This is a genomic window from Bradyrhizobium sp. HKCCYLRH3099, assembly GCF_051167855.1.
Classification (GTDB): Bacteria; Pseudomonadota; Alphaproteobacteria; order Rhizobiales; family Xanthobacteraceae; genus Bradyrhizobium.
In genome coordinates, this window is record NZ_JBNPTW010000012.1 from 1 (window position 1) to 57,189 (window position 57,189).

47 protein-coding genes (1 of these 47 only partly in view) are annotated in these 57,189 nt (G+C 66.2%); 24 read left to right on the top strand and 23 right to left on the bottom strand.

What is annotated here, in order from left to right; all coding sequences use genetic code 11:
- The 6 genes from ACQR1Y_RS21635 to ACQR1Y_RS21660 form a co-directional block, all read left to right on the top strand.
- The coding region (locus ACQR1Y_RS21635; protein WP_434878092.1) for a chemotaxis protein CheW at positions 1-405 on the top strand (405 nt) is incomplete at its 5' end.
- A gap of 30 nt (positions 406-435) precedes the next feature.
- On the top strand, positions 436-825 hold the full coding sequence (locus ACQR1Y_RS21640; RefSeq protein WP_434862037.1) for a response regulator: 390 nt from the start codon (positions 436-438) through the stop codon (positions 823-825).
- 27 nt (positions 826-852) lie between these two features.
- Complete coding sequence (locus tag ACQR1Y_RS21645) at positions 853-1,722, top strand: CheR family methyltransferase (protein WP_434862036.1); 870 nt, start codon at positions 853-855, stop codon at positions 1,720-1,722.
- Positions 1,723-1,821: 99 nt separating this feature from the next.
- Positions 1,822-2,142, top strand: a complete 321-nt coding sequence (locus ACQR1Y_RS21650) for a PilZ domain-containing protein (RefSeq protein WP_434862035.1) — start codon at positions 1,822-1,824, stop codon at positions 2,140-2,142.
- 182 nt (positions 2,143-2,324) lie between these two features.
- The gene (locus tag ACQR1Y_RS21655) at positions 2,325-2,834 is read left to right on the top strand and encodes a response regulator (protein WP_434862034.1); all 510 of its coding nucleotides are present in this window, start codon (positions 2,325-2,327) and stop codon (positions 2,832-2,834) included.
- Between the two features lie 445 nt (positions 2,835-3,279).
- Positions 3,280-3,915, top strand: coding sequence for a response regulator transcription factor (locus ACQR1Y_RS21660; RefSeq protein ID WP_315717165.1), 636 nt, complete (start codon positions 3,280-3,282; stop codon positions 3,913-3,915).
- 59 nt (positions 3,916-3,974) lie between these two features.
- Here the strand turns inward: ACQR1Y_RS21660 and ACQR1Y_RS21665 are convergent, their stop codons facing one another.
- Both ACQR1Y_RS21665 and ACQR1Y_RS21670 read right to left on the bottom strand, forming a co-directional pair.
- The gene (locus ACQR1Y_RS21665; RefSeq protein WP_434878091.1) at positions 3,975-7,586 is read right to left on the bottom strand and encodes a PAS domain S-box protein; all 3,612 of its coding nucleotides are present in this window, start codon (positions 7,584-7,586) and stop codon (positions 3,975-3,977) included.
- Positions 7,567-8,001, bottom strand: coding sequence for a response regulator (locus ACQR1Y_RS21670; RefSeq protein WP_434862041.1), 435 nt, complete (start codon positions 7,999-8,001; stop codon positions 7,567-7,569). The genes ACQR1Y_RS21665 and ACQR1Y_RS21670 overlap by 20 nt, the downstream gene beginning before the upstream one ends.
- 350 nt (positions 8,002-8,351) lie before the next feature.
- On the opposite strand from ACQR1Y_RS21670, the gene ACQR1Y_RS21675 reads away from it, so the two are divergent.
- Together ACQR1Y_RS21675 and ACQR1Y_RS21680 are read left to right on the top strand one after the other, a co-directional pair.
- Positions 8,352-10,445, top strand: coding sequence for a methyl-accepting chemotaxis protein (locus ACQR1Y_RS21675; protein ID WP_434878090.1), 2,094 nt, complete (start codon positions 8,352-8,354; stop codon positions 10,443-10,445).
- A 56-nt stretch (positions 10,446-10,501) separates the two neighbouring features.
- Positions 10,502-12,703, top strand: coding sequence for a HAMP domain-containing methyl-accepting chemotaxis protein (locus ACQR1Y_RS21680; RefSeq protein WP_434878089.1), 2,202 nt, complete (start codon positions 10,502-10,504; stop codon positions 12,701-12,703).
- Between the two features lie 36 nt (positions 12,704-12,739).
- Here ACQR1Y_RS21680 and ACQR1Y_RS21685 read toward each other — a convergent pair whose 3' ends face one another.
- The gene (locus ACQR1Y_RS21685; RefSeq protein WP_434878088.1) at positions 12,740-13,450 is read right to left on the bottom strand and encodes a GntR family transcriptional regulator; all 711 of its coding nucleotides are present in this window, start codon (positions 13,448-13,450) and stop codon (positions 12,740-12,742) included.
- A 123-nt stretch (positions 13,451-13,573) separates the two neighbouring features.
- On the opposite strand from ACQR1Y_RS21685, the gene ACQR1Y_RS21690 reads away from it, so the two are divergent.
- The 6 genes from ACQR1Y_RS21690 (at position 13,574) to ACQR1Y_RS21715 (ending at position 19,945) form a co-directional block, all read left to right on the top strand.
- The gene (locus ACQR1Y_RS21690; RefSeq protein WP_434878087.1) at positions 13,574-14,605 is read left to right on the top strand and encodes an ABC transporter substrate-binding protein; all 1,032 of its coding nucleotides are present in this window, start codon (positions 13,574-13,576) and stop codon (positions 14,603-14,605) included.
- Positions 14,605-15,369, top strand: a complete 765-nt coding sequence (locus tag ACQR1Y_RS21695) for an ABC transporter ATP-binding protein (protein WP_015663656.1) — start codon at positions 14,605-14,607, stop codon at positions 15,367-15,369. The genes ACQR1Y_RS21690 and ACQR1Y_RS21695 overlap by 1 nt, the downstream gene beginning before the upstream one ends.
- 12 nt (positions 15,370-15,381) lie before the next feature.
- The gene (locus tag ACQR1Y_RS21700; protein ID WP_434878086.1) at positions 15,382-16,242 is read left to right on the top strand and encodes an ABC transporter permease; all 861 of its coding nucleotides are present in this window, start codon (positions 15,382-15,384) and stop codon (positions 16,240-16,242) included.
- A complete protein-coding gene (araD, locus tag ACQR1Y_RS21705) occupies positions 16,239-17,975 on the top strand; it encodes an L-arabinonate dehydratase (protein WP_434878085.1) in 1,737 nt (578 codons plus the stop codon). The genes ACQR1Y_RS21700 and araD overlap by 4 nt, the downstream gene beginning before the upstream one ends.
- 170 nt (positions 17,976-18,145) lie before the next feature.
- Positions 18,146-18,865: a ribonuclease activity regulator RraA gene (locus tag ACQR1Y_RS21710; protein WP_434878084.1), complete on the top strand. Its 720-nt coding sequence runs from the start codon at positions 18,146-18,148 to the stop codon at positions 18,863-18,865.
- Positions 18,866-19,045: 180 nt separating this feature from the next.
- Positions 19,046-19,945 (top strand): EamA family transporter, encoded by a 900-nt coding sequence (locus ACQR1Y_RS21715; protein ID WP_434878083.1) that lies wholly within the window; start codon positions 19,046-19,048, stop codon positions 19,943-19,945.
- On the opposite strand, the gene ACQR1Y_RS21720 is transcribed toward ACQR1Y_RS21715, so the two are convergent.
- The 5 genes from ACQR1Y_RS21720 to ACQR1Y_RS21740 all read right to left on the bottom strand — a co-directional run bounded on the left by ACQR1Y_RS21720 (position 19,946) and on the right by ACQR1Y_RS21740 (position 23,045).
- Positions 19,946-20,383 (bottom strand): EamA family transporter, encoded by a 438-nt coding sequence (locus ACQR1Y_RS21720; protein WP_434878082.1) that lies wholly within the window; start codon positions 20,381-20,383, stop codon positions 19,946-19,948. It lies immediately after the preceding gene.
- A gap of 198 nt (positions 20,384-20,581) precedes the next feature.
- Positions 20,582-21,064 carry a DUF1178 family protein gene (locus ACQR1Y_RS21725; RefSeq protein WP_434862023.1) on the bottom strand — a complete coding sequence of 161 codons (483 nt, stop codon included), beginning with the start codon at positions 21,062-21,064 and terminating at the stop codon, positions 20,582-20,584.
- Positions 21,061-21,939, bottom strand: coding sequence for a carbon-nitrogen hydrolase family protein (locus ACQR1Y_RS21730; RefSeq protein WP_434878081.1), 879 nt, complete (start codon positions 21,937-21,939; stop codon positions 21,061-21,063). The genes ACQR1Y_RS21725 and ACQR1Y_RS21730 overlap by 4 nt, the downstream gene beginning before the upstream one ends.
- Complete coding sequence (gene grxC / locus ACQR1Y_RS21735) at positions 21,936-22,211, bottom strand: glutaredoxin 3 (protein ID WP_434862021.1); 276 nt, start codon at positions 22,209-22,211, stop codon at positions 21,936-21,938. The genes ACQR1Y_RS21730 and grxC overlap by 4 nt, the downstream gene beginning before the upstream one ends.
- A gap of 30 nt (positions 22,212-22,241) precedes the next feature.
- Positions 22,242-23,045: a ComF family protein gene (locus ACQR1Y_RS21740; RefSeq protein WP_434878080.1), complete on the bottom strand. Its 804-nt coding sequence runs from the start codon at positions 23,043-23,045 to the stop codon at positions 22,242-22,244.
- A 79-nt stretch (positions 23,046-23,124) separates the two neighbouring features.
- On the opposite strand from ACQR1Y_RS21740, the gene ACQR1Y_RS21745 reads away from it, so the two are divergent.
- A complete protein-coding gene (locus tag ACQR1Y_RS21745; protein WP_434878079.1) occupies positions 23,125-23,982 on the top strand; it encodes a methyltransferase domain-containing protein in 858 nt (285 codons plus the stop codon).
- Positions 23,983-24,133: 151 nt separating this feature from the next.
- On the opposite strand, the gene ACQR1Y_RS21750 is transcribed toward ACQR1Y_RS21745, so the two are convergent.
- Positions 24,134-24,544: a (deoxy)nucleoside triphosphate pyrophosphohydrolase gene (locus ACQR1Y_RS21750; protein WP_434862018.1), complete on the bottom strand. Its 411-nt coding sequence runs from the start codon at positions 24,542-24,544 to the stop codon at positions 24,134-24,136.
- A 206-nt stretch (positions 24,545-24,750) separates the two neighbouring features.
- Between ACQR1Y_RS21750 and ACQR1Y_RS21755 the strand changes: the two genes are divergently transcribed.
- Positions 24,751-26,079 (top strand): TadE/TadG family type IV pilus assembly protein, encoded by a 1,329-nt coding sequence (locus ACQR1Y_RS21755; RefSeq protein ID WP_434878078.1) that lies wholly within the window; start codon positions 24,751-24,753, stop codon positions 26,077-26,079.
- A gap of 60 nt (positions 26,080-26,139) precedes the next feature.
- On the opposite strand, the gene argJ is transcribed toward ACQR1Y_RS21755, so the two are convergent.
- On the bottom strand, positions 26,140-27,381 hold the full coding sequence (argJ, locus tag ACQR1Y_RS21760; RefSeq protein WP_434878077.1) for a bifunctional glutamate N-acetyltransferase/amino-acid acetyltransferase ArgJ: 1,242 nt from the start codon (positions 27,379-27,381) through the stop codon (positions 26,140-26,142).
- Positions 27,382-27,665: 284 nt separating this feature from the next.
- Positions 27,666-28,565, bottom strand: a complete 900-nt coding sequence (locus ACQR1Y_RS21765) for a peptidylprolyl isomerase (RefSeq protein WP_434862015.1) — start codon at positions 28,563-28,565, stop codon at positions 27,666-27,668.
- Positions 28,566-28,959: 394 nt separating this feature from the next.
- Between ACQR1Y_RS21765 and secA the strand changes: the two genes are divergently transcribed.
- Positions 28,960-31,812, top strand: a complete 2,853-nt coding sequence (secA, locus tag ACQR1Y_RS21770; RefSeq protein WP_434862014.1) for a preprotein translocase subunit SecA — start codon at positions 28,960-28,962, stop codon at positions 31,810-31,812.
- Between the two features lie 297 nt (positions 31,813-32,109).
- Here the strand turns inward: secA and ACQR1Y_RS21775 are convergent, their stop codons facing one another.
- Positions 32,110-33,408, bottom strand: coding sequence for a flavin-dependent oxidoreductase (locus ACQR1Y_RS21775; protein ID WP_434878076.1), 1,299 nt, complete (start codon positions 33,406-33,408; stop codon positions 32,110-32,112).
- Positions 33,409-33,627: 219 nt separating this feature from the next.
- Between ACQR1Y_RS21775 and ACQR1Y_RS21780 the strand changes: the two genes are divergently transcribed.
- Positions 33,628-34,629 carry a glycerophosphodiester phosphodiesterase gene (locus tag ACQR1Y_RS21780; RefSeq protein ID WP_434878075.1) on the top strand — a complete coding sequence of 334 codons (1,002 nt, stop codon included), beginning with the start codon at positions 33,628-33,630 and terminating at the stop codon, positions 34,627-34,629.
- 36 nt (positions 34,630-34,665) lie between these two features.
- Here the strand turns inward: ACQR1Y_RS21780 and ACQR1Y_RS21785 are convergent, their stop codons facing one another.
- From ACQR1Y_RS21785 to ACQR1Y_RS21795, 3 genes are all read right to left on the bottom strand, one after another.
- Positions 34,666-35,466 carry an outer membrane protein gene (locus ACQR1Y_RS21785; RefSeq protein ID WP_434878074.1) on the bottom strand — a complete coding sequence of 267 codons (801 nt, stop codon included), beginning with the start codon at positions 35,464-35,466 and terminating at the stop codon, positions 34,666-34,668.
- Positions 35,467-35,507: 41 nt separating this feature from the next.
- Positions 35,508-37,418: an acyl-CoA synthetase gene (locus ACQR1Y_RS21790; RefSeq protein ID WP_434878073.1), complete on the bottom strand. Its 1,911-nt coding sequence runs from the start codon at positions 37,416-37,418 to the stop codon at positions 35,508-35,510.
- Between the two features lie 626 nt (positions 37,419-38,044).
- Positions 38,045-38,488, bottom strand: coding sequence for a MarR family winged helix-turn-helix transcriptional regulator (locus tag ACQR1Y_RS21795; RefSeq protein WP_434878072.1), 444 nt, complete (start codon positions 38,486-38,488; stop codon positions 38,045-38,047).
- A gap of 186 nt (positions 38,489-38,674) precedes the next feature.
- Here ACQR1Y_RS21795 and ACQR1Y_RS21800 point away from each other — a divergent pair, with 186 nt between their 5' ends.
- Entirely contained in the window at positions 38,675-39,856 is a 1,182-nt protein-coding gene (locus ACQR1Y_RS21800) for a substrate-binding domain-containing protein (RefSeq protein ID WP_434878071.1), read from the top strand.
- A gap of 220 nt (positions 39,857-40,076) precedes the next feature.
- Here the strand turns inward: ACQR1Y_RS21800 and ACQR1Y_RS21805 are convergent, their stop codons facing one another.
- Positions 40,077-42,149: a putative bifunctional diguanylate cyclase/phosphodiesterase gene (locus ACQR1Y_RS21805; RefSeq protein WP_434878070.1), complete on the bottom strand. Its 2,073-nt coding sequence runs from the start codon at positions 42,147-42,149 to the stop codon at positions 40,077-40,079.
- Positions 42,150-42,395: 246 nt separating this feature from the next.
- Positions 42,396-44,795, bottom strand: coding sequence for a glucose/quinate/shikimate family membrane-bound PQQ-dependent dehydrogenase (locus ACQR1Y_RS21810; RefSeq protein ID WP_434878069.1), 2,400 nt, complete (start codon positions 44,793-44,795; stop codon positions 42,396-42,398).
- Between the two features lie 575 nt (positions 44,796-45,370).
- Between ACQR1Y_RS21810 and ACQR1Y_RS21815 the strand changes: the two genes are divergently transcribed.
- Positions 45,371-46,261: a hypothetical protein gene (locus ACQR1Y_RS21815; RefSeq protein ID WP_434878068.1), complete on the top strand. Its 891-nt coding sequence runs from the start codon at positions 45,371-45,373 to the stop codon at positions 46,259-46,261.
- A 72-nt stretch (positions 46,262-46,333) separates the two neighbouring features.
- Here the strand turns inward: ACQR1Y_RS21815 and ACQR1Y_RS21820 are convergent, their stop codons facing one another.
- The 5 genes from ACQR1Y_RS21820 to ACQR1Y_RS21840 all read right to left on the bottom strand — a co-directional run bounded on the left by ACQR1Y_RS21820 (position 46,334) and on the right by ACQR1Y_RS21840 (position 53,256).
- On the bottom strand, positions 46,334-47,785 hold the full coding sequence (locus ACQR1Y_RS21820; protein ID WP_434878067.1) for a hypothetical protein: 1,452 nt from the start codon (positions 47,783-47,785) through the stop codon (positions 46,334-46,336).
- A gap of 1,223 nt (positions 47,786-49,008) precedes the next feature.
- Positions 49,009-50,493, bottom strand: coding sequence for a L,D-transpeptidase family protein (locus tag ACQR1Y_RS21825; RefSeq protein WP_434878066.1), 1,485 nt, complete (start codon positions 50,491-50,493; stop codon positions 49,009-49,011).
- Between the two features lie 294 nt (positions 50,494-50,787).
- Positions 50,788-51,750 (bottom strand): acetyl-CoA carboxylase carboxyltransferase subunit alpha, encoded by a 963-nt coding sequence (locus ACQR1Y_RS21830; RefSeq protein WP_434878065.1) that lies wholly within the window; start codon positions 51,748-51,750, stop codon positions 50,788-50,790.
- Between the two features lie 231 nt (positions 51,751-51,981).
- Positions 51,982-52,938, bottom strand: a complete 957-nt coding sequence (gene xerD, locus ACQR1Y_RS21835; RefSeq protein ID WP_434878064.1) for a site-specific tyrosine recombinase XerD — start codon at positions 52,936-52,938, stop codon at positions 51,982-51,984.
- Between the two features lie 171 nt (positions 52,939-53,109).
- Positions 53,110-53,256 carry a hypothetical protein gene (locus ACQR1Y_RS21840; RefSeq protein ID WP_008966351.1) on the bottom strand — a complete coding sequence of 49 codons (147 nt, stop codon included), beginning with the start codon at positions 53,254-53,256 and terminating at the stop codon, positions 53,110-53,112.
- Between the two features lie 329 nt (positions 53,257-53,585).
- Here ACQR1Y_RS21840 and ACQR1Y_RS21845 point away from each other — a divergent pair, with 329 nt between their 5' ends.
- The 3 genes from ACQR1Y_RS21845 (at position 53,586) to ACQR1Y_RS21855 (ending at position 56,783) form a co-directional block, all read left to right on the top strand.
- On the top strand, positions 53,586-54,260 hold the full coding sequence (locus ACQR1Y_RS21845; protein WP_434878063.1) for a shikimate kinase: 675 nt from the start codon (positions 53,586-53,588) through the stop codon (positions 54,258-54,260).
- Positions 54,257-55,405, top strand: a complete 1,149-nt coding sequence (gene aroB, locus ACQR1Y_RS21850) for a 3-dehydroquinate synthase (protein WP_434878062.1) — start codon at positions 54,257-54,259, stop codon at positions 55,403-55,405. The genes ACQR1Y_RS21845 and aroB overlap by 4 nt, the downstream gene beginning before the upstream one ends.
- A 73-nt stretch (positions 55,406-55,478) precedes the next feature.
- Positions 55,479-56,783: an HlyC/CorC family transporter gene (locus ACQR1Y_RS21855; protein ID WP_434878061.1), complete on the top strand. Its 1,305-nt coding sequence runs from the start codon at positions 55,479-55,481 to the stop codon at positions 56,781-56,783.
- A 19-nt stretch (positions 56,784-56,802) separates the two neighbouring features.
- On the opposite strand, the gene ACQR1Y_RS21860 is transcribed toward ACQR1Y_RS21855, so the two are convergent.
- Positions 56,803-57,072, bottom strand: coding sequence for a BolA family protein (locus ACQR1Y_RS21860; protein ID WP_434878060.1), 270 nt, complete (start codon positions 57,070-57,072; stop codon positions 56,803-56,805).
- 110 nt (positions 57,073-57,182) lie between these two features.
- Between ACQR1Y_RS21860 and ACQR1Y_RS21865 the strand changes: the two genes are divergently transcribed.
- Positions 57,183-57,189: the start of a J domain-containing protein gene (locus tag ACQR1Y_RS21865; RefSeq protein ID WP_434861994.1), read on the top strand. 638 nt of this gene lie beyond the right edge of the window; 7 of the gene's 645 nt are visible here — the first part of the coding sequence; the start codon lies at positions 57,183-57,185; the stop codon falls past the right edge of the window.

Here is a 57,189-nt window from a genome sequence, read left to right on the forward strand (position 1 = left end):
CTGTTCGGCCTGCCGATCTCGCGGGTGCAGGACGTGTTCATGCCCGAGCGGGTGACGCGGGTGCCGCTGTCGTCGGCCGAGATCGCCGGCGTGCTGAACCTGCGCGGCCGCATCGTCACAGTGATCGACATGCGGGCGCGGCTCGGACTCGCCAAGGCCGATGACGGCAAGCCGCCGATGGCGGTCGGCGTCGATCTGCGCGGCGAGTCCTATGGCCTGCTGATCGATCAGATCGGCGAGGTGCTGCGGCTGCCCGAGGCCAGCCGCGAGGAGAATCCGGTCAACCTGGATCCGCGCATGGCCAAGTTCGCCGGCGGCGTGCATCGCCTCGATGGCCAGCTGATGGTGATCCTCGATGTCGATCGCGTGCTCGAACTCCTGCCGAAGGCAGCCATCGCTGCTTAGCCCGTCAACCGTCCCATAGGGGAGACACACATGAAAAGCTGCCTCGTCGTTGATGACTCGAGCGTCGTGCGCAAGATCGCACGCCGGATCCTCGAAGAACTGGGTTTCTCGGTCGTCGAGGCCGAGGACGGAGAGCAGGCGCTGCAGCTGTGCACGAACAGCCTGCCGGACGCCATCCTGCTCGATTGGAACATGCCGGTGATGGATGGCTACGACTTCCTCGGCCGGCTGCGCCGTCTGCCGGGCGGAGAAGGGCCGAAGGTGGTGTTCTGCACCACGGAGAATGACATCGATCATATCTCACGTGCGCTCAACGCCGGCGCCAACGAATACATCATGAAGCCGTTCGACAAGGAAATTGTCGCCGCCAAATTCCAGGAAGTCGGTCTTATCCAGGCACTGTCAGCTGAATCCGCCTGATCCATTTCTGCCCAGAAGAGGCCGTCCGTGAACCAGCCAGATTATGAATTCCTGCGCAAGCTGCTTCGAGACAAGTCAGGTCTCGACCTGTCTGCCGACAAGCAATATCTGATCGAGAGCCGCCTGCTTCCGCTTGCGCGCAAGGCCGGTCTCGCCAGCATCAGCGATCTCGTCCAGAAACTGAAGGACGGATCCAGCGCCCTGATCAGCCAGGTCGTCGAAGCCATGACGACCAACGAGACGTTCTTCTTCCGCGACAAGGTGCCGTTCGATCATTTCCGCGACGGAATCATGCCGGAGCTCCTGAAGGCGCGCGCCAATCGCAAGTCGATCCGGATCTGGTGCGCGGCATGCTCGACGGGCCAGGAGCCGTACTCGCTGGCGATGTCTCTCAAGGAGATGGGCGCAGCGCTCAATGGCTGGCGCGTCGAAATCATCGCCACCGATCTCTCCCAGGAGGTGTTGGAGAAATCGAAGGCGGGTCTTTATAGCCAGTTCGAGGTCCAGCGCGGTCTGCCGATCCAGCTGCTTGTCAAATATTTCAAGCAGGCCGGCGAGCTCTGGCAGATCAATTCGGACGTGCGCGGCATGGTGCAGCATCGGCAGCTCAACCTGCTGCACGACTTCTCGCAGCTCGGCACATTCGACGTCGTGTTCTGCCGCAACGTGCTGATCTATTTCGATCAGGACACGAAGATCAACATCTTCGGCCGGCTGGCTAAGCTGATGGAGCCGGATGGATTTCTCGTACTCGGTGCGGCGGAGACCGTCGTCGGCCTCACCGACGTGTTCAAGCCGCAGGCGGACCGGCGCGGCCTCTATCGTCCGAGCGGCGCCGTCGCGGCGGCGAAGGCGCCTGCACCGGGACTGCCGCGAATGGCCGGTGCCGGGACCTAGCGCGCCGTCCTGGGAGGCCAATCGGCTCCATCGGCATCGATGGTGCCCGGAGCCCTCCCGAACACCACGAGCGGATGCCCATAAGGCAGGACACAGAAGATGTCTGAAGAGAACAAAGGTACGGAGCGCGTCACTTTCAGTCGAGGCTACGATGTCTGCATCATGGGCATCGACGGAACCTGGCGACGCGACTGCCAGCTCAACGCCATTTCGGATAATGACGCGGTGCTGACGGTTGAAGGCTCGATCCAGGGACTGAACCTGAAGGAGTTCTTCCTCCTGCTGTCGTCGACCGGGCTGGCCTATCGCCGGTGCGAACTGGTTCGGGTCAACGGCGCCGAAATGGACATCCAGTTCATCAAGGGCAAGAACAAGAAGAAGCGCAGTGCTTCCTCCGGCCAGGAGGCGACTGTGGGCTGACGGATCTTGCGCCGCTCCATTGCGTCAAGGAGCGCCGGCGCAGGCGCGAAGGGACCGACGAACCGCCGAAGGTCCTGCGCAAGTCCTAAAGTCGCCGGTCGATTTTCTGGGAACCGCTTTACGGGGCTGCAGGATCGGACGTGTAGGACAATGAGGTCATTCAAAATTGTCAGGGACGACCAATGTCGGTCATGAGTTCGGAACTTGCACCTAGCCGGCCGGAGGCCGCGGAAGACGTCGAGCGGCGCGCGCTGCAGCTCCTGGTGGTCGACGACGATGCGTCGCAGAGGGCCTTGATTTCGCTGGCTGCGAAGCAGGCGGGTCATTCCGTCACGGTGGTGGCCACCTGTAACGAGGCGATCCGGGAAGTGCGCAACAAGCGCTTCGATTGTATCACGCTCGATCTGATGCTCGAGGATGGTGACGGCACCGAGGTGCTCAGGGCCATCGCCGACTCCCGCTTCGCCGGTTCCGTCATCGTGATCAGCGGCATGGACTCGGCGAGGCGAATCGCGGCCCGGCTGTTTGCCCGCTCGCTTGGCCTGGACCTGCAGAGTCTGCCGAAGCCGGTCGATCTTGCCGCGCTACGCATTTTCCTCGCCAATCTCGGCAAGACGGCGCTTGGCCTCCCTGTGGTCCATACCTGGGGCGGTGTTGCGGCCGAGGGTGTTGCCGCAAAGCATCGGTCCTGACATCCTGTATTCATGTGACGTCGGAGCGAGGCCGCTCGCTCCTGCGCAAGGCAGCCATTCATCGAGCTCGAGCTGAATCCGGGCCCGTCACGGCTGATTTGGGCGCGCCTTGTGTCAATTGTTGTGCAGAGTCCCGAGCACCGCCCGTGAGCTGGATCGACGCGACTGCGGCTGGTGTATCCAGCATGCGCGCATCCGGTCGGCTTCGGGCTCGATCCTGATCCAACGCCGTCGATGAATTTTGCACGGCAACATGCTGCGCTTCACGACGGTCTTGAGATCGTGTCCAGATCGTGGTCTCGTGATGACGATCGTCGACCTTTCGCTACTACTTGTGGGTTAGGATCATAAACCGTACAAATACGGGTGCCCAAACCACCCGACGAATATGGTATCATAAGCCGCGCTTTCATTGTTTCTTCTCTCTTTGCAAGAGCACTCTCCCATGGCCGAACAAACAACTTCCCGCGGTGAGATTTTTGTCGTCGATGACGATCCAGCCGTGCGCGACACCCTCTCGATGGTCCTGTCGGCCGGCGGGTACGAGGTGATCTGTTTCGCCGATGGCGCAGCACTGTTGGCCGTGGCGCGCAGCAGGACGCCGGCTTGTATTCTGCTCGACGTTCATATTCCCGGAAAGTCGGGTCTGGACATCCTCCGGGAACTGCATGGCGAAGACTATCCAGCGCCGATCTTCATGATCTCCGGTCAGGGCGACATCCCCATGGCCGTGAATGCGATCAAGAACGGCGCGCTGGACTTCATCGAGAAGCCGTTCCGCGGCAGTGAAATCGTGGCCCGCCTGAACGAAGCCATCGGCGCATTTGCGCGGCGGCAGAAGGAAAATGCCTCGCCGAAAATCGGCTCGCTGCACTTCCCCGGCCGCGAGCCGCTCACGCGCCGCGAGCGTGAGGTGCTGGAGCAGTTCACGGCAGGGGCCTCGAACAAGGAGGCCGGCCGGACCCTGGGCATCAGCCCGCGCACGATCGAGGATCATCGCGCCAACATCATGAAGAAGCTCGGCGCCCGTAACGCCGCCGATCTGATTCGCATCGTGATGACGGCTTCTCGCGCCAACTGAGCAGAAGCGGCTGCCCGGGCGCAGCCAGCAGGTTTCGGCGCGATCAGATCGGCCGTGTCTCAGGCCGCCTCCGTCGCGAGCGCCTTCCGGACCATCTTGGCCAGCTCGGATTTGCGGTAGGGCTTCGGCAGCAGGAGGATGCCCTCGTCGAGCCGGCCGTGATGCACGACCGCATTCTCGGTGTAGCCGGACGTGAACAGCACGGGTTGGCCCGGACGCAGCCGCTGGATCTCGCTGGCGAGCTGCCGGCCATTCATGGTTCCCGGCATGATGATGTCGGTGAACAATAGATCGAAGGGCTCCCCGGCATTGAGGATCGCGAGCGCCTCGGCTGCGTTGGCGGCTTCCAGCGTCGCATATCCAAGCGCATGAAGCTGCGCGAGAACGTAGCCGCGCACCAGCCGGTCGTCTTCGACCACAAGGATGGTTTCGTGGCCGCCCTGGACCGCTGGTGCAGCTCCCGACGGCAGCGTGACCGCGCCGTCACTGCCCGGCGGCAGATACATGCGGATCGTGGTGCCGTGCCCCTCTTCGCTGTAGATCCGGATATGCCCCGCCGACTGCTTCACGAAGCCGTACACCATCGACAGGCCGAGACCCGTTCCCTTGCCGGGCCCCTTTGACGTGAAAAACGGATTGAACACCTTGTCGATGATGCCGGCTGGGATGCCGCTGCCGCTGTCGCTGACCGCGATCATCGCATAGCGGCCGGGCCTGACGTCGTCGTAGAGGCTCGCATAGTTTTCGTCGAGATCGGCCCAGCCGGTCTCCAGGATCAGCTTGCCGCCATCGGGCATGGCGTCGCGGGCGTTGAGCGCGAGGTTGATGACGGCGGTGGCGAGCTGGTTGGGATCGACATGCGCGACGCAGGTTTCGTCCTGAAACACCGACTCGATCTCGATCTGCTCGCCGAGCGTCGGCCGCAGCAGCTTGGCCGTATCGATCATCAGCGTGTTGACGTCGATCTCGCGCGGCTGCAGCGGCTGCCGGCGTGCGAAGGCGAGCAGATGCTGGGTGAGATCCGCCCCGCGTGCGGCGGCCTCGTCGATCATCCGCGTGATCGCCGCAAGCTGCGGCTCCTTGGCGACGGCGGCAGCGAGAATCTCGATGGTGCCGGTGATCACGGTGAGGATGTTGTTGAAGTCGTGCGCGATGCCGCCGGTCAGCTGGCCGATCGCCTCCATCTTCTCGGATTGGCGGATCCGCTCTTCCGTTGCGATCTTGTCGGTGAGGTCGCGGAAGAATCCGTTGAGCACGACGCCGCTGCGGGTTTTCAGCGCCGTGACGCTCAGCTCGGCCCTGAACTCGCGGCCGTCGCGCCGTTTCACCATCACCTCGCGCCGGCGTCCGCTGCCCAGCGCGTTGGCCTGGCCCGTCATGACCAGCCGGCCGAGCGCGGCGCGCAGTTCCTCGCCTTCGCCGCCGACCGTGATCACGTCGAAGACGTCCCTGCCGATGATCTCGGCGCGTGACCAGCCGAAGATCTTTTCGGCCTGCGAGTTCCAGTTGAGAATGGCGCCCTTGTCGTCGATCTGGACGAACGCATCCAGCGCGGTCTCGACGATGTTGCGGGCGAGCTGCTCGCTTTCGCGGAGCGTTTCCTGCGCCAGCCTGCTCTCGGTCATGTCGCGCCCGATGAAGAAGTGGCGCTGCACCGGCTCTGACCAGTTCGACGTCCAGGAGAGCGTCACGACGCGGCCGTCCTTGTGGAGATAGCGGCCGTCGCTGGTACGGGTGCGCAGACCGTGGCGCGAAGCGCGCAGCTCTTCGCGCGCCCTTGCCAGATCATCGGGATGGATGAACTCGGCGCCGTTGCGTCCGACCATCTCCGTCGGCGAGTAACCGAGGATCGTTTCGACGCTCGGCGAGACCTGGACGACGGTGCCGGCGCGGTCGGTGATCAGGATGAGGTCCTGCGAGGTTTCGAAGATGCGCCGCCGCTCTTCGGTCTGCTGGCGCAGCGCCGCCTCCGTCCGGCGGCTCTCGGTGACGTCGCGCGCGATCTTGGAGGCGCCGATGATCTGTCCGTTCGGGGATTTGATCGGCGAAACGCTGAGTGAAACCTGAACCAGCTCGCCATCCTTGCGCACGCGCACCGTCTCGAAGTGCTGAATTCGCTCTCCGCGCGCCACCTTCACGAGGATATCCTGTGCCTCCGCCATGCGGTCCGGGGGCACCACGAAATCCGCCTGTCGACCGACGGCTTCTTCGGCGGAATAGCCCAGCATGGTTTCGGCCGCCGGATTCCACGCCGTGATCGTGCCATCCAGCGCCAGCGTCACGATCGCATCATTCGAGGATTGAACCGCCGCGCTATAGAGGCGTTCGCGAGCAGCGAAATGATCGCGGGCCGCCTCGGTCAGGTAGTGCTCCTGAACCTCGCGCTCGAGTTCGGCTGTCTTGGAGCGGACCTCGTCCAGGACGCGGGCGAAGGCGCGCGCCAACACGCCGGTCTCGCCGACGGCCTCCAGCGGGATCTTCACCGTCTCGCCGCGTCCGACGCCCTCGACGGCCTGGGTCAGCTGGTTGATCGGACGCGTCAGCGAGCGCGCGACCACGAAGGCGAGCGCCGCCGCGCACAGCATGGCGATCAGGCCGACCTCGATCGCGGTCTTGCGGATGGCCAGCGCGGGCGCCATGAACGCGGTGTTCGGAATGGTCTCGATCACGGCGACCCATTCCTGTCCGGCCAGCAGGGCCGGGACGAAGGCGACGCCGCCGGGACGATTGTTGTCGTCGTGCAGGATTCTGGCAAACCCTTCGGTGGTGCCGGCCGCGCTGGCGAGCGTCGGGAAGTCATCCTGCCATCGCGTCGCCCCGCCGCGTTTCGAGGCGAATTCCCGATCGGATTCGGGATGGAAGAGATAGTCACCGCGCGCATTCACGACATAGAGCTGCGAGCCGGGCCTGGCCGCGCTGCGCAGATGCGTGAACACCGGGCGCATGTCGAGATCGAGGATCAGGATGGCGAAGGGTTTGCCGTCCGGGGCGTAGATCGGCGTGCCGACGCAGAGCATCGGGACGCCGGTCCTGGGATCGGTGGTGTTGCCGTCGAGGATGACAGGCGAGAGGCGGATGCCGCCCGGCGGCAGGCTCAACGTTTCCTTGATGTAGTTACGCGCGCCTCGCGTGATCAGCTCGCTCTCGGGAACGATCCGCACGGTGCCGCCGGGACCCAGCCGGTCGACCCGGATCAGTTCGCGATAGTCGTTCTCGATTCCGACAAGACGGATCATCGCATAGGTCGACTTCGCCTGCAGCTCGGCGAAATAGCGCGCCGCCACGCGCTCACGCCATGACTGCGCCGTCAGTCCCTCGCGCGGATCGGGAACCCCGCTCTTGAGAGTCCGGATCAGCGTCGCGAGATTGGGCGAGGCGCGATAGCCGTTGATGTCGTTGCGGGCGCCGCTGACATAGTTCTCGATCTCGGTCGCCATCAGACGCGCATGCGATTCGATGCGGTCGAGCGCGCGCGGCAGCAGCGCCCGCTCCAGGCTGCGGTAGCCCAGCCAGCCGACCGCGAAGACCGCGACGGCGACCAGCAGGATCATCGCGACGGCCAGACGCGTCGTCAGCGTCATGCGCGAACGCAAGGGAGCAGCCGCGCCGGCGCCGGCTCCGCTGCCGAGCAGCGGCTCATCGCTTCCGCTCTCAGGAGTTCGGAACAGCATCGCGGCCTGGCCCTGGTGGAGCTGTCGGCTTGCCGGCCGACGCCAGACAATCGGAAACCATCGTCAACAGGGCCGCCGGCTTGAACGGCTTGGGCAGCGCGGACACGGCCCCCAGTTTGGTGGCCATCGTCAGGTAATCGGGCTCTGATGTCGCATTCGGGGTGTCGGGGCGTCCCGAGGTCATGATGATCGGAACGCTCGGCTTCCGCTTGAGGATCATGCGCATCGCTTCCAGCCCATCCATGCCCGGCATGAAGATATCGAGGATCACCAGATCGAAGTCCTCGGTGTCGAGGCGGGCGAGCGCTTTCCGGCCGTCGCTTGCGCTCGCAACGACATGGCCGTGCTGCTCGAGCACGCGCTGCATCGTCAGCTGCATGAGCGGATCGTCGTCCACGACCAGTAGCTTTGCCACGCTCCACGTCTCCCGAATGGCTGGCAGCCGGACCAATCGTCAATTGTAGAGGTTTTGCCCAATTTGCGGCGCGCCGCAAGCGCTTCGCAGCTCAAGTCACATGCAGGACAGGCCTCGGGCCGGCCGCCACAGCGCCCAAATGGGCGCTTGATGGCGGGTCCGGGGCGTATGCCCCGCATCGGTCTTTGCCTTCATTTAAGGCACTCGCGCCGTAGTTGTCCGGGCCGGACGTTTCACATTCGCTTAATTCGGTCAATGGAAAAGTCACCAAGGTTCCCGTTTTGATTGCATGGGATCAAGGACAGCCTTGGGGCGATATTCTGGGGCGCGCGATCTTGGGATGAAGTGACATGGTGCTCGATCATTTGAAAATCGGTATTCGCCTGTCTGTTGGTTTCGGTCTGCTGGTCGCGGTGGGGCTTGCGACAGCCGCCTTTGCTTACTGGGAGCTCGACATCATCTCGGCCAAGGTGCTGCGCATGGCAGACCAGTCGCAGAACGCCATGGGAGTGATCAAGATTGCTGGCGATCTGCACGCTGCCTCGCGCGCCATGCTCCGTTTCCAGATGGATCGCGATCAGGCCTCGTCCAGCGAGGCAGAGGCCCGGCTGTCCAGCGCAGCAAGCATGCTCGAGGCTACGATCCGCCGCACCGTATCGCAGGAGCGGCTGGCAGCCTATCGCCTGCTTCAGCCGGAGATCGTCTCGCTGAACGAGAAGCGCGCAACGCTCGCGGCCGCGCTGCAGGCCTACTTCACCGGCCGCGACGCCTTGTTCGCAGATGGAGATCAGCTCGCCGCCGATATCCGCAAGCTGGTCGATGCCGCGCCGGGAACGCCGCACGTCCAGGCGATCGTTGCGCTGGAGGTCGGCATCAACACGGCACGCGTCTTCGTCTGGCGGCATCTCGCCACCTCGGAGGTCAAGCCGCGCGAGGCCTTCCTTGCCGAAATCGACCAGGTGCGTTCAAGGCTCGCGGAGCTGGAGAAGCGCGATCTTGGCGATGTGCTCGGCCGCTCCCTGACAACGGTCAAAAGCGAGCTGGCGCGATATTCCGACAGCTTCGAGAAGGCGTCGAGCAATCTGCTCCGAGCCAATGCGATCTATGCCGGCGAGATTGCGCCACTCACCAAGACGGCGATCGATCGGATCGAGAAGGTCGAGACCGGCATTCGTGCAAGTTACACCGCCACCATCGCAGAGACCCTCGGGCTGATCCAAGGCTCGTCGCGGGTGCAGATCACCATCGCGCTGCTCGCTGCACTCATGGGTGCAAGCTGCGCATTCCTGATCACCCGCAGCATCGTCCGGCCGGTTCAGGTCCTGGTGGACGAAGCCGGCCGGTTGTCGGCCGGCGATACGTCGGTGGAGTTCCTGGGGGCACGGCGCGGCGATGAGATCGGCCTGCTGGCGGGCGCTGTCGCGCGATTTCGCGACAACGTGCTGTCGCAGCAAAGCGCCGCCAAGGAGGTGGCCGCGGCGGCGGAGCAGCGCGATGCCACCAATCGCAATACTGAGAACGCGGTCGAGGAGTTCCGTCGTGCGGCCGAGGGGCTGCTCGGCCGGGTCGGCGAGAATGCCGGCACGATGAAGCAGACTGCGAGCGCACTGACCGACATCGCAACGCAAGCGACCCAGCAGGCGGAGGCTGCGGCGAACGCATCGGAGCGGACCGCATCGAACGTCCAGACCGTTGCGGCGGCCGCCGAGGAGCTGGCCGGCTCCATCCACGAGATCGGGCGCCAGATCGACCGCTCCAACGCGACGGTGCGCTCCGCCAACGCGACCACCGCCCGGTCGGAGAGCGAGATCGAGGGCCTGGCGCAGGCTGCGCAGAGCATCTCCTCGGTCGTCGACCTCATCCAGGCCATTGCGGCGCAGACCAATCTGCTCGCGCTCAATGCCACGATCGAGGCGGCGCGCGCCGGCGAGGCTGGCCGCGGCTTCGCCGTGGTCGCGCAGGAGGTGAAATCACTCGCGGAGCAGACGGCCAAGGCGACGCAGGAAATCGCCCAGCACGTCCAGGGCATCCAGACCTCGACCGGCAATGCGGTGGCCTCTGTGAAGCAGGTCGGCGTTGCCATGCGCGAGATCGACGAGGTCACCACTGCGATCGCAAGTGCGGTCGAGCAGCAGGGGGCTGCGACGCGCGAGATCTCGGAGAATGTGCAGATGGCCGCGTCGGGTTCTCAGACGCTGGCCTCGAGCATTGCCACCGTGAGCGATGCGATCCGCAGGACCAATCGTTCCGCAGACCAAGTCTCGGAGTCCTCGAGCCACGTGTCCGACGCCGCCGAACGGCTGGCCGAGGAGGTGCGCAGCTTCTTCGTCAAGCTGCGTACCGGACCGCTGGATCGTCGCAAGGAAGACGATGCGAACTACCGGGGCCCGGAGCGGCGGCAGAACTACATCGCCGGCGTGACCGGCCGAAGGGTCGTGGGGTGAGTCGGAGCGCGCGAGTAGCGCAGCTCACCAATTTTGAATGAACGGGTGGTGATTTGATGTTGAGCTTCGTTTCCAATCTGAAGATTCAGACCCGGCTGCTGGCCGGATTTGGTTTGCTTTGCATGCTGCTCGCATGTGCGGTCGGCTACTCGGCCTATGCCGTATCGAACGTCTCCGAGCATTTCAGCAAGATCGTGACCCTCAGGTCGCCGGTCGCCATCAGCAGCACGCAGCTCGTCGCCGATCTGCACGCCACACTGGCTGCGCTCCGTGGTTACCTGCTCACCGGAGATCCGGAGATGAAGCAGCGGCGCGCCGCGCTCTGGCTGGAGTTCGACAAGACCATCCAGGAATTCGATCGCCTGGCCGCGGGCTTCAAAGTGGCCGAGAACAGATCGCTATGGGCGGAGGTCAAGCCGCTGATCGCCGAGTTCAGGGCGGCTCAGGACAAGGCTGAAAGCGTGGCGTTCACGGCCGATGCCTATCCGGCCACCAGGCTGCTCGGCGCGGAGGCGTCGCCGCTGATCGCGACCATGTTCGCTGAGGTCACCAAGATGATCGATGAGGAGAACGGTCTGGAGGCGACGCCTGAGCGGAAGCGTCTCCTCAAGACGATGGCCGATCTGCGCGGCAATCTCGCGGCAGCAGGCTCGCAACTCAGGCTCTATGTCGCCTCCGGCGATCCGTCCGACCGCGACAAGTTTGCCGGGCCCTACACCAATTACAAGAACGCAGTGGCGGCCATCACGGTGCAAGCCGGCCTGCTGACGGTGTCGCAGAAAGCAGCTTTCGACAAGATAGCCCGGGCGAGCGAGAGTTTCGCGCCGCTTCCCGACAAGATCTTTGCGCTCCGCCAGTCGCCGCAATGGAACGCTGCGGTATTCCTGCTGGCGACCGAGGCCGCGCCGCGCGCCAACAAGCTGCTCGAGATGCTCGACGGCAAGCGGCGGGCGGATGGAACGTTCGGCGGCGGACTCAAGACCAACCAGCAGGAGGTGCTGGTGAAGGATTCGGCCGCCGTTGCCGGACTGATCGACCAGCTCCTGTTCACCGAATGGATGCTGCTGGCGGTCGGACTTGCGTTGGCGCTGAGCACTGCGATCCTGGTGGCCCGTTCGATCACTCTGCCGATCAAGGAATTGGTGGCCGATTCCACGCGGCTGTCGGATGGCGATACGACGGTCGAATTCAAGACCGCCGCGCGCGGCGACGAGATCGGCGACGTCTCGAAGGCCGTCGCGGTTTTCCGCGACAACGTGATCGCTCAGCAGCAGGCGTCGTCCAACTATGTTCGCGAGGCCGAGGCGCGCGAGGCGATGAACCGGAACATGGAAGAGGCGGTGGAGGCCTTCCGCATCAAATCGACCGAGCTGTTGTCCGAGGTCGACGACAATGTCGGTGTGATGAGAAACACCGCGGAATCGCTGACGGGAATCGCGGGGCATGCGACCGACCAGGCCGCGTCGGCGGCGGGCGCCTCGGAGAAGACCGCCGTCAACGTGCAGACGGTCGCCTCGGCCGCGGAGCAGCTCACGAGCTCCATCGTCGAAATCGGCCGGCAGATCGAGCTGTCCAACACCACGGTGCGCAACGCCAATGCCACCACGGCGCGGTCGGAGGCCGAGATCGAGGGGCTCGCCCAGGCGGCGCAGAGCATCTCGACCGTGGTCGATCTGATTCAGGCGATCGCGGCGCAGACCAACCTTCTGGCGCTCAACGCCACCATCGAGGCGGCGCGCGCCGGCGAGGCCGGCCGCGGCTTCGCCGTGGTGGCGCAGGAGGTGAAGTCGCTGGCCGAGCAGACCGCCAAGGCGACACAGGAGATCAGTCAGCACGTTCAGGGCATCCAGAGCTCGACCAGCAACGCGGTCGCCTCGGTCAAGGAGGTGTCGACGGCCATGCGGCAGATGGCCGATGTGACCACGGCGATCGCCAGTGCCGTGGAAGAGCAGGGCGCTGCGACGCGCGAAATCTCGCACAACGTCCAGATGGCGGCCTCGGGCAGCAAGATGCTGGCGTCCAACATCTCCACCGTCAGCGCGGCCATCGAGGAGACCAGCCAATCCGCGGACAGTGTCCGAACCGCGTCCAACAACGTCTCGCGCGTGGCCGAGAGTCTCGCGGCTGAAGTCCAGGACTTCTTCGTCCGGCTCCGTCAGGGCGCGCTCGACCGGCGCGTCGGCGACGATCCGAACTATCAAGGACCGGAACGTCGTGCCAAGGCGAGCGCGAGGCACGGGAGCCGGCGAGCGGCGTAACATCGCGTTCTGCGGCCAGGCAGATGGGCAGACGGGCTATCCGCTCAGGTAGTCCGGCCAAAGGCTCCGGATGGTGGCGAGATCGCTCAGCGTTCCCGTCAGGTGCTCGCGCAGATGGACCTGTGCGGCATCGGGCTGGCCCGCCGCGATCGCGTCCACGATCTGCTGGTGATGGCGTAGGATGGTCTGCGCCTTGCCGGGCGAAGGCAGATGCAGCCGGCGCAACCGATCGATGTGGCCGCTGCGGCTGCGCACCAGGGTCCATAGCTCCTGCTTCTCGGCCGCGGCATAGAGCCGTTCATGGAAGGCATTGTCGGCGACGGTGAACGCGGCAAAATCGCCTTCGCTCGCAAAGCGGCGCTGCTGCCCGATCAGCGCGTGGAGCGCGTCGACCGGGACCAGGCTGGGCGTCAGCGCGAGCAGCCGCACGATCTCCAGTTCCAGCGCCTGTCGCAGGAATTGTGCCTGCTGCGCCTTGCCGACGTCGATCCGGCTGACCAGCGTTGCATGTTGAGGAAAAACGTCGACCAGCCCCTCCTCGGCGAGGCGCATCAGCGCGTCCCGGATCGGCGTCGAGCTCAGGCCAAATTCAGATTGCAGCGCAGCGCGCGACAGCGGCGCGCCCGGCGGCAACGCCAGCGCGAGGATCTGGTCGCGCAGCCGCTCGAACACCTGCGGTGCGGCGCGCCGGCTCGGGTCGAGCCGGTCGTGGAAAGGCGAGGCGGCAGGCGTCGCGGGCTGGGCCATGGATCAGACGTCCGGCGCGAATGTCGCAGGTGACATACCAGCGCTTGTCAGAGATGCACTAATGCATTAGTGCATCTCTGGTCCGGCCGTCAAGAAGGAGCCGGCACGCGAGGAGGGATGTCCATGTTCGAATTGTCTGGGCGCTCGGCCGCACGGGCCGCCGGCCTGCTGGCCGCCACGCTCATGGTGGCGCTCTGGGGTGCTGAAGCCTCAGCCCAGCAGAAGACCGAGGTGTCGCTGTCGCGGCAGCCCGGCATCTTCTACATGCCGAGCCACATCATCGAGAAGAACAAGCTGATCGAGAAGCACGCGGCCGCGCTCGGCGTCCCCGGCGTCACGACCAAATGGCTGACCTTCTCCGGCGGCGGTGCCCAGACCGACGCGCTGCTGTCCGGCAGCGTCGACATCCTCAACACCGGCACCGGCAATCTGCTCTTGCTGTGGGACCGCACGCGCGGCGGCGTGAAGGGCATCGTCGCGACCTCGGCGCAGCCGATGACCTTGATCAGCCGTGATCCCCACATCAAGTCGATCAAGGATTTCGGTCCGACCGACAAGATCGCGGTGCCGACGGTGAAGGTCTCGACCCAGGCCATCGTGCTGCAGATCGCCGCCGCCGAAGCGTTCGGCGCGGAGCAGTGGAACAAGCTCGACGCCAACACGGTGCAGCTCGGCCACCCCGACGCCTACACCGCGCTGACCAATCCGCAGCACGAGGTCCACAACCACTTCTCGATCCCGCCCTATACGTTCCTCGAAATGAAGAACGTGCCGGGCGCGCATGTCGTTCTGAACTCGCCGGACGTGATGGGCGGGCCGCTCAGCCAGGCGCAGTTCTTCACCACGACGAAGTTCGCCGACGCCAATCCGAAGATCATCCAGGCGGTGCGCGACGCCACCAAGGAAGCCCAGGACCTGATCCGCGGCGATACCAAGACGGCGGTCGAGATCTACAAGGAGATCACCGGCGATAAGACGTCCGTCGAGGACCTGCTGGCCTGGCTCAAGGAGCCCGGCATGATGGAATGGAATCTGGAGCCGCAGGGCACGATGAAGTTCGCGACGCATCTGGCCAAGATCGGTACCATCAAGACTCAACCGAAGGCCTGGACTGATTATTATCTGCCCGTCGCGCACGACCTGAAGGGCAACTGATGTCCGCGCTGCTCGATGTCGATGGCGTCACGCTACGCTACAAGACCTCCAGCGCCGTGATCACGGCGACGGAGCGCGTCGGCTTCTCGGTCGACCGCTCCGACCGCTTCGTGTTGCTCGGCCCCTCCGGCTGCGGCAAGTCCACGTTGCTGAAGGCGGTCGGCGGCTACATCAAGCCGAGCGAGGGCCGCATGCGGATCAACGGCCGCGAGATCACCGGCCCCGGCGCCGACCGCATGATGATCTTCCAGGAGTTCGATCAGCTGCTGCCCTGGAAGACCGTGCTCGCCAACGTCATGTTCCCGCTGCTGACAGCGCGGCGCATGCCGCGCAAGGAGGCCGAAAGCCGGGCCCGCGCCTATATCGAGAAGGTCGGGCTGACGCGCGTCGTCGATGCCTATCCGCATACGCTGTCGGGCGGCATGAAGCAGCGCGTCGCGATCGCCCGGGGCATGGCGATGGAGCCGGACATCCTGCTGATGGACGAGCCGTTCGCTGCGCTCGATGCGCTGACCCGGCGGACCTGCCAGGACGAGCTGCTGCAGCTCTGGAATGAGACGAAGTTCACGGTGCTGTTCGTGACGCATTCGATCGCGGAAGCCATCAAGATCGGCAATCGCATTTTGCTGCTATCGCCGCATCCCGGCCGCGTCAAGGCCGAGGTGATCGACGTCGACAAGGTGTCGGCCGAGGACGGCAGCGCCGCGCGGCTGGAGAAGCAGATCCATGATCTGCTGTTCTCCGAACCTGCCACGGCGCATTGAGGAGAGCTGGACATGGCTGACGCCAAGATCATCCTGCGCGATACGTCGGCGGTAAGCTCAGGGCCTGCCGATGTCGAGCGCAAGCTGAGCGTGCTCGAACTGCTGTGGAACGACGGCTTCGTCCGCAAGAGCCTGATCATCGTCGTGCTCGCGGCGATCTGGCAGGCCTATGGCAGCTATCTCGACAATCCGCTGCTGTTCCCGACCTTCTCCGACACCATCGGCGCCTTGTGGGAAAAGGTCCGCGACGGCACGATTCCGATGCGCGCCTGGACCTCGCTGAAGGTGCTGTTCATGGGCTATGCTGCCGGCATCACGCTGGCTGCCATCCTCACGGTGCTGGCGATCTCGACCCGCATCGGCACCGATTTCCTCGAGACCGTCACCGCGATGTTCAACCCGCTGCCGGCGATCGCGCTCTTGCCGCTGGCGTTGATCTGGTTCGGGCTCGGCAGCGGCAGTCTCGTGTTCGTGCTGATCCATTCGGTGCTGTGGCCGGTCGCGCTCAACACCCATTCCGGCTTCAAGAGCGTGTCGAACACGCTGCGCATGGTCGGCCGCAATTACGGCCTCACCGGCTTCTCCTACGTCATCCGCATCCTGATTCCCGCGGCGTTCGGCGCCATCCTCACCGGCCTGAAGATCGGCTGGGCCTTCGCCTGGCGCACCTTGATCGCGGCCGAGCTGGTGTTCGGCGTGTCGTCGGGGCAGGGCGGCCTCGGCTGGTTCATCTTCGAGAACCGCAACCTGCTCGAGATACCCGCCGTGTTCGCCGGCCTCTTGACCGTCATCCTGATCGGCCTCGTGGTCGAGAACCTGATCTTCCGCACCATCGAGCGCAAGACCGTGCTGACCTGGGGAACGCAATCATGACGACACGCAAGACCCCCGATCAGCTGCGCAGCGCGCGCTGGTTCGCGCCCGACGATCTCCGCTCGTTCGGCCACCGCTCGCGGGTGATGCAGATGGGCTATGCCCAGGAGGAGTGGAAGGGCCGGCCGGTCATCGCCATCGTCAACACCTGGTCGGATGCGCAGCCCTGCCACATGCACTTCAAGCAGCGCGTCGACGACGTGAAGCGCGGCGTGCTGATGGCCGGCGGGTTTCCGATCGAGCTGCCGGCGCTGTCGCTGTCGGAGTCGCTGCTGAAGCCGACGACCATGCTCTATCGCAACATGCTGGCGATGGAGGTCGAGGAGCTATTGCGCAGCCATCCCGTCGACGGCGTCGTGCTGATGGGCGGCTGCGACAAGACCACCCCGGCGCTGCTGCTCGGCGCCACCAGCATGAACCTGCCCGCGATCTATCTGCCCGCAGGGCCGATGCTGCGCGGCAATTGGAAGGGCAAGACTCTCGGTTCCGGTTCGGACGCCTGGAAGTACTGGGACGAGCGCCGTGCCGGCAAGCTGTCGGATATCGACTGGAATGCGATGGAGGCGGGCATCGCCCGCAGCCACGGCACCTGCATGACCATGGGAACGGCGTCGACCATGACGGCGATTGCCGAAGCGATCGGCATGACCTTGCCGGGTGCCTCGTCGATTCCCGCCGCTGATGCCGAGCACATCCGCATGAGTTCGGAATGCGGCCGCCGCATCGTCGACATGGTGTGGGAGGACCTGACGCCGGCGAAGATCCAGACGCGCCAAGCCTTCGAGAACGCGATCGCGGTCGCCATGGCGATGGGCTGCTCCACTAACGCCATCATCCATGTCATCGCCCAGGCACGCCGTGCCGGCGCCGACATCGGCCTCGGCGATTTCGAGGCGGCGAGCCGCAAGGTGCCGGTGCTCGCCAATGTCCGGCCGAGCGGCGACACCTATCTGATGGAGGACTTCTACTATGCCGGCGGCCTGCCCGGACTGATGAGCCGGATGACAGAGCATCTTCATCTCGACTGCCTCACCGTCAACGGCCGCACGCTCGGCGACAACATCGGGGGCGCCGGCGTCTACAATGACGACGTCATCCGCCCGCAGTCGAACCCGATCTATCGCGAGGGCGCGCTCGCCGTGCTCAAGGGCAATCTCGCGCCGGACGGCTGCGTCATCAAGCCCTCCGCCTGCGAACCGCGCTTCCTCAGGCACACCGGCCCGGCGCTGGTGTTCGACGACTATCCGTCGATGAAGAAGGCGATCGACGATCCCGACCTCGACGTCACCGCCGATCACGTACTGATCCTGCGCAATGCCGGGCCGCAGGGCGGACCGGGCATGCCCGAATGGGGCATGCTGCCGATCCCGACCAAGCTCGTGAAGCAGGGCGTGCGCGACATGGTCCGGCTGTCGGACGCGCGCATGAGCGGTACCAGCTACGGCGCCTGCATCCTGCATGTCTCGCCCGAGGCGTATGTCGGCGGTCCGCTGGCGCTGGTGCAAACCGGCGATCTCATCACGCTCGACGTCGCCGCCCGCACCATCAATCTCGACGTTCCCGCGGACGAACTGGCCCGCCGCCGCGCCGCCTGGACACCGCCCGCGCCGCGCTTCGAGCGCGGCTACGGCTGGATGTTCGCCCGCCACATCAAGCAGGCCAATGAGGGCTGCGACTTCGACTTCCTGGAGACCGGCTTCGGCGCGCCGGTGAAGGAGCCGGCGATTTATTAGTTCATTGGGCGAGAGGCAGCGCTCTCGCCACGACCGCAGTGCGCTCCCTCCCCCCCTTGTGGGGGAGGGGTGGGGAGGGGGGGAGCCCCAAGCGACACTGCCAATGTGGACCCCCACCCCCAACCCCTCCCCGCAAGGGGGAGGGGAGCGCAGCGAGCAAGATCAAGACAATGACCAAACTCAGCACCGCCACCCGCAACAAGCTCAAGACCGTCTCGACCGCGACTGTCGCCACCGCGCTGTTCAAGCGCGGCCTGCGCATCCAATGCATCCAGAACGTCCATCCGCTCAGCCCGTCGCAGGCGACGATGGTCGGCGAGGCCTTCACGCTGCGCTACATCCCGGCGCGCGAAGACCTCAACACCATCGACGTGTTCCGCGATCGCGGCCATCCGCAGCGCAAGGCCGTCGAGGATTGTCCGCCCGGCGCGGTGCTGGTGATGGACAGCCGCAAGGACGCGCGCGCGGCCTCGGCCGGCGCGATCCTGGTCAGCCGCCTGCAGCAGCGCGGCGTTGCCGGCGTCGTCACCGACGGCGGCTTCCGCGATGCGGCCGATATCGCCAAGCTCGGCATTCCCGCCTTTCACCAGCGGCCGAGCGCGCCGACCAATCTCACGCTGCACCACGCGATCGAGATCAACGGTCCGATTGCCTGCGGCGATGCGCCGGTGTTTCCTGGCGACGTCATCCTCGGCGACAGCGACGGGGTCATCGTCATCCCTGCCGGCATCGCCGACGAGATCGCGGATGAGACCTTCGAGATGACCGCATTCGAGGACTTCGTTGCGGAGGAAGTCGCCAAGGGCCGTTCCATCCTCGGCCTCTATCCGCCGACCGACCCGCAGACCCCCGCCGACTTCGCGGCGTGGCGGGCGAAGAACGGCAGATAACCGGTCCGCACGCCGCTCTCGTCCGGCCTTCGGACCGGACCACGATCTGGCGGCGAAGAACTCGGCTCGCCGCCGACGCGGCTGCGCAACTCTGACATGCGGCTGCACGGCTGCCTGTCCTGTTGACCGGCCACCGCTGGCTCGTCACGGTGCCGGCCTCACCGCTGCACCGTGCCCCCCATGTTCTCCATCGCCTCGCTCTGGATTCCGTTCACGCTGATCGCCGCCGCCGGACAGGTGGCGCGCAACGCGATGCAGCGCTCGCTCACGGCCAAGCTCGGCACCTGGGGCGCGACCAACATCCGCTTCCTGTTCGGCTTCCCGTTCTCCCTGGTATTCCTGACCGTGGTCCTGCTGGCGACCGGGGACCATCTGCCATGGCCGTCCCTGGCGTTCTGGCCGTGGCTGCTGCTCGGCGCGCTCAGCCAGATCATCGCGACCGGCCTGATGCTGCTGGCGATGACCGACCGCTCCTTCGTCGTCACCACGGCCTATTTGAAGACCGAGGCGATCCAGACCGCGATCTTCGGCTTCATCTTCCTCGGTGATCCGCTCTCGGTGCCGAAGGTGATCGCGATCCTCGTCGCCACCATCGGCGTCGTCATCACGGCGCTCCGGCCGGGCGGCGAGAAGAGCTTTGCGGAGCTGAAGCCGACCGTGACGGGGCTGGTCGCGGCTGCGGCGTTCGCCCTGTCGGCCGTCGGCTTTCGCGGCGCCATCATCACCATCGATGGCGTGTCCTTCGTCACCGCGGCGTCCTACACCTTGGTGTGGGGCCTGTTCGTGCAGACGGCGATCCTGACCGCCTATCTGCTCGCCCGCGCGCCGGACATCCTGCGCGGAATCCTGTCGCTGTGGCGTCCCTCGATGATGGCCGGCTTCGTCGGCGCCTTCGCCTCGCAGTTCTGGTTCCTCGCCTTTGCGCTCACGGCGGCGGCCAATGTTCGCACGCTGGCGCTGGTCGAGGTGCTGTTCGCGCAAGGCGTCTCGTACTACTCGTTCAAGCAGCCGGTGTCGCTGCGCGAGCTCGGCGGCATCGCGCTGATCGTCGCCGGCGTTGCATTGCTGATTGCGGTGTAGTCAGCCCTTGATCGCAATCAGCACGGCGCCGCAGGCGATCAGCGCGATGCCGATCCAGCCCTGCAGGCTCGGCCGCTCGCCGAGGAAGACCACGCCGAACAGCGCCACCAGCACGACGCTGAGCTTGTCGATCGGCGCGACCAGCGTGGCCGGTCCGAGCTTGAGGGCGCGGAAGTAGCACAGCCACGACGCGCCGGTGCCGAGCGCCGACAGCGCCAGGAAGACCCAGCTCTTGGTCGAGATCGGGCCGGGTGTGGTGAGCTGTCCGGTGGCGAACAGGATCAGGGCCAGCGCGACCAGCACGATCGCGGTGCGGATCAGCGTCGCGAGATCGGAGTTGAGGCCCTCGACCCCGACCTTGGCGAAGATCGCGGTCAGCGCGGCGAAGAACGCCGAAAGCAGCGCCCAGAGCTGCCAGGAGGAGGAGAGAGGGGACATTGTGATCTCGCAGAGCAAGGCCGCAGTTCGGGTCGAGATCTCCCAACCGTCATTGCGAGCGTAGCGAAGCAATCCAGGGCTGCGCGCGGAACTCTGGATTGCTTCGCTGCGCTCGCAATGACGGAGGTTGCTGCGAGAGTTTACATCCCATCAGCTCGGTCCGTCATTCGTGCGCGCCGGCGCGATCATTCCGGCCCGTCAATTCCGATCGTCAGGCAGCACCGGGATCGGGGCGACCTCGATGCCTTCCTCGATCAGCTCGCGCGCCTCGTCGAGCGAGGCCTCGCCGTAGATCGGCCGGTGCTCGGTTTCGCCGTAATGCATCTTGCGCGCTTCCGTCGGGAAGCGCTCGCCGACATCGTCGGCGTTCTTGACGATGTGGTCGCGCAATTCCTTCAGCTTGGCGCGCAGCTCGCGCTCCTGCGCCATCATCAGCGACGTCGATCCCGGCGGGATCACCTCCTGCGCGGGCGCAGGGACCGGGGCGGCCGGCACCGGCGCGACCTCGCGGCCCTTCTTGCTGACGATACGCGGCGCCATGATCGCCTTTTCGATCTTGGTCGAGCCGCAGGTCGGGCATTCCACCAGCTTGCGCTTCACCTGGGAGTCGTAGGCCGATGAACTCTGGAACCAGCTTTCGAACGTGTGGTCACGCTCGCAGCGCAACGCGTAGCGGATCATGCCGAGCCCCGCACGAGGTGCAGATAGTCCGGCCCGCCCTTGGGATCGGCGATGCCGAAGCGGCGGCCGTGCTGCAGCGAGGGGATGGTCTGGCGCACGCTCTCGACCCTGGAGGGATCGACTTTGGCGACGATCACGCCTGGCTCGACGCCGCCCTCGGCGAGGATCTCGCCCCAGGGATCGATGATCAGCGAGTGGCCGAAGGTCTCGCGCTTGTTCTCATGCAGGCCGCATTGCGCGGCGGCGAACACGAAGCAGCCGGTCTCGATGGCGCGGGCGCGCAGCAGCGTGTGCCAATGCGCCTCGCCGGTCTTGCGGGTGAACGCCGAGGGCACGCTGAGGAACGAGGCGCCGCTCTCGGCCAGCGCGCGATACAGCGCCGGGAAGCGGACGTCGTAGCAGATCGTAAGACCCAGGCGTCCCCACGGCAGGTCGCTGATGACCGCCGTCTCGCCGGGCTGGTAGTTCGCCGACTCGCGGTAGCTCTCGCCGCCCGGCAGGTCGATGTCGAACATGTGGATCTTGTCGTAGCTCGCCAGCACGTTGCCGTCGGGCCCGATCAGGAACGACCGGTTCACGGCTTTCTCGGCCGAGAAGCGCAGCGCCAGCGATCCGATGTGCAATTGGATGTTCAGCTCCTTGGCCAGCGCGCGATAGGCCTTGAGCGAGGGATCGTCGTCCTGGCTCTTGAGCTGCTCGAACAGCGCCGTCCGGTTGAGCTGCATCATGTTGCTCACTTCCGGCGTCTGGACGTATTGCGCGCCTTGCGCGACCGCTTCCCGGATCAGCCTGGTGCCCTGCTCGAGGCTCGGCTCGGGCAGCAGCGAGGTGCGCATCTGCACCATGGCGGCGGTAAAGCTGCGGTCGTTGCTCATGATGTCGCCTTGTCTCCGGTCAGCATGGCGTCGAGCCGGCCCTCGCGGTCGAGCGCGTAGAGGTCGTCGCAGCCGCCGACATGGGTCTTGCCGATGAAGATCTGCGGGAAGGTCGAGCCGGGACCGACGCGGTCATACATCTGCTGCCGGACGTTCGGATCCTTGCCCGCGTCGTATTCGGTAAAGGGGACGTTCTTGCGGGTCAGGAGCGATTTGGCGGCCGTGCAGTAGCCGCACCCCGGACGGGTATAGATTTCGATCGCAGCGGTCATGTCGCGCTCAGCTGTTACGGAAGTGTCAGATTATATGGGAGCGCGGGGCGCATCGACAACCCGGGCGAAGACCAGCACGCTGACCTCCGCCGCCTTGGCCCGCAGCAGCGCGCGGGCGCAGGCGTCGACCGTGGCGCCGGTCGTCAGGACGTCGTCGACGAGCACGACACGGCGTCCCTGCACGTCGTGCAGGCGGTCTGAAGATACCTGGAATGCACCCTGCACATTGCTGGCGCGCTGGGGCCGCGACAGGCCGACCTGCTGCTCCGTTGCGCGCACCCGGCGCAGCGCATCGCCCTGCATCCGGACGCCGCTGGAGCGTGCGATCACCCTCGCCAGCGCCCCGGACTGGTTGTAACGGCGCGAAAAGCCCCGCCGCCAATGCAGCGGGACGGGGACGACGAGGTCGGCGTCGGCCAGCAGCTCGCGGCCGGCCCGTGTCATCCAGCGGCCCATGATCGGCGCCAGATCGGTGCGATCCTGATATTTCAACTGATGCACCAGCGTGCGCGCCACCTCGTCATAGCGCACCGCGGCCCGCGCACGAGCATAGGCCGGCGGGGCGGCAATCGCCTCCATCGACAGCAGCTCGGGACCGGGATCGTAGACGAAGGGAATGCCGAGCTTCGGGCAATACGGCCGCTCGATGAACGACAGCTTGCCCCAGCAGGCGGCGCAGACACCCTCGCCGTCGACCGGCTCGCGGCAGGCGATGCACAGGGTCGGCAGCGCGATGTCGAGCGCGAGCTTGGCCAGATGGCCGCAGGCGCCCCGCGCGGCGCTGGCAGCGGCACGAAGTTGCCCGAAGCGGATTGGAGCAAAGCGGACGCTCATGGATTGAGGCTAGCGGCGCGGACAGTCCGGCTCAAGCGGCGCATTGCCCGTTCCCGAGGATCGGCGTAACCAGCCCCGCATGACACAGCCTGCCACCGCTCCCATCCTGTTCGATCGTTCGCTGCTGGCGCTCAGACAACGGCGGGCGGCGAGGGCGCCGGAGACCTTCCTGCTCGAGCGCGTCGCCGAAGACCTCGTGGACCGCCTCGCCGCGGTCAACAGGTCCTTTCAATCGGCTGCCGACATCTGGACGCCCGGCAATGGCCTGAAGCCGCACCTGGCCGGGCAGGTCGCGGAGCTCGCGCATGTCGCTTCGTCCGACACGGCCGCCGAGACGCTGCCCTTGCAACCGCAATCGCTCGACCTCGCGGTCTCCGCGCTGGCGTTCCAGTTCGTCAACGATCTCCCCGGGCTGCTTGTGCAGATCCGCCGCGCGTTGCGGCCTGACGGTCTGTTGCTGGCGGCGATGGTCGGCGGCGATACGCTGACCGAGCTCCGGCAGAGTTTCGCGGCGGCGGAAGCCGAATGCGAGGGCGGCGTGTCGCCGCGGGTGGCGCCGTTCGCCGATCTGCGCGACATCGGCGGCCTGCTGCAGCGGGCCGGCTTCGCACTGCCCGTGACCGATGTCGACCGCGTCGTCGTGCGATATGCCAGCGCGTTCGGCCTGATGCAGGACCTTCGCCGCATGGCCGCGACCAACAGCCTCGTCGAGCGCCGCCGCACGCCGCTGCGCCGCGCGACCCTGCTGCGCATGGCCGAAATCTACGCCGAGCGCTTCGCCGACGCGGACGGCCGCCTCCGCGCCACCTTCGACATCATCTGGATCTCCGGCTGGGCGCCACATGAGAGCCAGCAGAAGCCGCTGAAGCCGGGCTCGGCGACGGCGAGTTTGGAGGCGGCGGTGAAGCGTGTGCCACACTCCAATGAGGGCGACTAGCTACACTCGTCATCGCCGGGCTTGACCCGGCGATCCATCCTCTTTTTCGCAGGATGATGGATGCGCGGGCCTTCGCCGCGCCGAAGGGCTTTGGCCCCGCAGGCGGGTCAAGCCCGCGCATGACGACCGAAAGTGAGGAGCCGCGCTCGGCTCACATCAACAGATCTATCAGATGCGGCAGCAGCGGAATGTCCGCGGGCGGCATCGGATAGTCGCGCAGCTTGTTCGGCCGCACCCAGGCGAGTTGCTGCCCTTCGCGCGCGGTCACCACGCCTTCCCAGCGCCGGCAGATGTACAGCGGCATCAGCAGATGGAACGTCTCATAGGCGTGGCTGGCGAAGGTCAGCGGCGCGAGGCAGGCTTCGCGCACGGTGATGCCGAGCTCCTCGTCGAGCTCGCGGATCAGGCTGGCCTCCGGGCGCTCACCCGGCTCGAGCTTGCCGCCGGGAAACTCCCAGAGGCCCGCGAGGGTCTTGCCCGGCGGCCGCTGCGCCAGCAGCACGCGATTGTCGGCGTCGACCAGCGCGCATGCGACGACGAGGGTCAGTTTCAACTCAGTCATGAATCAACTCAGTCATGAAGTCCGTCTGCAATTCCGCCAGTTCGCGAAGAGAGCACGTCGTCTCATCGGGACGACGCTTAAGGCCATCTTAACCTAGGCCGGTTCGTCCCGTGTTTCCACGGTTGAAATAAGCCAACCTTAATCGGCTCGCGCATATTTTCACGGGTGTACGCCGTGATCCCTTCATGGTTCGTTAGGCATTCTTCATGCGAATTTTACCAAACCTGCTTGCCCGCCTGCGCCGCGACGTCAGTGGCAACGTCGCCGTGACGTTCGCCATCGTCTGCGTCCCCGTTCTGACCGCCGTGGGCTGCGGCGTCGATTACAGCCGGGCGAACCAGATGCGCGCCAAGCTGCAGGCTGCGGTGGACGCCGCCTCGGTCGGCGCGGTGTCGCGGACCTCGCCGGCCTTTATCGCGGCCGGCGCGATGACCTCGGACGGCGTGATCAGCGTCGGCAATGACGATGCCACCAAGATCTTCAACGGCAACATGTCGGGCACGTCCGGCTACACGCTCACCAACTTGGCGCCCGAGGTGAAGAAGAGCGGTTCGGTGCTGACCGCCACCGTCTCGTTCACCGCCACAGTGCCGATGATGTTCATGAACATCGTCGGCATCAAGACGATGACGCTGCAGGGCACGTCGAAGGCAACGGCGTCGATGCCGAAATACATCGACTTCTATCTGTTGCTCGACAATTCACCGTCGATGGGCGTGGCGGCCACCCCTGCCGACGTGACCAAGATGGTGAACAACACCTCGGACAAATGCGCCTTCGCGTGCCACGATTACAACGATTCCAACAACTATTATAACCTGGCCAAGAAGCTCGGTGTCACGACCCGGATCGACGTGCTGCGCAGCGCCACCCAGCAGCTGATGGATACGGCCGCGCAGACGCAGACCTATCCGAACCAGTTCCGCATGGCGATCTACGATTTCGGCGCGGCGTCGAAGACGATCGGGCTGCGCGCGCTTTTCGCATTGTCCGCGAGCCTGTCGAGCGCCAAGAGCGCCGCGGGGAATATCGACCTGATGGGCGTCTACGGCAACAACGACGCCTACACGGCCGACAAGGACACGCCGTTCTCGACCGTGATCCCCGCCATCAACAACGAGATCTCGACACCCGGCGACGGCACCACAGGCTCGCCGCTGAAATATCTGTTCTTCGTGTCCGACGGCGTCGCCGACGAGAGCAATGCGGGGTGCCTGAAGCCGAAGGCGGGTGGCAATCGCTGCCAGTCGCCGATCAACCCGGCGCTGTGCACCGCGCTGAAGAATCGCGGCATCAAGATCGCCGTGCTCTACACGACCTATCTGCAGCTGCCGACCAACACCTGGTACATGAACTGGATCGATCCCTTCAACAAGGGACCGTTCGGCCCGTCCCCGAACAGCGAGATCGCGCAGAACATGCAGTCCTGCGCCTCGCCCGGGTTCTATTTCGAGGTCTCGCCGACGCAGGGCATCTCGGAGGCGATGAACGCCTTGTTCAAGAAGGCGGTGGCGGACGCACGCATCGCGGGGTAGTCGGGGCGCGAGGGAGGCGCGCGATCGAGCGCGCCTCCGAGACACCGGCGAGCGGTGGGGTCAGGACCGGTAGTCGCCGTTGATCGCGACATACTCCTTGGTCAGGTCGCAGGTCAGCACGCGGTCGCGGCCCTTGCCCAGCCCAAGCGCGACCTTGATCTGGATGGTCTGCGCCTTCATCGCCTCCGAGACCTCCTTCTCGTCATAGGACGGATCGCGCGCGCCCTTCGAGGCCACGCGGATGCCGTTGAAGGAGATCGAGAGCTTGTCGCGATCGGCCGGCTCGCCGGCCTTGCCGACGGCCATCACGACGCGGCCCCAATTGGCGTCCTCGCCGGCGATCGCGGTCTTCACCAGCGGCGAGTTGGCGATCGACATCGCGATCCTGCGCGCCGACGGTTTGCTCTTGGCGCCCTCGACGATGATCTCGACCAGCTTGCGCGCGCCTTCGCCGTCGCGGGCGACCTGCTCGGCGAGGTCGGCCAGCACGGCGTTGAACGCCTTCACGAAGGCCTTGGCGTTGGGGTCGCTGATCCTGCTGATCTTGGTCGCGCCCTTGGCCGCCGCGGCGCCGGTGGCGAAGGCGAGCAAGGTGTCGGAGGTCGAGGTGTCGCCGTCGATGGTCACGGCGTTGAACGTGTCCTCGACGCCGGCCTTGAGCAGCGCCTGCAGCGCCGGCGCGGTGATCGGCGCGTCGGTGAAGATGAAGGACAGCATGGTCGCCATGTCAGGCGCGATCATGCCGGCGCCCTTGGCCATGCCGTTGATCGTCACCTTGGCCTTGCCGAGCTTGACGGTGGCGGTCGCGACCTTCGGGAAGGTGTCGGTGGTCATGATGGCGCGCGCCGCGCCCATCCAGTCCTCAGGTGCAGCCGTGCCGGCAAGGCCCTCGAGCACGCCGTCGAACTTGGTGGCGTCGAGCGGTTCGCCGATGACGCCGGTGGACGCCAGGAAGATCTCGTCCTGCTTGCAGCCGACCGCCTTGGCGGCGATCGACGCGGTCAGCGCCGTCGACTGCTTGCCGGTCTTGCCGGTGAAGGCGTTGGCATTGCCGGAGTTGACGACCAGCGCGCGCGCCTTGCCGCCCTTCAGCTTGGCGCGGCACCATTCGACCGGCGCCGACGGGCATTTCGACTTGGTGAACACGCCGGCCACCGTGGTGCCGGGATCGAGCAGCGCCAGCAGCACATCGGTGCGGTTCTTGTAGCGGATGCCGGCCGCGGCAGTCGCGAGCCTCACGCCGGCCAGTGCCGGCATATCGGGGACTTCGGTCGGGGCGAGCGGGGAGACGGCAGAGGACATCGAAAGGCTTCCGGCAGGAATGGCGGGAAGCGCTCTGTATCATCTCGGTTGGCGTTGTGGGAGTGGATGTCTCCACGCCCACATCCGTCATCCCGGCGAACGCCGGGATCCATAACCACAGGGTTCAGTTGTGAGGCGCGGGACTGGCCGCGTGCCCCATTCCCAACATCACGGAGTATGGGTCCCGGCTCAAGGCCGGGACGACGCCGATTGTGACGCGGTGGTTGCGGCTCTCTGACAACTGCGTGACGAGCCGCCGCCGCGCCTCGAGCGGAGCAAACCGCTTACTTCTTCGCCGGCTCGGCCGGCTTCGCGTCCGCCGGCTTGGCGGCGTCGGCGGCCGGCTTGTCCAGGCGCTCGATCTTGGCCGCCTCGCGCAGCTTGCCGACGTAATCGGCCTGGGCCTTGCGGGTGACGTAGGTCTCGATCTGGCTCTTGACCTGATCGAACTCCGGCGGCTTGCGGTTGCGCTTTTCCTCGACCTTGATGATGTGCCAGCCGAACTGGGTCTTCACCGGGTCCGAGATCTTGCCCGGCTCGAGACCAAACGCCACGTTGGCGAATTCCGGCACCATCTGCTCCTTGGTGAAGAAGCCGAGGTCGCCGCCGTCCGAGGCGCCGGGGTCCTTGGATTTCTTCTTGGCGAGCTCGGCGAAATCCGCGCCCTTGGCGAGCTCGGCCTTGACGGCCTTGGCCTCGTCCTCGGTCTCGACCAGGATGTGGCGCGCATGCACCTCCTGCTCGCCGCCGATCTGCTTGGAGGCTTCCTCATAGACCTTCTTCATCGCGTCCGGCGTGGTCGCGGCCTTGCCCTCGCTGGCGAGCAGGCTATCCATCAGCAGGCGGTTGCGGGTGAAGGCGAGGCGCTTCTTGAAGTCCTCGCTGTCGCCGACCTTCTTGTCCTCGGCCGCCTTGGCGACGAGCTTCATGTCGATCAGGAACGACAGCACGTTCTCGTCCTTGGTCGCGGGGTCCATCTGGGCGAGGCTCGGCCCGAGCTCCTCCTCCGCGAGTGTGACGTCGCTCTTGCGGATCTCGGCCCCGTTCACCTTGGCCAGCACCGGGTTGGCATCGTCGGCGGCGCGCGCGGGGGCGACCAGCAGCGACAATGCGAGACTGCCGGCGAGAGCGGTAGCAAGGCCGAAACGCAGGCCGGTTTTCGTAACCGGGAACGACGTGGTCATGGAAAATCCTTGTCTTGGAAGAGGGGGCTCCAGGGGCGTGGCCTCAGGGCGGCCGGGACACTCGCCCAATCGCCGTGCCTTGGCAACGCGAAAAGTCTGTCAATTTCGTGAAATCGGCGACAGGTTTAAGGCCGATGTCCCGGCGTGAGGCGCCGTTGACAACGTTCCCCCCCAGCCATATCTCTGCCCGATCGCTTCAAGGGCGATAGCGCTTATTTTGCTGCGTTTTTGGCCATTGAACCCTGGTTTGCTCGTCTCCCACTCATCTGACGGCCGCCTCGAGGCGCCGACGTTCGAGCCTGGCGCGGGTGCTGCGGTGCATCACGCCGGGAACAGCAAACCCAAACCATGAGTTACGGCTGCAACGCAGACCCACAGAGGCAGGATTTCAGCAATGATCGGCGCGCTCGCCCGTAAGCTTTTCGGCTCATCCAACGACCGCCGCGTCAAGGGCTACCAGTCCCGCGTCAGCGCCATCAACGCCCTGGAGCCGGAGCTTGCCAAGCTGACTGACGAGCAGTTGAAGGCGCGCACCGAGGACTTCAAGAAGCAGCTCGCCGACGGCAAGACGCTCGACGACCTCCTGGTGCCGGCCTTCGCCACCGTCCGCGAGGCGTCCAAGCGCACCCTCGGCCAGCGCCATTTCGACGTCCAGCTGATCGGCGGCATGGTGCTGCACGAGGGCGACATCGCCGAGATGAAGACCGGCGAAGGCAAGACGCTGGTGGCGACGCTCGCCGTCTACCTCAACGCGCTCGCCGGCAAGGGCGTGCACGTCGTGACGGTGAACGATTACCTCGCCCGCCGCGACGCCGGCTGGATGAGCCAGATCTACGGCTTCCTCGGCCTGACCACCGGCGTGATCGTCCACGGTCTCGACGATGCCGAGCGCAAGGCGGCCTATGCCTGCGACATCACCTACGGCACCAACAACGAATACGGCTTCGACTATCTGCGCGACAACATGAAGTACCGGCTGGAGGACATGGTCCAGCGCGGGCACTATTTCGCGATCGTCGACGAGGTCGACTCGATCCTGATCGACGAGGCCCGCACGCCGCTGATCATCTCCGGCCCGCTCGACGACCGCTCCGAGTTCTACAACACCATCGACACCTTCGTGCCGAAGCTCGACAAGTCCGACTACGACGTCGACGAGAAGCAGCGCACGGTGACGCTCACCGAAGCCGGCATGGAGAAGATCGAGACCCTGCTGCGCGACGCCGGCCAGCTCAAGGGCGAGTCGCTGTACGACGTCGAGAACGTCTCCGTCGTGCACCACATCAACCAGGCGCTGCGCGCGCACACGCTGTTCACCCGCGACAAGGACTACATCGTCCGCGACGGCGAGGTCGTCATCATCGACGAGTTCACCGGCCGCATGATGCCCGGCCGGCGCTATTCGGAAGGCCTGCACCAGGCGCTCGAGGCCAAGGAGCACCAGCCGGTGCAGCCTGAGAACCAGACGCTGGCCTCGATCACCTTCCAGAACTACTTCCGCATGTACGCCAAGCTCGCCGGCATGACCGGTACGGCGGCGACGGAAGCCGACGAGCTGTTCGACATCTACAAGCTCGAGGTCGTGGAGATCCCGACCAACCTGCCGGTGGCCCGTCTCGACGAGGACGACGAGGTCTACCGCACCCAGCAGGAGAAATACGCCGCGATCCTCGCCGAGATCGAGCGCGCCAATTCGCGCCTGCAGCCGGTGCTGGTCGGCACGGCCTCGATCGAGAAGTCCGAGGTGCTGGCCGCCTATCTCAAGCAGCACGGCTACAAGCAGATCGATTTCGGCAGCGAGCGCGCGCTCGACAAGCTCTATGCGGCGGCGCGTGCCGGCAAGCCGGCAAAGCTGTTCGCGGTGCTGAACGCGCGCTTCCACGAGCAGGAAGCCTATATCGTCGCCGAGGCCGGCGTGCCCGGCGCGATCACGATCGCGACCAACATGGCCGGCCGCGGCACCGACATCAAGCTCGGCGGCTCGCTGGAAATGCGTATCCAGCAGGAGACCGGCGGCATCACGGACGAGGCCGAGAAGGCCGCCAAGATCGAGCAGATCAAGGCCGACATCGCCCGCTTCCGCGAGATCGTGCTGAAGGCGGAGGAGACGGTCGAGATCGAGCCCGCCAAGGGCTCCAAGGCGGCCAAGACCGTGACCAAGCCGGGCGGCCTCTACATCATCGGCTCCGAGCGCCACGAATCCCGCCGCATCGACAACCAGCTGCGCGGCCGCTCCGGCCGCCAGGGCGATCCCGGCCGGTCGAAATTCTTCCTGTCGTTGGAAGACGACCTGATGCGCATCTTCGGGTCCGACCGGCTCGACAGCATGCTAACCCGCCTCGGCCTGAAGGAAGGCGAGGCGATCATCCATCCCTGGATCAACAAGGCGCTGGAGAAGGCGCAGCAGAAGGTCGAGGCGCGCAACTTCGACATCCGCAAGAACCTGCTCAAATTCGACAACGTCCAGAACGACCAGCGCAAGGTGATCTTCGACCAGCGCGTCGAGCTGATGCAGGACGAGAGCGTGGTCGAGACCATCACCGATATGCGCCACGCCTTCATCGACGATCTCGTCAGCAAGCACGTGCCTGAGCATGCCTATGCCGAGCAGTGGGATGTCGCCGGCCTGAAGGAGGAGCTCAAGCGCGTCCTCGATCTCGACCTTCCGGTCGATGAATGGGCGAAGGAAGAGGGCATCGCCGACGAGGAGCTGCTCAAGCGCATCGAGACCCAGGCCGACGAGCGCATGGCCGCCAAGGTCGCGCAGTGGGGCCCCGACGTGATGCGCTACGTCGAGAAGACCATCCTGCTGCAGACGCTCGACCACCTCTGGCGCGAGCACCTGATCATGCTCGACCATCTGCGCCAGGTCATCGGCCTGCGCGGCTACGGCCAGCGCGATCCGTTGCAGGAGTACAAGTCGGAAGCCTTCACGCTGTTCGAATCGATGATCGCGCATCTGCGCGAGGCCGTGACGGCGCAACTGATGCGCGTCGAGATCGTGCCGCCGGAGGAGCAGCAGCCGGTGCTGCCGCCGATGCAGGCGCATCACGCCGATCCCACCACCGGCGAGGACGAGATGGCCTTCGCCAACGTCTCCCTGGTGCCGTCGTCAGGCGCCGCCCCGGTCCCGGCCGAAGCGCGCAACCCGAACGATCCGACGACGTGGGGCAAGGTCGGCCGCAACGAGGACTGCCCCTGCGGCAGCGGCAAGAAGTACAAGCACTGCCACGGCCGCTACGCGTAAGCGCGGCTGAGGCAGTCTTTCCATCGTCATTGCGAGCGTAAGCGAAGCAATCCAGAGTCCCGCCAACGACTCTGGATTGCTTCGCTGCGCTCGCAATGACGCTGTTGGCCGAGCTGCGCGCCAAACCATGACTGTCATCCCGGCGAATGCCGGGATCCATAACCACAGGACGATGGGGAGACGCAGGCTGGTCGCTCCAGCGTGCCTGCTATTTTCTGCTGAGGCGTATGGCTCCCGGGTCGGCGCACATCGGCGCGATGCGCCGATGTGCTTGCTCGCGACGACAATGAGGAGGGATCAGGCAGCCTTGGCCGCGTCGACCCGCGCGCCTTCCGCAATCGTCCTTGGCGCCGTGTTGAGCTGCTCGATCGCAAAACCCGCGGCCTTCTTGTAGTTGGCCATGAACGCGTCGCGCTCGGCCGGCGGCACCACGTCGTCGATGTCAGTGAACGTCCCACCGCAGCGCTCGTCGACCAGATTGAGCAACCCGAATGGTCCGGCGCCACGGTTGCGCAAAATCACCGCCGAGATCGGCCCGCACAGCTTTTCGTCATACGCCGCCAGTGCCGCCGGGGTCACGCCGTGGGCCAGCAGGCACGTGCCGAGCACGCGGGCGTCGACGATCGCCTGGCTGGCGCCGTTGCTGCCGGTCGGATACATCGCATGCGCGGCGTCGCCCATCAGCGCGACTGGACCGTCGACCCAGGTCGAGACCGGATCGCGGTCGATCATCGGGTTTTCATAGGCCCCGTCGGCGCCGGCGATCAGCGCGGGGACGTCGAGCCAGTCATAGGTCCAGCCCGCGAAATGATGCGCGAACTCGGCTGTCGGCACCTGCCGGAACCAGCCGGTCTGCTTCCAGCCCTCGGTGTTGTCCATCGTCACCTCGGCGATCCAGTTGATCAGGGCAAGGCCTGTCTTGGGATCGGGATGCGAGATCGGATAGACCACGACGCGATGGCGGTGGGTGCCGAGCCCCACGAAGGACGAGCCGGTGCGCATCGGCTTCGCCCAGGTGACGCCGCGCCACATCACCGCGCCACCCCAATGGATCGGCGGCTGCGCGGGGTGCATCTGCGCGCGCACCGCCGAATGAATGCCGTCGGCGCCGATCAGCAGCCGGCCGCGCTGCTCCGAGCGCGAGCCATCGGCGTGCTCGATGCGCGCCGTCACCGTGCCGTCGGCGTTCTTCTCGTAGCCGCTCACGCGGCTGCCGAGCCGCACGGTGGCGGCGCCCGCACGTTGCACCAGCCGGCTGTACAGCAGCATGTGCAGCTTGCCGCGATGCACGGCATATTGCGGCCAGTTGTAGCCGGCGAGCAGCCCGCGCGGCTCGGAATAGATATCATTGCCGTTCAGCCCGACCAGCGCCCATTCCTTCGCCGGCACGCCGACCTCATCGAGATCAGCCGCGCCGATGCCGAGGTCGTACAATTCGCGCACCGCATTGGGCTGCAGATTGATGCCGACCCCGAGCGGTCGCATCTCGCGCACGCTCTCATAGACGATGCAGGGCACGCCGATTTGCTGCAGGGTCAGCGCGGTCGCAAGGCCGCCAATGCCGCCGCCGGCGATGAGGACAGGAAGATCGGTCATGGGGCTGGTCCTAGGCATGGTCCGTCGCACGTGAACTCGGAAACAAGGCTCGAAGAATGGCCAAGGGGGTGCGGGCGCGGCACTGCAGCGCGCGCGGATCGCCTCCCCTCGATCCAAGACCGGCATTGTCTCGCCGGTCGATCGGAAAAAGGCCTAGTTCAGAAGGCCAGCGGAAACAAGGGGAATGGGCAACCTGAGGTCCCATGGTAGGCTGGTGCCATGCGACATCGATCTCTCTTCCTCTGCGCCGCCCTCCTGCTCGCGGCCGTCTCCAGCCCGGCCCTCGCGTTCGACATCGAGGCGCATCGCGGCGGGCGCGCGCTCCATCCTGAGAACACGCTGCAGGCCTTTGCGGCCGCGCTGGCGCTTGGCGTCGACACGCTCGAGCTCGACGTCGGCGTTACCCGCGATGGCGTGCTGGTGGTCTCGCATGAGCGGCGGCTCAATCCCGATCTCGCCCGCGATGCCGCCGGCAACTACGTGGCGCCGCCCGGGCCGCTGCTGATCGATCTGCCGCTCGCAGACGTGCAGTCGTACGATGTCGGACAGATCCGTCCAGGCAGCGACTATGCCAGGCAGTTTCCGGAGCAGCAGGTGCTCACCGGCGCGGTTCCACCACCCCGCATTCCGACGTTGAAGCAGGTCATCGATCTCGTCAAACGCTCCGGCAACGACAAGGTGCGGCTCAACATCGAGACCAAGCTCGATCCCGCGCTCCCCAATGAGGCGCCGGACCCCGAGCGTTTCGTCAGTCTGCTGCTCGACCTGATCGCTGCCGAGCACTTCGCCGACCGGAGCATGATTCAGTCGTTCGACTGGCGCACCCTGCAACTCGTGCAGCAACGCGCGCCGCAGATTCCGACGGTCTATCTGTCGCTGCAACGTGGCAAGGCACCCACGGTCTCGCTGACCGAGGCCTCGCGCTGGACGGCCGGCTTCAACCCCGCCGATCACGGCGGTTCGCTGCCATCAACGATCCGCGCAGCCGGCGGCAAGGTCTGGTCGCCCTATTTTGCCGACGTCACGCCGGAGCTGATCAGTGAAGCCCACGCGCTCGGTCTTCAGGTCGTGGTGTGGACCGTCAACAAACCGGAGGACATGGCCCGGCTCATCGAGAGCGGCGTCGATGGCATCATCTCCGACCGGCCGGATCTGTTGCGCAAGGTTGCTGTCGAGAAGGGCGTTGCCAAGCCGGTCGCCGCTGCGGCCGGCCCGAGATAGAAGCTGACAATTCGCCGTCTTGAAAGTGGAGGGGGCTCAGAACCGATAGTTGACGCCGAGAGTCGCGGCGTGAACACGGTCCTTGACCTCGAAGCCGGTGATGTTGACGACCGGCGCCGCGTTGCTCATCGTGATGCCGTTCTTGCCGAAATCGTAGTAGTTATATTCGACGGTCGCGGACCAGTGTGCGGCGAAAGCCCACTCCACGCCGGCGCCCGCGGTCCAACCGCTTCGCATCGACGTCGTGCTCGGATCGACGGCGATCCCAGCAGGGAGGATGAATGGATCCTCGTTGCGCTCGCGCGTCCAGGCGGCGCCGCCGCGCGCATAAACCAGCCAGCGCTCGGCGTAGACATAACCAAGCCGCGCCGTTGCGGAGCCGAGAAAATCATTGGTGGTGACGAACTGCGATGGGCGGATCACACCGGTGATCCGATTCCGGACCGAACCACCATGGCTGCTTCGCAGGCTGCTCCAAGCGGCGCGGGCCTCGGCGCCGATGACCCAGGCCGGCGCAAACTGGTAATCGCAACCGATTTGGCCGCCGCCGACAACGCCGGCCCCGCTGTAGTCCCTGGCGACGCCGAGATCGTTGGTCGTCATGTCGTCACTGACGACTCCTCCGACATGACCACCGATATAGCAACCACTCCAGGTGAATTTGACCGGCGTTGGCGCTTTCGCCGTGATCGGGAGGTCAGCAGCTGCCGCAGCAGCACCGAAGAAAGCGATCGCCGCAGAACCCAGCAGAACCTTGAGCATTCCAAACGCCTCAGCACATTCGCGCTGAAGTAGTAGCAGTTGATCGTCGTCCTGTATGTTGTCCGGCAGCAACATTCCGTAAAATTACGGGAACCTTGCTGCCGGACGGCATGAGCTCACCCCGTCACCACCTCGTGCCGGATCACGAACGGCGCCAGCAGGGTGTGCACCTCGTTCTCGATCGCCTCGCGTTGCTCCGCCGGCACGTTGCGCAAGGTCACCGTCGCGAGGCTGCCGTGACTGCCATGAGCGCCGACCTTGACGCTGCAGTCGATGCCGCGGTCGGTGAGCTGCGACAGCACCTTGGTGAACACCCGCGTCGCGGCGTCCCAGCGCAACTGCGGCTTGAACACCTTGCCGACGCCGGTCACCGGCATCGGATCGATCGGGATGATCTGCACCGGCACCGCGGCGCGCTCCGGCGTGCGGGCGCGGACCCAGTCCTCCAACTCGCCCGGTTGCACGCTCGCGCCCGGCTTCAGTTGCACGTAGCCGATCGGCAGTTCGCCCGCATAGGCGTCGGGCTGGCCGACCACGGCGGCAAAGCCGACGGCGGGATGCTGAAACAGGATCTCCTCGATCGGCGCGGGGTCGATGTTGTGGCCGCCGCGGATGACGAGGTCCTTGGCCCGGCCGGTGATCCACAGGAAGCCGTCGGCATCGAGCCGGCCGAGATCGCCCGAGTTGACCCAATGGCCATCAACAAACGCGCCCTTGTTGTGGGCGTCGTCGAGATAGCCGGAGAACACGCCGGGCCCGGCCATGATCACGACGCCGATCTCATCCACGGCGCAGTCGCGCTCGTAGCGTCCTTCGGCGTCGAGCTTGACGATGCGCACCTTCGCATAGGGCACGGGCAGGCCGACCGACCCGAGCCGGATCGGCTGGTCCGCATAGGCCATGGTGTGCACGCTCGACGTCTCGGTCATGCCGTAGACCTCGATCACCGGCAGCTTCAGCCTGTCCATGATCGCCTGGCCGACGGCGACCGGAATTGCCGATCCGCCGCCGGCGGCATAGCGCAGGCTGGAAATGTCGGCGTTGCCTTGCGGCACCGCGAGCGTTGCCGCCAGCACCGTGGGCACGCTCGACAGCGTCTCCGGCTTGTACTTCTCGACCAGTCCCCAGATGTTGCGCACCGCGTTCGGATTGCGCCAGCCGGCACCGGAGAGCACGACAAGGCTGCCGCCTGCGGAGAACGTCTGCAGCGCCTGCGTCAACGAGCCGCCGACATGAAACAGCGGCATGCCGAACAGCAAGGTGCCGCCGGACTTGGCCTTCAGGATCAGGTTGATCGCCCAGGCCTGGTAGACCTGATTGCCATGGCTGTGCCGCACCAGCTTGGGCGTGCCCGTGGTGCCGCCGGTGTGGAAATAGGCCGCGGTGTCGCTGGATTTGATCTGCCGGCCGCTGACGAGGTGATCGCCCGGCTGCGGCTTGATCAGGTCGCCCCAGGCGTGGATGCCGTTGGCCGGATCGCCGCCGCCGCCATGAACCTGCACGATCGCCTTGAGGTGTTTCAGACCGCCGCGGACCTTCTCGACCTTCTGCCAGATGTCGGTGCCGGGCAGGGGGCCGAGCGCCACCAGCACCTTGGTCTTGGCGGCATCGAGAATCTCGGCGATCTGGTGCGGCTCGAGCAGCGGGTTGACCGGGTTGGCGATGCCTGCGGCCTCCGCGCCGAACAGCGTGATGAAGGCTTCGGGCACCAGAGGCAGCATGAAGCTGACGACATCGTCGGGACCGACGCCGAGGGCGTGAAACATGTTCGCCGCCTGCGTCACCTTCGCGATCAAGTCGCGATAGGTGATCACGACCGGCGTATCGGCGGGATCGGCATTTGCCAGAAACTGGATCGCCGGCGCGTCCGGGTTGGCCGACGCGCCGCATTTCAGCGCCTCGTACGTGCTCTGAGCAGCGATCCGTTCGCTGTATGGCGTCTGCTCGAAGGCGCGGATGTCAGCCGTGCTGGCAAATGTCGGATACTCGCCGCCGATGGCGCGATCGAGCAGATGAATGCCCGTCATGGCCTGTCCTCCCTGTGTGTCCTCATCCGGCTCGGGGCCGGCGATTGCGCGCGGGCTCTGTGGCCCGTTCGTCGCGATCGCGAGAGGACAGGATGGGGGAGGATTCGTCTTGCGTCTATCCCGGCGTGATCGGGGATGCCGGGAGTTTTGTCGCAGCGACGCTGCGCTGCAACGCGACGCAGTCCAACGCGCTTGCCGTGTCCAAAGCTTCGAGGAGCTACGCGCGCTCCAACAAAAACTCTGCCGTCATTCCGGGGCAGCCGCGCGTAAGCGCGGATGAGCCCGGAATCCATAGCCACGAGCGGATGTGTGACGAAGACTGCTCCCACAGCCATCTCGTGCCTCATATCCGCCTGTGCGTATGGATTCCGGGCTCATTCGCGCCGGTTCAAAATGGCTGTCGCCATTTTGCGCGCGAATGCCCCGGAATGACGGAGAGAACAAGCGTGGGCAGAGGCCGCCGCGGGCGCGCCTTCGCCCTATGCCCCCGCAGCTTCCGCGTCATTGCGAGCGTAGCGAAGCAATCCAAGGTCCCGCCCACCATCCTGGATTGCTTCGCTGCGCTCGCAATGACGGGAGGGTAGAGCTCGGGACTGAATGTCCGCAGCGTCGCAGCAAGACAATGCTCAACTCGCCGCGTCGATCAAATTCTCCAGCAGCCGCTTCAGCTCGCCGGTCGCCTTGTCGCCGTAGTTCTCCAGGATGTGCGCCTCCTGGCTGGCGGCCAGCGAGTTCAGCCGCTTGCACAGCGCCTTGCCGCGGTCGCTGATGAACATCAGCACCTTGCGGCGGTCGTTCGCGTCCTGGCGGCGGTAGACCAGCGAGTCCGACACCATGCGGTCGATCATCTTGGTCAGGGTCGGATGGTTCAGCAGCACCGCCTCGGCGAGATCCCCCATCGAATGGCCCTCGCCGTCCGACAGCACCTTGAGGATGCGCCACTGCTCGACGGGCACGCCCTCCGTGCTCAGGCGCGACTCCAACTGCCGGTTGATCTCCCGGTTGGCTTGCGCGAGCAGGTAGGCGAGATGTTCGGTGAGGGGGGTGTTGGAAGGGGGCGATTTGGCCACGGTAAATTTCGCTCAGGGGTCCTGAATTGAATGATTGTCCGGCAGTTGCTGCCCGATCTATATGCATCCCAATTCTTGAACATTCAACATTTTCGAATAGGATATTTGCCGAACGCGTGCTGATTTTGACGGCGTATGACCGCCGGCCCACACTGGGCCAACCAGGGTCGCGGCCAAGGAGTGGGTGTGCTCTCGACAGGACCTGTCACGGCCGGGCGCTGCAGCCTGCCGCCCTCCCTGCTGTTCAGGAGCCCGCCCAAGCGGGTCGGCCCGCCGTCGCTGGCCCCCTTCGATCCCGATCGGTTCGCGCGGCGCGGCCGCCACAACAGACTGCGCATCGGCAATTTCATCACGTTCTCCGGCTCGCCGGGAATCTGGGGGCCGGCGGCCACCAACAGCGCGCTGCTGGCGGTCTCCGAGATCAACCGCCGCGGCGGCATCCTCGGCCGCGAGATCGAATTGTTGTTCTACGATTCCGGCGGCCCGGTCGAGGAGGTGGTCGCGTGCGCCAGGGACGCGCTTGATTTCGACGACATCGACGTCGTGATGGGCTCGCATATCAGCGCGGTCCGGCTGGCGCTGCGCCGTCTGACGCGCGGCCGGATCCCTTACGTCTATACGCCGGTCTATGAAGGCGGCGAGCGGACGCCGGGCGTGATGGCGATCGGCGAGACGCCGCACAGCCAGACCCGTCCCGCCATTCATTGGCTGGCCGAGAACAAGGGCGCCAAGCGCTGGTACCTGATCGGCAGCGACTATGTCTGGCCGTGGCAGTCGCACCGCTCCACCAAGACCTACATCACCGAGGCCGGCGGCCATGTCGTCGGCGAGGAATTCGTTCCCGTCGGTGAGGACGATCACGAGGCGCATCTGGCGCGCATCCGCGCCGCCAGCCCCGACGTCGTGCTGATCTCGCTGATCGGCACCGACAGCATCACCTTCAACCGGGCGTTCGGCGAATCCGGCCTCGCCGCGACCACCTTGCGTCTCGCCGGGGCCGTCGACGAAACCGTGCTGCTCGGCATCGGCGCCGACAACACCGAGAATCTCTACTCCGCCTCCGGCTATTTCAATTGCATCGGCTCCAGAGCCAATGACGACTTCCTGGGCGGTTACACTGCGATGTTCGGCGTCGAGGCGCCGCCGGTCGGCTCCGTCGGCCAGTCCAACTACGAAGGTCTGCGCTTCCTGAAAGCCGCCGCGGAGCGCGCCGGCTCATTGTCCCTGCACCCGCTCGCCGCCGCCGGCCGCAACATGGTCTATTCCGGCCCCCGCGGCGATGTCACCCTCCGTCACGGCCGCGCCAGCATGGCCATGCACCTCGCCGCCGCCGACGGCCTGGATTTCAGGATCATCCGTACGTTTTGAGCGATGCCGGGTAGGCGCCTCGCGAGACGTTCCGCTCCTTCCACGTCGTCACGGCCGGGCTTGTCCCGGCCATCCACGTCGGCCGACATGCTGAGAACGACGTGGATGCCCGGGACAAGCCCGGGCATGAGGGAGTAACTGATCGGCAGGATCGCTCGTCAGGGAAGCCCCGCATCTTCACATGTGATAGCCCTGCCCTCCAGGGGAGGGTGGCACCTGCTCAGGCCGCCGCGGCGCTCTTGGCCGGCGCTTCCGCGATGAGGGACGGCGCGACCTCCACCTCCCGGATCATCTTGCTGATCGCCTCCTGCGGCATCGGCTTGCCGAACAGGAATCCCTGCACGCTGGTGCAGCCTTCCTCGCGCAGGAAGGCGAGGTGCTGCTCGGTCTCGACGCCCTCGGCCAGCACGGGGATGTTCAGGCTGCGCCCCAGCAGCAAGGTCGCCTTGACGATCGCCGCCGCATGCACGCTGGTCTCGACCGACTGGATGAAGCTCTTGTCGACCTTGATCTTGTCGAACGGAAACACCTGCAGGGTCGACAGCGATGAATAGCCGGTGCCGAAATCGTCCATCGCGACGGTGACGCCGATCCCCTTCAGCGCCTGCATCACCTGCAGCGCGTGCTGGCGGTCGGCGATGATGCCGGTTTCCGTCAGCTCGATCTCGAGTCGCTCCGGAGCCAGGCCCGTCTGGCGCAGCACCTCGGCGACGCGCTTCGGCAGGTCGTGGTTGAGCTGCATCGGCGCGACGTTGACGGCGACCTTGAACGGCTGGCTCCAGCCCGCCGCGGTGGCGCAGGCGGTGCGCAGCACCCAGTCGCCGATGTCGACGATCAGCCCGGTCTGCTCCGCCATCGGAATGAAATCGTTCGGCGGCACGCGGCCCTTCACTGGGTGATTCCAGCGCAGCAGCGCCTCGAAGCCGATGATCTCGCCGCTCTGCGTGTCGTTCTGAACCTGGTAGTGCAGCTCGAACTCGTTGCGCACCAGCGCGCGCTTCAGATCGATCGCGAGCTCGGCGCGGCGCCGGCTGGCCTCGTCCATCGACGGTTCGTAGGTGCAGATCTTGCCTTGTCCCAGGCCTTTGGCGCGATACATCGCCAGATCCGCGCGGGTGAGCAATTCGTCCGAGCTGAGGCCGTGGTCGGGATGCAGCGCGATGCCGATGCTGCAGCCGACCGAGAGGCTGCGCTCCTCCCACTCGACCGGCGTCAGCACGAGCGCGCGCATGCGCTCGGCGAATCTGGCGGCCTCGGCGCGCGCGAAGATCTCGCTCTTGACGGCGACGAACTCGTCGCCGCCGATCCGTGCGAGGAATTCGCCGGGCTGCAAGGTCGCCGCGATGCGCTGGGCGATCGCCGTCAGCACCGCATCGCCCGCGGCGTGGCCATGCGCGTCGTTGATGTCCTTGAAACGGTCGAGATCGATCGCGAGCACGACCAGATGCGCGGTCTCGTCGCCATTGGTCAACAGCGGAGCCAGCCGCTGTCCCAGGCCGTTGCGGTTGGGCAGGCCGGTCAGCGGATCCTGCAAGGCCAGCTGCCGATAGCCTTCGACCGCCTCCTGCGCCGCCTGCATGTCGATCATGTAGGCCGACGCTGCCATCGCCATGATCAGGCCGATGCCGGTGACGATGCTGATCAGCATCACGCTGTCGGACAGTGCCTGCGCCGGCGCGTCAGCTCCCGCCATCGGCGCCAAGGTCAGCGCCGCCATGCCGGTGAAATGCAGGCTGAGAATCGCGATCACCATGGCGAGCGAGCCGCCATATTTGCAGAACCGCGTCACGGGGCGCGCGATCCGGTTGGCGGCAACGGCGCCGAACCCCATCGCCAGGACCAGCGAGAGCCAGATCGCCGGCGCATGCCAGGTCCTGATGCCGTCGAGATTGAGCGCGCTCATCCCGGTGTAGTGCATCGCGGCGATGCCGAAGCCGAACACGGCGCCGCCGATCTCGATCAGCGGCCCGTGCTGGGTGCGCGTGGTGATGAAAAAGCCGAGCCAGGAAAACACGATGGCAAGGCCGAGCGAGGCGAAGGTCAGGCCCGCTTCGAACGAGCGATTGCCCGTTGCCTCATAGCCGAGGATGGCGGCGAAATGCGTCGTCCACACCGTGCCGCCGGCGACAAGCCCGGCCAGGAACAGCAGGTGCAGCCGGCGCAGACCCGTGTTGCGCCGGACGCGCGCAAGCAGGCGCATCGAGAGGATGGAGCCGAGCACGCACACCAGCAGCGCGGCGGTGACGTAGCGCAGATCGTGGTCGGCAGGCAGGCAGGACAGGATCGTCAACATCGGCAATGAACCCTTACGCAGGCCAGCTACGAACCAGGGCGCGCCGCGTTTTGGCGCACGGGAATCGCGGTTAGCAAAGCGTCAATGCGGGCAGGAAATCTGGGCCCGCGCTGACTCATGCACGAGGTTCGGAAGCCGACGATTAAGGCGCGCGCTTCGCAGTTGGAGTTCCTCCGGGGAACCCCGGATATCGTGAGCAAATGTCCAACAGTTCACTCCATTCTGCGCAGAGCTGGAACCGGCGAACTACTTGCTCGCGACGTTGCCCGGCAGCGCATAGGCGCGGACATAGTCGCCCAGCTTGGTCCCGAACGAGCCATGGCCGCCGTCGACCGTGACGATGTACTGTCTGCCGCCCGCCTCATAGGTCATCGGCGTCGACTGTCCGCCGGCCGGCAGCCGGTCCTGCCACAGCAGCCGGCCGTCCTTGACATCGAAGGCGCGGATGTAGTCGTCCATCGTGCCGGTGAGGAACGCGACACCGCCGGCGGTCACCATCGGGCCGCCGAGCATCGGCACGCCCATCTTGAACGGCAGCGGCACCGGTGACTGGTCGCGAATGGTGCCGACGCGATGCTGCCAGACGATCTGGTTGGTCTTCAGGTCGATGGCGGCGAGGCTGCCCCAGGGCGGCGCCATGCAGGGGATGCCGAGCGGCGACAGGAAGATGCCGAGGTCGACACCATAGGGCGTGCCGTACATCGGCTGCACGCCGAACTCGGTGCCCGGCGGATGTTCCGCGTTGGGCTCTGCCGGATTGTCCTTGCCGCGCGGCACCAGCCTGGACACGAACGGGATCGACTGCGGATTGGCGATCGCGATCTTGCGCACGGGATCAATCGCGATGCCGCCCCATTCGAACATGCCGAAATCGCCAGGATAGACCAGCGTGCCCTGCTCGGAGGGCGGCGTGAACGGGCCCTCATAGCGCAGCCGCTTGAACTTGATGCGGCAGGCGAGCTGATCGAACATCGTCGCGCCCCACATCTGCGCGCCGGTGAGGTCTTTGCGCGGCCGGAAGCTGAGCTCGGAGAACGGCTGGGTCGGCGACAGATGATCGCCGGGCGCTGCGCCTTGCGGCACCGGCTTCTCCGGCGCCGGGACAAGCAAATGACCATCGCGGCGGTCGAGCACGAAGATGTTGCCGGTCTTGGCCGGCACGTAGATCGCCGGCACCACGCCGTCCTTGCCTGACATGTCGACGAGGCTCGGCTGCGACGGCATGTCCATGTCCCAGAGATCGTGATGCACGTTCTGGAACGACCAGCGCAGTTTTCCCGTGGCGATGTCGAGCGCGACAACAGCGGAATCATAGCGCTCATTGTCGGCTGAGCGGTTGCCGCCCCAGATGTCCGGCGAGCTCGAGCCGAGCGGGATGTAGACGAGGCCAAGCGCCTCGTCGGCCGCGCCGACGCTCCAGCCGTTCGGCGAGCCCGGCGTGAAATGATGCGTCGCCGACGGCATCTCGTTCGGATCGGGATTGCCGGGATCGAACGCCCACAACAGCTTCCCCGAGTAGACGTCGAAGCCGCGGATCGCGCCGGACGGCACCTTGTTGGAGTAGTTGTCGATCACCGCGCCGGCCATGATCACCACCTTGTCGGTGACCACCGGCGGCGAGGTGCCCTCGTAGAAGCCGAGCGTCTTGATCTCGTGGCCGGCCTTGAGATCGATCTGGCCGTGATCGCCAAAGCCTTCGCACGGCTTGCCGCTGTCGGCGTTGAGCGCGAACAGCCGGCCGTCATTGGTGGGCAGGAAGATACGCTTGGCGCATTCGCCCGGCGCCGCGGCGCCTGCGCTGTCGACCGCGCCGGGCTTGGTCTCGTGATAGGCGACGCCGCGGCAAGTCATGTGCTGGAAATTCTTGTGGTGCTCGATCTTCGGATCGAACGTCCAGCGCTGCTTGCCGGTGGCGGCATCGAGCGCGAACACGATCTGGTGCGGCGAGCAGGTGTAGAGCAGATCGCCGATCTTCAGCGGCGTCACCTCGTTGGTGAACTCGTCGGGATCGTCAGGTCCCTTGCGGTCGCCGGTCCGGAATTCCCACGCGAGCTGGAGGTTCTTCACGTTGTCAGGCGTGATCTGCTTCAGGCTGGAGAAGCGCGTGCCGAAATTGCTGGCGCCATAGGCGGTCCAGTCGGCTTGCGCCTCGGCCGGCGTCGCATCGGTGCCGGCCGTCGCTGCCGCCGTCTGCGGCAGCGCGCCGGTAACGCCGAAGCGGTCGCCGCGGAGCGACGCGCCGAGCACGACGATGGCGACCGCGAGCACCGCAACGAGGCCCCAGCGCGCCGAACGCATGTCGCCTGCGAGATGCGCGGTGATGAACGGCAGCAGCAGCCACACGCCGAGCGGCGCCAGCACGTCGCCGCGCGGCGCCAGCGACCAGAAGTCCAGGCCCACTTCCCAGATCGCCCAGATCATCGTGCCCAACAGCAGCGCCGCATACAGCCACAACGCCGCGGCACGCCGCTGCCACAGCAGCCACGCGGTGCCGAGCAGCGCGGCGCCCGCGACAACATAGTAGAGCGAGCCGCCGATCGCGGCGAGCCAGATGCCGCCGGCGAGCAGCGCCAGGCCCATCAGTCCGACAATGATGGCAGTGAAGGTCAGCAGCGGCGCGCGCTGCAGCTCGCGGGCGGCGGCCATGCGCGGCTCCAGGCTGATGAGGACGAAGCGCGGCAGGACGCCGCAGTCGCGTCATGAACTGCGGGGAAGAGCGGAAGTTCCCTGAGGCGCGAGCCTCTCCCCGCACGCGGGCAGAGGCCGGATTGCATCGCCAGATGCAATCCGGGTGTGCTCTCCGCACGGCCGGTGCGTGCGGCCGCCCCTCACCCCAACCCTCCCAGCGCGAGCGAAGCTCGTCGCGCCCCCGTGAAGAACGGGGAGAGTGAGCGCACCGACACCGTCGCGCGGGCATTCGTCCCTCTCTCCGTAAGCGACCCGCTCATTTCCGGTGTGCAGGACCCGCTCGGATGCCAGAGCCTCATGGTGAGGAGCGCCGCGCCCGTCAGTCAGCTGTTTTCAAAGGAGCCAGCGTGCGGCGCGTCTCGAACCATGAGGCCCGAGCGGGCCCCAACCCTCCGTCCCGTTGCCGCGCCACCCTCAGCCGCAGCCGCTCCGGTCACACGCGCTTTTGTCACGCCCCGGGCTCGGCGCGGGTTGCCGCTCCATGACGGAATTAATACGATCCGATGTCAGTCACATGAAAATTGGAGTGCCGGATGCGTGCGCAGTCGCGAGCCCTGTCGAACCCCGTCGCCCTGTGGTGGGCGATGCTGACGCTGGTCAGCCTCGCCAATATCGCGTTCTGGTTCATCCTGTATCGCCAGCTCGGCGGCGGCAGCGGCACGCTCGCCCAGTCCTCCGACACCAGCGCGATGCTGGCGCTGTCGGCGGCCTATGTGTTCGGCTGCGCCTTCCGCTCGGTGCTGCCGCGCGCCGACGTGCAGCGCATCTGCCTGGTGGACAGCTGGCTGTCGAGCGTGTTCGTCGGCCGCACCGTGGCGACCATCGCCGAGATCGCCTTCGCGGCGCAATGGGCGATCATCCTGGCGCAGCTCGGCGCCATTGCCGACGCCGACACCGCGGTCAACATGGCGCGCCTGATCGTGCCGATCATCGTCGTCGCCGAGATCTGCTCCTGGTACGCCGTCGTCACCAAGAACTTCCTCTACAACGCGATCGAGAACTCGCTGTGGGCGGTGGCCTTCCTGTTGGTGGGCATCGGGCTCGGCCGGCTGTTGCCGGAGTTCGACGGCCTGGTGCGCGGGCTCCTGATCGCTGGCCTCGTCGGCATCGCCTGCTATCTCGCCTTCCTCGTCGTGGTCGACGTGCCGATGTATGTGAAGCGCTGGCGCATCGAGCGCGCCGCCGGCAAGCCGCTGCTGCATCCGCTGGTGGGCTTGCGCGATTCCGCCACGCAGTGGACCGTCACCCACGAGTTCGAGCACTGGAAGGAAGAGATCGCCTGGATGTCGCTGTATTTCAGCGCCGCGGTCTGGGGTTCTCTGGCGCTGTGTGCGCTGTCGGCGATGAACGATCACGCGCCGCAGGCTCGCGCGCAGGCCGCAGCCGCGCCGCCCGCCATCGAGCAGCCCGCGCAGGTGCGCTGAGCCGCACGCGAGATCGGCGAGACGACAAAGAACCCGCGGTGCATGCACCGCGGGTTCTGTCTGTTTCCGGCCTCAGCCGTGCAGCGCGTAGTGATGCGCTTCGGGCATCTGCACGGCGTGGCTGAAGTCGTGTGGCACGTCATGCGCGCCACCGGCGTGGCCCATGTCGACATGCGGCGGCACGATGCCGGTGTTGCCGCCGTGGTGATCGAGGCCGTGATCGCCGTGACCGTGATCGCCGAAGCCGTCGGCGATGATCGGGTGATGCGACGAGCCGTCGCCATGCAGCGGACCGCCGAGGCCCAGACCCGTGCCATGTCCGTCATGGCTGTCGCTGGCCTGGTGGATCGCCTGCGCGATCTGGTCCCAGAAGCCGCCCTGATGACCGTGGCTGCCTTCGTGTCCACCGCCGAGCAGGTCACCGGCGAGCTTGAACAGGTCGCCGAGCGCCGCGCCGGCATTGCCGTGGCTGAGATCGCTGGCGAGCGCGCCGAGGTCGTGGCCGATCGTGCTGGCCTGGTGCCCGACCGCATGCGTCAGATCGCTGGCGGCCTCAGTGAGGCCCGACACGCCCGCGCCGACCGCGTGGCTGATGCCGTTGGCGACGCCCGAGCCGAGCGACTCGGCGGCGTGCGCGACGTCGGAGATGACGTGGCCGAGCGGTCCCCCGACCAGGTGCCCCGCGTTCGACACCGCGTCGGTGATGACGCCGAGCGCGCCGTGGCCCAGCGAGGTGCCGACGTCGAGTCCGCCCTTCACCACATCGCCCGCCAGATGGATGCCGTCGGCGCCGACATGCGCGGCGGTGTCGGCGAGCGTGCCGGCCATGCCGAGCGCGCCGTGACCGATCGCGCCGGCCGCTTCCAGCCCGGCATGTCCAAGACCGACCGCGCCATGAACGGCATCGCCCACCGTGGCGATCACGCCATGCGCGAGATCGCCGCCGACCTTCACGCCGCCATTCACGATATCGCTGCCGATATGGCCGATGTCGTGGACGACACCGCCGAGATCGCCATGAGCGAGATGGTTGAGGCCGGAGGCGACGTCGCCGACCACGTGCGCGCCGGTCTGTGCGATGTCGCCGACCACATGGCCCGCGGTCGAGACGACGTCCTGAACGCCATGAATGAGGCCGCCGCCGACCGCCGCGCCGGCATGGCCGACCGCGTTGACGACGCCGCCGACGGTGTGAATGGCTTCGCTGCCGAGATGGCCGATGCCGTGCGCGACGTCATGCACGACATGTCCGACATCACCGGCGACGTGACCCACCGTATGCGCCACGCTGTTGGCGACATCGCCGACCGTATGCGTGACCTTGCCGATGGTGTGAATGACGGAGCCGCCGAGATGCCCGACCTCATGCGCGGCGCCGCTGACCACATGCCCCACGGCATGTCCGACGTCGCTCGCCGCATGCTCCACCGTATGCACCACGCTGGAGGCGGCGTGCCCGACAGCATGGCCGACGTCCTTCACCACCGATCCCACCGCGTGTCCGATTGCGTCAAAGAGACCCATTGTTCTGCTCCCTCGGTTAGTCACCTCACCGCGGGTGACGGCCGCTTTGTCGCAGACCCCGCGCGTGCGCTCAGTGAGCGACGTCACGCAGCGGTCCGCATTGAAAATTCAGGGCTGGCAAGGGCGACTGGGATCGCTCCGGAGTGATTGGCGCATCAAGCGGTGAGAGCCCGGCTCGGTCCGAACTCCTCGTCAGGAGAGCACGCTCTTCAGGCTCCCCCCTGTGGGGGAGGGTTGGGGAGGGGGGTACCCCACCCACAGTTCGTCGTGTGGACCCCCTCCCTAGCCTTCCCCACAAGGGGGGAGGGAACGACCTCATGCGAGGAGAGAGCACAGCTCATCAGATCAGCAGCAAGCAGGCCCACCTCCAGCAGGCGAGCCGTAAAGTGTCGCGGTGCCTGCGCGCAAAATCTCATTTCACCTTTGCAATCAAGCTGATTTGGCGTGTCCAGTCCTATCAGTAAAAATATCCCGCTTCGCGATTTCGGAAAATCATGATCTTATCTGCCTCGTCCCGCCTCATCGACGAGGGGCGCTGCGCGGTCGTCACGAAGCGTGGGGTGCGGGATGTGGTGGGCGGGCCGGTTTGCAGCGTGAGCGATCGCGCCGACGAACAGATTGGTCCGCACGGTCAAGTCGCGTGGTCCTGACACCCCGATGCTGGTGTCCCGCGCAAGGCGCGAGAAGCGCGTTGTCGCGACAAGGTGGCCAGAAAGCCCGGTGCACCTGGGAGAGCGCGAAGCAGCCGTAAAGCCATCGCGCAGGGAGGGCCGGGTCGTTCCGGCTGGACCTGTGGTACCTGCCGCCTGCATTTTTTTCCGCAGGCGGGCCACGGGCCTCAGTCGAGGCCCGGCTCTCCCTGCACCCTCGGCTTCGCAAGAGGGTGAGAACGATGCATCACTCGGACGCCCAGGGCGCCGCGAGGACGATTACCCATGTCCGAGAATGAATTTGAGACTGTTCATCACAGCGCTGCGGCGTTCGCGGTGCCCACCCTCCCCTGGAGGGGGAGGGGCGCCTCACGAGGAGCGAAGCGGAACGTGAGGCGGGGTGGGGTGATCTCTCCTCTAGGACCGGTGCATGTGGAGAGATCACCCCACCCCGCTCGCCCGCTTCGCGTGCGACCGACCCTCCCCCTCCAGGGGAGGGTGGGCACCGCCGGTGCGGCCTGGTTCTGGCGGAGCAGGACGCGGCGCTCGGAACGGCGCGCCGATAACGACGGCCTACTTGAACCCGGCAAACCGGCTGTCGAACGAGTTCGACGGCAGCACGGGGGCGGCGCCGGAGACCAGGGAGGCCTGGGTCTGGGCGGGAGCCGAGGCCGTCGTTGCGGGCGCATCGCTGGCTGCCGGCTTGAACGGCGGCCGTGCGGCGGCCTGCCTCGTCTCGGCCGGCTTGGTCTCAACTGGCTTGGCGACGGCCACCGGCTTCGGCGCGGGCTTGGTCTCGGCGGTCTTGCTCTCGGCGGTCTTGCTCTCGGCAGGCTTGGTCGCCGCGGTGGTCTCGGCACCACCACCAATGCCGACCTTGCGGGCGAGGCTCGACATGAAGCTCGGCTTCTCCGGCGCGCTGACGGCGGCGACGCGCGTCGAGGGCGCCGTGACCGGCGCTTCAGTCGCGCTGGCCGGCATCGCCGCAACCTCGTTGGCCTCAGGCGCACGCGGCGGATTGACGTGACCCGGGATCGTGCCCGGCGCGGCCTGGAAGTTGGCGAGCGACAGGCCCGGCGCTTCGCCGGAATCGGACAGGCCCGTCGAGGCGCCCGGCACGCGCGAGGCAAAGATCGGATTCATGCCGCCGTCGATGCCGGTGTTGAGCTTGGCGACCGGCGTGCCCTTGGCGACCAGCTTGGCGTATTCGGCCTCGTCCGCCTGCTGCTTCTCGCGCACCGCGGTCGTGATCTCATCCGGCACGACATAGGCCGGACACTTCGCCGCGGCGTCGAACACAGGGTCACGGGTCGCGCCCGGCGGCTTCTGGGCGTTGAAGACGTATTTCTTCTCGCAGAAGTCGACCTTCGGCTCCTGCCGCGTCACCTCGAAGGCGTCATAGCCTTCCTTGATCATGCGCCAGAACGGCATGTTCGGGTTGTTGCGGTGCCTGGCCATGTTGACCGGCGTCATCTTGAACGGGAACGCCTGGAACTGGAAGGCCCGCTGGCCGCCGAAGAAGGACTCGCGGCCGAGCGCATAGATCTCGGCGATCTGCTCGTCGGTCATCGCGAAGCAGCCACGCGAGGAGCAGTCGCCATGCACCATCAGCTGCGAGCCGGTGCGGCCCAGCGCCTTGTCGAACGCGTTCGGATAGCCGGTGTTGAACGACAGATAATACGCCGACTGCGGGTTCATCTGGCCCGGATTGATCGAGTAGAAGCCTTCCGGCGCCTGGCGGTCGCCCTCGCGCACCTTCGGGCCGAGATCGCCCGACCAGCGGCAGATCGGATAGCTCTTCAACAGCGCGAATTTGCCGGAGCGGTCCTGCTTCCAGACCTCGAGCTCGGCCTCCTGCTTGAACACGCGCACCAGGATCGGCGACTGCGGATCCATGTCCTTCTCGCCCATCGCGGCGACGAGCTTGGGCGGCACCGGCTGATTGGCCTTGGCATTGGTGGCGAGCGCCATCTGATCGCTGTTACAGCCGGCCAGCAGCGCGCCGGCGGCCAACGCCGCGGAGGTCATCAGGACCCGGACGAAAGCGCGGTTGATCAAAGCAAAGCTCCCCGCAAACCCAGCATGCCGCGAACCCCACTCTCGTTTCGATCGATCGGCCGGGAAAGCTGGACAGATCCCAGGTCGACCGCGCGTCATGCCCACGTCAAACCAATGATTAAAATTGTACCCTTTGCCCCTGGGAGCCGCAACCCGCGCCACAGTGGTGCAGCGGCGCCGTGGCCCTCGTGGTCAACAAGTTCTAAACAGCAGACCGCGCCGTCAGGGCCGAAATACGGCCAAACGGCTGGAAAGACTCACAAATCCGCGAGCGGCGGATGCCGGCGGACCGGCTCAGCTCAGCTTGCGGCCGATCTCGATGAATTTCTGCCGGCGCTGCTTGCGGATGGCGTCGGCATCGAGGCCCTTCAACTCGTCGAAGGCCTGGGCGATCGCCTCGCCGGTGGCCGCGATCATCGCGGCGGGGTCGCGGTGGGCGCCGCCGACCGGCTCCTTGAGGATGGTGTCGACCACGCCGAAGCGCAGCATGTCCTGCGCGGTGATCTTCATGCTGTTGGCGGCTTCCTGCGCCTTGGTGCCGTCGCGCCAGAGGATCGAGGAGGCGGCTTCCGGCGAGATCACGCTGTAGATCGCGTGCTCCAGCATCAACACCTTGTTGGCGGTGGTCAGCGCGATGGCGCCGCCCGACATGCCCTCCCCGGTGATGATGGCGACGTTCGGCACGCCCAGCGCCAGGCAGGCGTCCGTGGAGCGGGCGATGGCCTCGGCCTGGCCGCGCTCCTCGGCGCCGATGCCTGGATAGGCGCCGGCGGAATCGACCAGCGACAGCACGGGGATGCCGAAGCGCTCGGCCATCTCCATCAGCCGGACGGCCTTGCGGTAGCCTTCCGGGCGGGCCATGCCGAAATTGTGCTTGAGGCGGGATTCGGTGGTGGCGCCCTTTTCCTGGCCCATCACGCAGATCGGCTCGCCACGGAAGCGGCCGAAGCCGCCGAGCAGCGCGGCGTCCTCGCCGAACTTGCGGTCGCCGGCGAGCGGCGTGAATTCGGTGATCAGCGCATTGACGAAGTCGGTGAAGTGCGGCCGCTGCGGGTGGCGCGCGACCATCGTCTTCTGCCACGGCGTCAGATTGGCATAGAGCTCGGCCAGCGCCTGGCCGGCCTTCTCCTCGATCCGGCCGACCTCCTCGCCGATATCGGTGCCGGAGGCGGCCATCGCCCGGAGTTCATCGACCTTGGAATCGAGCTCGGCAACGGGCTTTTCGAAATCGAGGTAGCTGCGCATGGGATCCGGCATGGAAAAGCTGAAGGAAGAGCGCTGGGAGACGAAATCGGTTCGGCCTTCGGACCTGAAGATGAGGGACTTCAGGAGCTTAAGGGTCGATCGGTGCGCCGCCCCCAGGCATCGTGCCGGGAGAACGGGCAGGATGGCGCTCTTTCGGGGCTGACGGGCGCGAAGTCAAGCGGGCGGCGCATCACGCCTCAGGATTTGGTTTGGGATTTGGTTGCGGGACGGTGTGAGGCTGGATTACGTCTCGGCCAGCGGGTGCAGGTCGCGCACCAGGCTCTTGAGCCGCTCCTCGACCACGTGGGTGTAGATCTGGGTGGTCGAGATGTCGGTGTGGCCGAGCAGGGTCTGCACGATGCGCAGGTCGGCGCCATTGTGCAGCAAATGGCTGGCGAAGGCGTGGCGCAGCACGTGCGGCGACACCAGCCGGGCCGGCAGGCCGCTCGCCACCGCGAGCTCCTTGAGGTCGCGGGCGAAGTGCTGGCGGGTCAGGTGGCCGCTCTCGCCGAACGAGGGAAACAGCCATTTGCCGAAGGTGGCGCTGGCCTTCTTCTCCGGCTTCTGCTTGTCCAGCATCGCCAGGTAGTCGGCCATCGCCTGGCGCGAGGCCTGGTTCAGCGGCACCAGCCGCTCCTTGTTGCCCTTGCCGCGCACCACGATCATGCGGGCGTCGTTGCGCGCCGCCGTGCGCGGCAGCGCCACCAGCTCCGAGACGCGCAGGCCGGTGGCGTAGAGCACCTCGAGCAGGCAGTACAGCCGGAGCGCGCGCAGCCGCTGCGACGGAGAGGCATCGGCGGATTCCGAGAGCTCCTTGGCCTTGGTCAGCATGCGGTCGACGTCGCCGATCGACAGCACCTTTGGCAGGGCGCGGCCGCGCTTCGGCCCGGACAGGATCGCGGCCGGGTCGTCGGTCCGGATACGCTCGCTCAGCAGGAAGCGGAACAGATGCCGCATCGCCGACAGCCGCCGCGCCACGCTGGACGACTTGAATCCCCGGTTGTCGAGATCGGCGAGATAGTCGCGCAGCGCCTGGGTGTCGGCCGCGGCAAAGCTGTTGCTTTTGCGGGTGAGAAATTCGGAGAGATCAGTGAGGTCGCGGCGGTAGGCATCGAGCGTGTTCGCGCCGGCGCCCTGTTCCGCGGCCATCATGTCGAGGAACAGGCTCATCAGCCGGGCGTCGGAGGCCTTGACCTTCATGTGGTGAAATCCGCTGAGACCCGGGCGATCGAATCAGGACGAAGAGCTTGCGCCGGGACGTCGAGCGGTGACGGCAAATCTGGCCGATATCGCGGCGCCGGGCCGTCTCAGACAACCGCAAAATTCTTAAACAATGCCCTGTGGCTTTTTGGTTCGTCGCAGCCGCGCCGCCTACTTCTTCTGGAACTTGTCCGGCGGAATCGACACCGTCATCTCGCGCGGCTTCGGGTTGACGAAATTCGCCAGCGCGTAGATCGCGCCATAGACCACGCCCACGATGACGGCGATCACGGTCAGGAAGCGGAACAGGCTAGGCATCAGGCTCGCGCAGACCACCGAGGAGGGAACAGTTTCATCCAACATGTTCGCACCCGGCTGGCAAGCCCGGCGGGGCCGTCCCGTCGTCTGATGACCAGTTGTCTTGCTCCGTCATTCCGGGGCGGCGCGCGCAGCGCGGCGAGCCCGGAATCCATAACCCCAGGCAGATGTCGTGGGGCGGGATGCCACCACCAGCGTGCCCCATTTCCCATCCTGTGGGTATGGATTCCGGGCTCGCGCTTCGCGCGCCCCGGAATGACGTCCGGGGTGGGCTCGACGCGGAACAGGATGCCTTTGAAAGCGGCAGGGCCTGGGTTAGAAGCGGAGGGATGACCGAGATGACCCAACCCGTACCCCACCCAGCCGCTCCGGAGGCCGCGATTGTCGCGGGTCTCGGCAAGCGACTGATCGTGCTGGTCGGGATGATGGGCGCGGGCAAATCGACCGTCGGCCGGCGGCTGGCGGCGCGGCTCGGGTTGCGCTTCGTCGATGCCGACACCGAGATCGAGACCGCCGCCAGCATGACCATACCGGAGATCTTCGAATCCCGCGGCGAGGACTATTTCCGCAATGGCGAGGCCCGGGTGATCGCCCGCCTGCTCGAAAGCGGGCCGGCCGTGCTGGCGACCGGCGGCGGGGCCTTCATGCGCGAGGAGACGCGCCAGCGCATCCACGACAAGGCCGTCTCGGTCTGGCTCAAGGCGGATGCCGACGTGATCATGCGCCGGGTCCGGCGCCGCGCCGACCGGCCGCTGCTGCAGACCGCCGACCCTGACGGCACCGTCGCGCGGCTGCTGACCGAGCGCGAGCCGGTCTATCAGACCGCCGACATCACGATCTGCTCGCGCGACGTGCCGCATGACCGGGTGGTCGAGGATTGCCTGGAGGCGCTGCAGGCGTTCCTGTCGCCCGCGCCGGTCGCCGACACCGAGGGGCAGCCGGACGGGCCGCAACCCGATCCGATTCAGTCCGACCCTCCGCAGGCCATGAGCGCACTCCGATGACGGCACCCCTCAAACATTCCGATCCGATCATCGTCGACGTCGCGCTCGGCGACCGCGCCTATGACATCGTCATTGGCCGCGGCGTGCTGGCCACGCTCGGTCAGCGCATCGCGGCGCTGCGGCCGGGCGTGCGCACCGCCATCGTCACCGATCGCACCGTGGCGGCGCACTGGCTGAAGCCGGCCGAGGCGATCCTGGCGGAGGCCGGCATCCCCACCTCGACCATCGTCGTCGAGGAGGGCGAGGGCTCCAAGACCTATGCCGGCCTGGAAAAGGTGAGCGAGGCGCTGATCGCCGCGAAGATCGAACGCAACGATCTGGTCATCGCGCTCGGCGGCGGCGTGGTCGGCGATCTCGCCGGCTTTGCGGCCGCGATCCTGCGCCGTGGCGTCGATTTCGTGCAAGTGCCGACCTCGCTGCTGGCGCAGGTCGATTCCTCCGTCGGCGGCAAGACCGGAATCAATTCGCCGCAGGGCAAGAACCTGCTCGGCGCCTTCCACCAGCCGGTGCTGGTGATCGCCGACACGGCGGTGCTCGACACCTTGTCGCCGCGCCAGTTCCGCGCCGGCTATGCCGAGGTCGCCAAATATGGCCTGCTCGGCGACGCCAGCTTTTTCGCCTGGCTCGAGGCCAACCACGCCGACATCGTCAAGGGCGGCGCGGCGCGCGAGCATGCGGTCGCGACCTCCTGCCGCGCCAAGGCCGCGATCGTCGCCCGCGACGAGCGCGAGACCGGCGACCGCGCGCTGCTCAATCTTGGCCACACCTTCGGCCATGCGCTGGAGGCGATCACCGGCTTCTCCGACCGGCTGTTCCACGGCGAGGGCGTGTCGGTCGGCATGGTGCTGGCGGCGCAGTTCTCCGCCGAGCTCGGCCTGCTGCCGCCGGACGACGTCGTGAGGATCGAGCGTCACCTTGCCGCGGTCGGCCTGCCGACCCATCTGCAGGACATCGCCGGCTTCGCCCAGGAGGGCGTCGGCGACGCCGACCGGCTTTTGGCCTTGATGGCGCAGGACAAGAAGGTCAAGCGCGGCAAGCTCACCTTCATCCTGATGGAGGCGATCGGCCGCGCTGTCATCGCGAAGGACGTCGACCCCGCACTGGTCCGCGACTTCCTGCAGGCCAAATTGCAGAGCCGCGGCTGAGCGCGCGCTTTACGCCGCGTTGAGCAGTGGCGGCGCATCATCGGCGGCTTCCATCGAGAGCGACATCGGCGTCATGGACTGGTTCACACTTTCCGTTGTCATCCTCCTCCTCGCGGGCTCCGCTTTCTTCGCGCTGAGCGAGACCGCGCTGACCGGCGCCTCCCGCGCCTCGATGCTGCGGCTGTCGAAGCAGGGCAATCGCGAGGCCGACGTGGTGTCGAGCCTGTTCGACATGCGCGAACGCCTGATCGGCGCGCTGCTGCTCGGCAACAACATCGCCAATATCGGCGCCTCGGCACTGGCGACCGGCATCTTCACCGCCTGGTTCGGCGAGGTCGGCGTGCTCTACGCGACCGGCGTGATGACGGCGCTGGTCGTGATCTTCGCCGAAGTGCTGCCGAAGACGATCGCGATCAACGCGCCGGATCGCGTGTCGCTTGCGGTGGCCCGGCCGATGCGCGCGACCGTGATCGTGCTCGGTCCGGTGCTCGCCGTCATCGAGGCGATCGTGCGCGGGCTGATGCGGCTGATCGGCTTCAAGGTTGGCGCCAATCAGCCGATCCTGTCGCCGACCGAACGTCTGCGCGGCGCCGTCGATCTTTTGCATCACGAAGGCAAGGTCGAGAAGCAGGACCGCGACATGCTCGGCGGCCTGCTCGATCTGCGCGAGCTGCAGGTGTCGGACGTCATGGTTCACCGCACCGAGATGGTGATGGTGAATGCCGACCTGCCGCAGGAGGAGCTGGTGCGCGAGGTGCTGGCGACCGAGTACACCCGCATTCCGCTGTGGCGTGACACGCCGGAGAACATCATCGGCGTGCTGCATGCGAAGGATCTGCTGCGCGCGATCCGCTCGGCCGAAGGCGACGTGTCGCACATCGACGTCGCGTCACTCGCGCTGCCGCCCTGGTTCGTTCCCGAGATGCGCTCGGTGTCGGAACAGCTGAAGGCGTTCCGCCGCCGCAAGACGCATTTCGCACTGGTCGTCGACGAGTATGGCGAAGTCGAAGGCATCGTCACGCTCGAGGACATTCTGGAAGAAATCGTCGGCGATATCTCCGACGAGCAGGATGTGCAGGTCGCTGGCGTGCGCGTGCAGCCGGATGGATCTGTCGTCGTCGATGGCTCGGTGCCGATCCGCGATCTCAATCGCGCGATGGACTGGACCTTGCCTGATGAAGAGGCAACGACGGTGGCCGGTCTGGTCATTCACGAGGCGCGCTCGATCCCGGAGCGCGGCCAGAGCTTCACGTTCCACGGCTTCCGCTTTCGCGTGCTGCGGCGGGAGCGCAATCGCATCACCGCGCTGCGCATCGTGCCGGTGCCCCGTGGAGAAACGGAGGAGACACGGCCGCGCCGGGCCGGTACGGCGTTCTAATTGGTTGACGTTGCCGGGATCAGGCTTCGCCGGGCGCCTTCGCATGCAGCGCGAGCGCATGCACGGAGCCGGCAAGTTCCTCGGCCAATGCGGCGTTGATCAGGCGGTGGCGATCGACGCGGCTCTTGCCGGCGAAGGCCTGCGACACAATATACACGCGGAAATGGGTCTCACCGCTCTCGCGGTGTCCCATGTGGCCTGCATGCAGATGTGATTCGTCCTGCACATCGAGGCTTTCCGGAGCGAAAGCTTCGCGCAACTTTTCGATGATAGCATCCTGGGTCCGCATGGTCTCTGGAAATACGCATCAAATTATTTTTCGTCAATCGGCGGTCCCCGCCTGAGGTATTCGCAATGTCAAGACTTGAAGCTTTTCGCGTTGCGTAGTCAAAGTCCGCCATGCCGA

Excerpts from the sequence above, each read along its gene's own strand:
- ACQR1Y_RS21640 (WP_434862037.1), top strand. The coding sequence starts at position 436 with ATGAAAAGCTGCCTCGTCGTTGATGACTCGAGCGTCGTGCGCAAGATC.
- ACQR1Y_RS21650 (WP_434862035.1), top strand. The coding sequence starts at position 1,822 with ATGTCTGAAGAGAACAAAGGTACGGAGCGCGTCACTTTCAGTCGAGGC.
- ACQR1Y_RS21655 (WP_434862034.1), top strand. The coding sequence starts at position 2,325 with ATGTCGGTCATGAGTTCGGAACTTGCACCTAGCCGGCCGGAGGCCGCG.
- ACQR1Y_RS21660 (WP_315717165.1), top strand. The coding sequence starts at position 3,280 with ATGGCCGAACAAACAACTTCCCGCGGTGAGATTTTTGTCGTCGATGAC.
- ACQR1Y_RS21665 (WP_434878091.1), bottom strand. The coding sequence starts at position 7,586 with ATGCTGTTCCGAACTCCTGAGAGCGGAAGCGATGAGCCGCTGCTCGGC.
- ACQR1Y_RS21675 (WP_434878090.1), top strand. The coding sequence starts at position 8,352 with ATGGTGCTCGATCATTTGAAAATCGGTATTCGCCTGTCTGTTGGTTTC.
- ACQR1Y_RS21680 (WP_434878089.1), top strand. The coding sequence starts at position 10,502 with ATGTTGAGCTTCGTTTCCAATCTGAAGATTCAGACCCGGCTGCTGGCC.
- ACQR1Y_RS21685 (WP_434878088.1), bottom strand. The coding sequence starts at position 13,450 with ATGGCCCAGCCCGCGACGCCTGCCGCCTCGCCTTTCCACGACCGGCTC.
- ACQR1Y_RS21690 (WP_434878087.1), top strand. The coding sequence starts at position 13,574 with ATGTTCGAATTGTCTGGGCGCTCGGCCGCACGGGCCGCCGGCCTGCTG.
- ACQR1Y_RS21695 (WP_015663656.1), top strand. The coding sequence starts at position 14,605 with ATGTCCGCGCTGCTCGATGTCGATGGCGTCACGCTACGCTACAAGACC.
- ACQR1Y_RS21700 (WP_434878086.1), top strand. The coding sequence starts at position 15,382 with ATGGCTGACGCCAAGATCATCCTGCGCGATACGTCGGCGGTAAGCTCA.
- araD (WP_434878085.1), top strand. The coding sequence starts at position 16,239 with ATGACGACACGCAAGACCCCCGATCAGCTGCGCAGCGCGCGCTGGTTC.
- ACQR1Y_RS21710 (WP_434878084.1), top strand. The coding sequence starts at position 18,146 with ATGACCAAACTCAGCACCGCCACCCGCAACAAGCTCAAGACCGTCTCG.
- ACQR1Y_RS21715 (WP_434878083.1), top strand. The coding sequence starts at position 19,046 with ATGTTCTCCATCGCCTCGCTCTGGATTCCGTTCACGCTGATCGCCGCC.
- ACQR1Y_RS21720 (WP_434878082.1), bottom strand. The coding sequence starts at position 20,383 with ATGTCCCCTCTCTCCTCCTCCTGGCAGCTCTGGGCGCTGCTTTCGGCG.
- ACQR1Y_RS21725 (WP_434862023.1), bottom strand. The coding sequence starts at position 21,064 with ATGATCCGCTACGCGTTGCGCTGCGAGCGTGACCACACGTTCGAAAGC.
- ACQR1Y_RS21730 (WP_434878081.1), bottom strand. The coding sequence starts at position 21,939 with ATGAGCAACGACCGCAGCTTTACCGCCGCCATGGTGCAGATGCGCACC.
- grxC (WP_434862021.1), bottom strand. The coding sequence starts at position 22,211 with ATGACCGCTGCGATCGAAATCTATACCCGTCCGGGGTGCGGCTACTGC.
- ACQR1Y_RS21740 (WP_434878080.1), bottom strand. The coding sequence starts at position 23,045 with ATGAGCGTCCGCTTTGCTCCAATCCGCTTCGGGCAACTTCGTGCCGCT.
- ACQR1Y_RS21745 (WP_434878079.1), top strand. The coding sequence starts at position 23,125 with ATGACACAGCCTGCCACCGCTCCCATCCTGTTCGATCGTTCGCTGCTG.
- ACQR1Y_RS21750 (WP_434862018.1), bottom strand. The coding sequence starts at position 24,544 with ATGACTGAGTTGAAACTGACCCTCGTCGTCGCATGCGCGCTGGTCGAC.
- ACQR1Y_RS21755 (WP_434878078.1), top strand. The coding sequence starts at position 24,751 with ATGCGAATTTTACCAAACCTGCTTGCCCGCCTGCGCCGCGACGTCAGT.
- argJ (WP_434878077.1), bottom strand. The coding sequence starts at position 27,381 with ATGTCCTCTGCCGTCTCCCCGCTCGCCCCGACCGAAGTCCCCGATATG.
- ACQR1Y_RS21765 (WP_434862015.1), bottom strand. The coding sequence starts at position 28,565 with ATGACCACGTCGTTCCCGGTTACGAAAACCGGCCTGCGTTTCGGCCTT.
- secA (WP_434862014.1), top strand. The coding sequence starts at position 28,960 with ATGATCGGCGCGCTCGCCCGTAAGCTTTTCGGCTCATCCAACGACCGC.
- ACQR1Y_RS21775 (WP_434878076.1), bottom strand. The coding sequence starts at position 33,408 with ATGACCGATCTTCCTGTCCTCATCGCCGGCGGCGGCATTGGCGGCCTT.
- ACQR1Y_RS21780 (WP_434878075.1), top strand. The coding sequence starts at position 33,628 with ATGCGACATCGATCTCTCTTCCTCTGCGCCGCCCTCCTGCTCGCGGCC.
- ACQR1Y_RS21785 (WP_434878074.1), bottom strand. The coding sequence starts at position 35,466 with ATGTTGCTGCCGGACAACATACAGGACGACGATCAACTGCTACTACTT.
- ACQR1Y_RS21790 (WP_434878073.1), bottom strand. The coding sequence starts at position 37,418 with ATGACGGGCATTCATCTGCTCGATCGCGCCATCGGCGGCGAGTATCCG.
- ACQR1Y_RS21805 (WP_434878070.1), bottom strand. The coding sequence starts at position 42,149 with ATGTTGACGATCCTGTCCTGCCTGCCTGCCGACCACGATCTGCGCTAC.
- ACQR1Y_RS21810 (WP_434878069.1), bottom strand. The coding sequence starts at position 44,795 with ATGGCCGCCGCCCGCGAGCTGCAGCGCGCGCCGCTGCTGACCTTCACT.
- ACQR1Y_RS21815 (WP_434878068.1), top strand. The coding sequence starts at position 45,371 with ATGCGTGCGCAGTCGCGAGCCCTGTCGAACCCCGTCGCCCTGTGGTGG.
- ACQR1Y_RS21820 (WP_434878067.1), bottom strand. The coding sequence starts at position 47,785 with ATGGGTCTCTTTGACGCAATCGGACACGCGGTGGGATCGGTGGTGAAG.
- ACQR1Y_RS21830 (WP_434878065.1), bottom strand. The coding sequence starts at position 51,750 with ATGCCGGATCCCATGCGCAGCTACCTCGATTTCGAAAAGCCCGTTGCC.
- xerD (WP_434878064.1), bottom strand. The coding sequence starts at position 52,938 with ATGAAGGTCAAGGCCTCCGACGCCCGGCTGATGAGCCTGTTCCTCGAC.
- ACQR1Y_RS21840 (WP_008966351.1), bottom strand. The coding sequence starts at position 53,256 with ATGCCTAGCCTGTTCCGCTTCCTGACCGTGATCGCCGTCATCGTGGGC.
- ACQR1Y_RS21845 (WP_434878063.1), top strand. The coding sequence starts at position 53,586 with ATGACCGAGATGACCCAACCCGTACCCCACCCAGCCGCTCCGGAGGCC.
- aroB (WP_434878062.1), top strand. The coding sequence starts at position 54,257 with ATGACGGCACCCCTCAAACATTCCGATCCGATCATCGTCGACGTCGCG.
- ACQR1Y_RS21855 (WP_434878061.1), top strand. The coding sequence starts at position 55,479 with ATGGACTGGTTCACACTTTCCGTTGTCATCCTCCTCCTCGCGGGCTCC.
- ACQR1Y_RS21860 (WP_434878060.1), bottom strand. The coding sequence starts at position 57,072 with ATGCGGACCCAGGATGCTATCATCGAAAAGTTGCGCGAAGCTTTCGCT.